This window comes from Leptospira fluminis, assembly GCF_004771275.1.
In the GTDB taxonomy this organism is placed as follows: Bacteria; Spirochaetota; Leptospiria; order Leptospirales; family Leptospiraceae; genus Leptospira_B; species Leptospira_B fluminis.
The window spans coordinates 1-57671 of sequence record NZ_RQEV01000015.1 but is presented as its reverse complement, the minus strand read 5'-3'; the positions used below and the strand labels follow the sequence as shown (position 1 = coordinate 57671).

General features: G+C 47.9%; 48 protein-coding genes and 2 tRNA genes. 23 read left to right on the top strand and 27 right to left on the bottom strand.

The genetic code is table 11. The features are described 5' to 3' along the window. The first annotated feature begins 258 nt into the window (after nt 1-258). A complete protein-coding gene (locus EHO61_RS14595; protein ID WP_135814309.1) occupies nt 259-1626 on the top strand; it encodes a histidine kinase dimerization/phosphoacceptor domain -containing protein in 1368 nt (455 codons plus the stop codon). A 90-nt stretch (nt 1627-1716) separates the two neighbouring features. Beyond that, nucleotides 1717-2541 (top strand): crotonase/enoyl-CoA hydratase family protein, encoded by an 825-nt coding sequence (locus EHO61_RS14590; RefSeq protein WP_135814308.1) that lies wholly within the window; start codon nt 1717-1719, stop codon nt 2539-2541. Nucleotides 2542-2551: 10 nt separating this feature from the next. Here EHO61_RS14590 and EHO61_RS14585 read toward each other — a convergent pair whose 3' ends face one another. Next, complete coding sequence (locus EHO61_RS14585) at nt 2552-2731, bottom strand: hypothetical protein (protein ID WP_135769182.1); 180 nt, start codon at nt 2729-2731, stop codon at nt 2552-2554. 131 nt (nt 2732-2862) lie between these two features. Here EHO61_RS14585 and EHO61_RS14580 point away from each other — a divergent pair, with 131 nt between their 5' ends. Then, a complete protein-coding gene (locus tag EHO61_RS14580) occupies nt 2863-3711 on the top strand; it encodes a tetratricopeptide repeat protein (RefSeq protein WP_135814307.1) in 849 nt (282 codons plus the stop codon). Nucleotides 3712-3737: 26 nt separating this feature from the next. Here the strand turns inward: EHO61_RS14580 and EHO61_RS14575 are convergent, their stop codons facing one another. The 5 genes from EHO61_RS14575 to EHO61_RS14555 all read right to left on the bottom strand — a co-directional run bounded on the left by EHO61_RS14575 (nt 3738) and on the right by EHO61_RS14555 (nt 9369). Then, nucleotides 3738-5045 (bottom strand): hypothetical protein, encoded by a 1308-nt coding sequence (locus EHO61_RS14575; RefSeq protein WP_135814306.1) that lies wholly within the window; start codon nt 5043-5045, stop codon nt 3738-3740. A gap of 74 nt (nt 5046-5119) precedes the next feature. Next, on the bottom strand, nt 5120-5884 hold the full coding sequence (locus EHO61_RS14570; protein WP_135814305.1) for an LIC_10740 family protein: 765 nt from the start codon (nt 5882-5884) through the stop codon (nt 5120-5122). Continuing rightward, nucleotides 5865-6959: an N-acetylmuramoyl-L-alanine amidase family protein gene (locus EHO61_RS14565; protein ID WP_135814304.1), complete on the bottom strand. Its 1095-nt coding sequence runs from the start codon at nt 6957-6959 to the stop codon at nt 5865-5867. Before EHO61_RS14565 ends, EHO61_RS14570 begins: the two co-directional genes overlap by 20 nt. Beyond that, nucleotides 6926-8572, bottom strand: a complete 1647-nt coding sequence (locus EHO61_RS14560) for a DEAD/DEAH box helicase (RefSeq protein ID WP_135814303.1) — start codon at nt 8570-8572, stop codon at nt 6926-6928. The genes EHO61_RS14565 and EHO61_RS14560 overlap by 34 nt, the downstream gene beginning before the upstream one ends. Further along, a complete protein-coding gene (locus EHO61_RS14555) occupies nt 8569-9369 on the bottom strand; it encodes a class I SAM-dependent methyltransferase (RefSeq protein ID WP_135814302.1) in 801 nt (266 codons plus the stop codon). Before EHO61_RS14555 ends, EHO61_RS14560 begins: the two co-directional genes overlap by 4 nt. A 169-nt stretch (nt 9370-9538) precedes the next feature. Here EHO61_RS14555 and EHO61_RS14550 point away from each other — a divergent pair, with 169 nt between their 5' ends. Both EHO61_RS14550 and EHO61_RS14545 read left to right on the top strand, forming a co-directional pair. After that, nucleotides 9539-9997 (top strand): RidA family protein, encoded by a 459-nt coding sequence (locus tag EHO61_RS14550; protein WP_135814301.1) that lies wholly within the window; start codon nt 9539-9541, stop codon nt 9995-9997. Nucleotides 9998-10000: 3 nt separating this feature from the next. Continuing rightward, entirely contained in the window at nt 10001-10522 is a 522-nt protein-coding gene (locus EHO61_RS14545) for a hypothetical protein (protein ID WP_135814300.1), read from the top strand. Between the two features lie 239 nt (nt 10523-10761). Here EHO61_RS14545 and EHO61_RS14540 read toward each other — a convergent pair whose 3' ends face one another. Then, nucleotides 10762-12246 (bottom strand): hypothetical protein, encoded by a 1485-nt coding sequence (locus EHO61_RS14540; protein ID WP_135814299.1) that lies wholly within the window; start codon nt 12244-12246, stop codon nt 10762-10764. A gap of 440 nt (nt 12247-12686) precedes the next feature. Between EHO61_RS14540 and EHO61_RS14535 the strand changes: the two genes are divergently transcribed. Further along, entirely contained in the window at nt 12687-14402 is a 1716-nt protein-coding gene (locus tag EHO61_RS14535) for a methyl-accepting chemotaxis protein (protein WP_135814298.1), read from the top strand. A gap of 26 nt (nt 14403-14428) precedes the next feature. Here EHO61_RS14535 and EHO61_RS14530 read toward each other — a convergent pair whose 3' ends face one another. Further along, nucleotides 14429-15169 (bottom strand): hypothetical protein, encoded by a 741-nt coding sequence (locus EHO61_RS14530; RefSeq protein WP_135814297.1) that lies wholly within the window; start codon nt 15167-15169, stop codon nt 14429-14431. Between the two features lie 178 nt (nt 15170-15347). Next, nucleotides 15348-16379, bottom strand: coding sequence for a zinc-binding dehydrogenase (locus EHO61_RS14525; protein WP_135814296.1), 1032 nt, complete (start codon nt 16377-16379; stop codon nt 15348-15350). 266 nt (nt 16380-16645) lie between these two features. Between EHO61_RS14525 and EHO61_RS14520 the strand changes: the two genes are divergently transcribed. Further along, on the top strand, nt 16646-17230 hold the full coding sequence (locus EHO61_RS14520; protein WP_135769194.1) for a PaaI family thioesterase: 585 nt from the start codon (nt 16646-16648) through the stop codon (nt 17228-17230). Nucleotides 17231-17294: 64 nt separating this feature from the next. Continuing rightward, nucleotides 17295-17912: a glutathione S-transferase family protein gene (locus tag EHO61_RS14515; RefSeq protein WP_135814295.1), complete on the top strand. Its 618-nt coding sequence runs from the start codon at nt 17295-17297 to the stop codon at nt 17910-17912. A gap of 48 nt (nt 17913-17960) precedes the next feature. Here EHO61_RS14515 and EHO61_RS14510 read toward each other — a convergent pair whose 3' ends face one another. Beyond that, on the bottom strand, nt 17961-18347 hold the full coding sequence (locus tag EHO61_RS14510; RefSeq protein WP_135814294.1) for a hypothetical protein: 387 nt from the start codon (nt 18345-18347) through the stop codon (nt 17961-17963). Nucleotides 18348-18410: 63 nt separating this feature from the next. Next, the gene (locus EHO61_RS14505) at nt 18411-20303 is read right to left on the bottom strand and encodes a PAS domain-containing sensor histidine kinase (protein WP_135814293.1); all 1893 of its coding nucleotides are present in this window, start codon (nt 20301-20303) and stop codon (nt 18411-18413) included. 53 nt (nt 20304-20356) lie between these two features. Between EHO61_RS14505 and EHO61_RS14500 the strand changes: the two genes are divergently transcribed. Both EHO61_RS14500 and EHO61_RS14495 read left to right on the top strand, forming a co-directional pair. Beyond that, entirely contained in the window at nt 20357-21610 is a 1254-nt protein-coding gene (locus EHO61_RS14500; RefSeq protein ID WP_246032156.1) for an alpha/beta hydrolase, read from the top strand. Between the two features lie 235 nt (nt 21611-21845). After that, a complete protein-coding gene (locus tag EHO61_RS14495; protein ID WP_246032155.1) occupies nt 21846-22964 on the top strand; it encodes a PilZ domain-containing protein in 1119 nt (372 codons plus the stop codon). Nucleotides 22965-22986: 22 nt separating this feature from the next. Here the strand turns inward: EHO61_RS14495 and EHO61_RS14490 are convergent, their stop codons facing one another. Genes EHO61_RS14490 through EHO61_RS14470 form a run of 5 tightly spaced genes read right to left on the bottom strand, consistent with a single transcriptional unit; the run spans nt 22987 to nt 27471 of the window. Then, nucleotides 22987-23724 (bottom strand): histidine phosphatase family protein, encoded by a 738-nt coding sequence (locus EHO61_RS14490; RefSeq protein WP_135814290.1) that lies wholly within the window; start codon nt 23722-23724, stop codon nt 22987-22989. 6 nt (nt 23725-23730) lie between these two features. After that, nucleotides 23731-24129, bottom strand: coding sequence for a DUF6285 domain-containing protein (locus EHO61_RS14485; RefSeq protein ID WP_135814289.1), 399 nt, complete (start codon nt 24127-24129; stop codon nt 23731-23733). Nucleotides 24130-24138: 9 nt separating this feature from the next. Beyond that, complete coding sequence (locus EHO61_RS14480; RefSeq protein WP_135814288.1) at nt 24139-25182, bottom strand: phosphotransferase family protein; 1044 nt, start codon at nt 25180-25182, stop codon at nt 24139-24141. Between the two features lie 2 nt (nt 25183-25184). After that, nucleotides 25185-26360, bottom strand: a complete 1176-nt coding sequence (locus EHO61_RS14475; protein ID WP_135814287.1) for an acyl-CoA dehydrogenase family protein — start codon at nt 26358-26360, stop codon at nt 25185-25187. Between the two features lie 25 nt (nt 26361-26385). Continuing rightward, nucleotides 26386-27471 (bottom strand): strictosidine synthase family protein, encoded by a 1086-nt coding sequence (locus EHO61_RS14470; protein ID WP_246032154.1) that lies wholly within the window; start codon nt 27469-27471, stop codon nt 26386-26388. 160 nt (nt 27472-27631) lie between these two features. Between EHO61_RS14470 and EHO61_RS14465 the strand changes: the two genes are divergently transcribed. The 4 genes from EHO61_RS14465 to EHO61_RS14450 all read left to right on the top strand — a co-directional run bounded on the left by EHO61_RS14465 (nt 27632) and on the right by EHO61_RS14450 (nt 29816). After that, nucleotides 27632-28264, top strand: a complete 633-nt coding sequence (locus tag EHO61_RS14465) for a Crp/Fnr family transcriptional regulator (RefSeq protein ID WP_135769249.1) — start codon at nt 27632-27634, stop codon at nt 28262-28264. A 3-nt stretch (nt 28265-28267) separates the two neighbouring features. Beyond that, nucleotides 28268-29470, top strand: a complete 1203-nt coding sequence (locus tag EHO61_RS14460) for an acyltransferase family protein (RefSeq protein ID WP_135814285.1) — start codon at nt 28268-28270, stop codon at nt 29468-29470. A gap of 66 nt (nt 29471-29536) precedes the next feature. Continuing rightward, nucleotides 29537-29610, top strand: a tRNA-Ile gene (locus EHO61_RS14455). 133 nt (nt 29611-29743) lie between these two features. Next, nucleotides 29744-29816 (top strand) — tRNA-Ala (locus EHO61_RS14450). A gap of 43 nt (nt 29817-29859) precedes the next feature. On the opposite strand, the gene EHO61_RS14445 is transcribed toward EHO61_RS14450, so the two are convergent. Continuing rightward, complete coding sequence (locus tag EHO61_RS14445) at nt 29860-31518, bottom strand: hypothetical protein (protein WP_135814284.1); 1659 nt, start codon at nt 31516-31518, stop codon at nt 29860-29862. 97 nt (nt 31519-31615) lie between these two features. Between EHO61_RS14445 and EHO61_RS14440 the strand changes: the two genes are divergently transcribed. Further along, nucleotides 31616-32878, top strand: a complete 1263-nt coding sequence (locus EHO61_RS14440; RefSeq protein ID WP_210415350.1) for a PQQ-dependent sugar dehydrogenase — start codon at nt 31616-31618, stop codon at nt 32876-32878. A gap of 41 nt (nt 32879-32919) precedes the next feature. Here the strand turns inward: EHO61_RS14440 and EHO61_RS14435 are convergent, their stop codons facing one another. Then, nucleotides 32920-34578 carry a hypothetical protein gene (locus EHO61_RS14435; protein WP_135814283.1) on the bottom strand — a complete coding sequence of 553 codons (1659 nt, stop codon included), beginning with the start codon at nt 34576-34578 and terminating at the stop codon, nt 32920-32922. A 118-nt stretch (nt 34579-34696) separates the two neighbouring features. On the opposite strand from EHO61_RS14435, the gene EHO61_RS14430 reads away from it, so the two are divergent. Both EHO61_RS14430 and EHO61_RS14425 read left to right on the top strand, forming a co-directional pair. Further along, complete coding sequence (locus EHO61_RS14430; protein WP_135814282.1) at nt 34697-36973, top strand: NAD(P)-binding domain-containing protein; 2277 nt, start codon at nt 34697-34699, stop codon at nt 36971-36973. Nucleotides 36974-37062: 89 nt separating this feature from the next. Beyond that, the gene (locus tag EHO61_RS14425) at nt 37063-37524 is read left to right on the top strand and encodes a TfoX/Sxy family protein (RefSeq protein ID WP_135814281.1); all 462 of its coding nucleotides are present in this window, start codon (nt 37063-37065) and stop codon (nt 37522-37524) included. Nucleotides 37525-37546: 22 nt separating this feature from the next. Here the strand turns inward: EHO61_RS14425 and EHO61_RS14420 are convergent, their stop codons facing one another. Next, nucleotides 37547-39199 carry a helix-turn-helix domain-containing protein gene (locus EHO61_RS14420; protein ID WP_135814280.1) on the bottom strand — a complete coding sequence of 551 codons (1653 nt, stop codon included), beginning with the start codon at nt 39197-39199 and terminating at the stop codon, nt 37547-37549. An 852-nt stretch (nt 39200-40051) separates the two neighbouring features. Between EHO61_RS14420 and EHO61_RS14415 the strand changes: the two genes are divergently transcribed. Next, nucleotides 40052-41839 (top strand): hypothetical protein, encoded by a 1788-nt coding sequence (locus EHO61_RS14415; protein WP_135814279.1) that lies wholly within the window; start codon nt 40052-40054, stop codon nt 41837-41839. Nucleotides 41840-41864: 25 nt separating this feature from the next. Further along, nucleotides 41865-42314, top strand: coding sequence for an LA_3150 family lipoprotein (locus EHO61_RS14410; RefSeq protein ID WP_135814426.1), 450 nt, complete (start codon nt 41865-41867; stop codon nt 42312-42314). A gap of 85 nt (nt 42315-42399) precedes the next feature. Here EHO61_RS14410 and EHO61_RS14405 read toward each other — a convergent pair whose 3' ends face one another. Genes EHO61_RS14405 through EHO61_RS14390 form a run of 4 tightly spaced genes read right to left on the bottom strand, consistent with a single transcriptional unit; the run spans nt 42400 to nt 48418 of the window. Continuing rightward, nucleotides 42400-45543 carry an efflux RND transporter permease subunit gene (locus tag EHO61_RS14405; protein WP_135814278.1) on the bottom strand — a complete coding sequence of 1048 codons (3144 nt, stop codon included), beginning with the start codon at nt 45541-45543 and terminating at the stop codon, nt 42400-42402. Beyond that, complete coding sequence (locus EHO61_RS14400; protein ID WP_246032153.1) at nt 45543-46703, bottom strand: efflux RND transporter periplasmic adaptor subunit; 1161 nt, start codon at nt 46701-46703, stop codon at nt 45543-45545. Before EHO61_RS14400 ends, EHO61_RS14405 begins: the two co-directional genes overlap by 1 nt. Then, on the bottom strand, nt 46700-48013 hold the full coding sequence (locus EHO61_RS14395) for a TolC family protein (protein ID WP_135814277.1): 1314 nt from the start codon (nt 48011-48013) through the stop codon (nt 46700-46702). The genes EHO61_RS14400 and EHO61_RS14395 overlap by 4 nt, the downstream gene beginning before the upstream one ends. A gap of 51 nt (nt 48014-48064) precedes the next feature. Then, entirely contained in the window at nt 48065-48418 is a 354-nt protein-coding gene (locus EHO61_RS14390) for a hypothetical protein (RefSeq protein WP_135814276.1), read from the bottom strand. A gap of 286 nt (nt 48419-48704) precedes the next feature. On the opposite strand from EHO61_RS14390, the gene EHO61_RS14385 reads away from it, so the two are divergent. Beyond that, nucleotides 48705-50693: a sensor histidine kinase gene (locus EHO61_RS14385; protein WP_135814275.1), complete on the top strand. Its 1989-nt coding sequence runs from the start codon at nt 48705-48707 to the stop codon at nt 50691-50693. A gap of 81 nt (nt 50694-50774) precedes the next feature. Then, on the top strand, nt 50775-51233 hold the full coding sequence (locus tag EHO61_RS14380; protein WP_135814274.1) for a DMT family transporter: 459 nt from the start codon (nt 50775-50777) through the stop codon (nt 51231-51233). A gap of 158 nt (nt 51234-51391) precedes the next feature. Here the strand turns inward: EHO61_RS14380 and EHO61_RS14375 are convergent, their stop codons facing one another. Both EHO61_RS14375 and EHO61_RS14370 read right to left on the bottom strand, forming a co-directional pair. After that, nucleotides 51392-52738, bottom strand: coding sequence for a PP2C family protein-serine/threonine phosphatase (locus EHO61_RS14375; RefSeq protein ID WP_135814273.1), 1347 nt, complete (start codon nt 52736-52738; stop codon nt 51392-51394). Nucleotides 52739-52896: 158 nt separating this feature from the next. Then, nucleotides 52897-53304 (bottom strand): GFA family protein, encoded by a 408-nt coding sequence (locus EHO61_RS14370; protein ID WP_135814272.1) that lies wholly within the window; start codon nt 53302-53304, stop codon nt 52897-52899. Between the two features lie 116 nt (nt 53305-53420). On the opposite strand from EHO61_RS14370, the gene EHO61_RS14365 reads away from it, so the two are divergent. Further along, complete coding sequence (locus tag EHO61_RS14365; protein WP_135814271.1) at nt 53421-54938, top strand: ArnT family glycosyltransferase; 1518 nt, start codon at nt 53421-53423, stop codon at nt 54936-54938. A gap of 290 nt (nt 54939-55228) precedes the next feature. Here EHO61_RS14365 and EHO61_RS14360 read toward each other — a convergent pair whose 3' ends face one another. Continuing rightward, entirely contained in the window at nt 55229-55534 is a 306-nt protein-coding gene (locus tag EHO61_RS14360; RefSeq protein ID WP_135814270.1) for an RNA recognition motif domain-containing protein, read from the bottom strand. Between the two features lie 258 nt (nt 55535-55792). Then, nucleotides 55793-56596 carry a sterol desaturase family protein gene (locus EHO61_RS14355; protein WP_135814269.1) on the bottom strand — a complete coding sequence of 268 codons (804 nt, stop codon included), beginning with the start codon at nt 56594-56596 and terminating at the stop codon, nt 55793-55795. 492 nt (nt 56597-57088) lie between these two features. Between EHO61_RS14355 and EHO61_RS14350 the strand changes: the two genes are divergently transcribed. Further along, nucleotides 57089-57367: an HTH domain-containing protein gene (locus tag EHO61_RS14350; protein ID WP_281276680.1), complete on the top strand. Its 279-nt coding sequence runs from the start codon at nt 57089-57091 to the stop codon at nt 57365-57367. Nucleotides 57368-57671 lie beyond the last annotated feature (304 nt).

The following is a 57671-nucleotide window of genomic DNA, read 5'->3' as shown; positions in this document are numbered from 1 at the left end:
TATCGCCGGATTTCTTCCGTAAGAGACAGAAGAAATTTTTGAACATATGTTCGAAAGAATAGCCGATGTAGTTCCGGATCGCTATTCCAAAAGAAATCCGGACTTCGCTTGTCGAATGCGAGTAAAAATTTCCCCCCGCTCCGATTATTGATTGCATGTGACGTACACTTCATTTTCGAAACCTTTTCGACAATATTTTCATAAACGATTTCTAATAAATGTGATTGAAACGAAACGTTTTACTCGTAGATTAGAAGTATGCTTACGAAGCCTAAAATTCTTGTAGTTGAGGATGAGATCATCGTGGCCGTTAATCTTGGTCAGAAACTCAAGAAGTTAGGATACGACCTCGTCGGAATCACTTCGTCGGGTGAAGAAGCGATCCAAAAGGCGGAGGAAAATCATCCGGATCTGGTTTTGATGGATATAAACATAGAAGGAAATCTAGACGGAATCCAGACCGCGGAAGTTTTGAGAAATCGATTCCAGACCCCCGTCATTTATCTTACCGCTTACGCGGACGAGAATACTCTCAATCGCGCTAAAAGAACCCAACCTCTAGGCTATATCGTAAAACCTTTCGAGTCCGACCAACTTCGTTCTTCCATCGAAGTTGCCTTGTATAAAAACGAAGTGGAATTCAAAAACCGTAAACAGGAAGAATCGCTTAAATCCACTTTAAACAAAATCGAATCGGGAATCATCACCACCGACGAAAACGGATTAGTGATCTTCTGTAATCCCGCTGCGGAGGAAATCACAGGAATTCCGTTTTCGGAATGTATCGGTCAACCGCTCTCCCGGATTCTTAAACTGGAAAATTTCGAAGAGGGCATACAGGAAATTCCGCTCTCCGACGTTCTAAAAAAAGGCGTCGGAATCGATTCGGAAAACCGTACGATCGTCGATAACTTAGGGCGAAAAAAAAAGGTCTCCGTCACCTCCTCGCCGATTCTCAGTACGGAAGGGATCGCAACCGGAACGATGATCGTCTTTGGAACCGAAAATTCGGACGATCCAGGACAATCCTACCTTAAGGAAATCCATCATAGAATCAAAAACAACCTGACGATCATCTCTTCGATCCTGAGTATGAACGCGTCCCATCTCAAGGACCAGGAAAGTATGGATATCTTTAAGGAGAGCCAACACAGGATACACGCCGTAGCCTTGCTCCACGAGGTACTATACGAAAACCACGATCTTTCCTCCATCAGTTTCGATCTGTATGTCCGCAAATTGACCGATCTTTTATTCGAAGTTTATAAAGTGGATCGGGAAAAATTCAAGCTCGTCCTGAACGTAAAGGAATGCAGGATCCCCAGCGAAACGGGAATGAACTGCGCTTTGATCATCAACGAACTCTTGACCAACTCCTTTAAACACGGATTCGTAGACAGGGAAGAAGGGGAAATTCGGGTGAATTTTCACAAGAACGGTTCGGATTACGTATTGGAAGTCAAGGATAACGGAGTGGGATTTCCCGCGGACGCGATACGGAATAGGAGCGCCCATTCTCTGGGACTTTCTCTAGTGGATTCCTTCGTCAAACTGCTACAGGGCAAGATGGAGTGGGAGAATTCTTCCGGTTGCTCCGCAAAACTCACGTTTCCCGTCCGTAAATAACGGACCTTCCTCCCCGGCCGAGGAAGTACCGTTTTAGATCCTGTAAAAAATGGTAGCCCTTTCCCTTCCGGCAGGATTATTCTGATCGGAATGAAAACCTCCTTCGAATTTTTCGAGATCGTTCCGAACCATGACGGAACGGCAATTTTGTATCTGAATCGCCCCGACAAGCGCAATGCGATGGATTGGAGTTTTTGGCGGGATCTACCCGATGCGATCGAAGAAATCAATTCGGCTCCTTCTATCCGCTCCTTCGTGGTCGCAGGAAGAGGAAAATCCTTTTCGACCGGGTTGGATCTGGATTCGTTTTTTAAGGAATTCGGAGAGACGGTACAGGGCGCCTACGGGGACGATCGCTTCAAATTCTACGATCTAATCCTAAGGATGCAAAAAGGAATCAACGCGGTGTATGATTCCCCGAAACCGTCGATCGCGGCCATTCATAAACATTGTATCGGAGGCGGTTTGGATTTGATTTCGGCTTGCGATATCCGTTATGCGACCCACGACGCTTCGATTTCCCTCCGTGAAGCCAAGGTCGCGATCGTAGCCGACATGGGATCGTTGAACCGATTGCCTGCGATTATCGGGCAAGGACAGACCAAGGAGTTGGCGCTTACCGGAAAGGACATAGACGGGGAAGAAGCCCGGAGGATAGGCTTGGTATCCAAATTATTCGATACTCCGGAAAAATTATTGGAAGGAGCCTTGGCAACAGCCGCGGAAATCGCAGCCAACCCAAGGATCGTCGTCCAAGGAGTGAAGGAAGTGATGAATTTCTGCGAAGGAAAACCCTTAAGCGCAGGATTGAATTACGTCGCTGTCTGGAATTCCAGCTTTCTAGATTCCAAGGATTTTCGGGAAGCCTTGGTTTCCTTTCGGGACCGAAAACGCCCGGAATACAATAAGAACTGATCGATTTCGCTTACGCGTAAATATCGAGCAGTCTAGCTTTCCCTTCGATGTCCTGAGCCTGTAATTTGGATTCCACGCCTACTCGCAACAGTTTGGAATTCAGGTCGGCTTGGGCCTGAAAAATTTCACGGGGCAAATTTGCGATGCGTTCGAGCATCATGGATTGGCTGGCTTGGTTGCTAATCTCCATAATCGTTTTTTCCTCTCCGACGAAATTCCGTCGAAATCGGGGGAAATTCTCTTTCTATCCCCCCATTTCAATCATCGGTCAATCCGAGGAAAACTTGATTATTTTAGCTTTTTTTTTAATCTGTCCCAGTCGTGGGATTCAGGGAATTGATACGCAATGCCATCCAGAGGGAAAGGCAACGGGAATTTACTAAAGCGTTCAATTTGTACAAGGAATCCCTGAATTTCACCCAGAATCCCAAAACGGTATTGAAAGTAAAGAATCGGCAAGCCTGGTGCCAGTATCACATCGGGAATACCCGAGAAACTTTAAATTTGTTCCAGGAATTACTGGATAAGTTCGTCGGACATCCGGAGAGTCATCTGCATTACGCGAACTATCTGATCAAGGTTCACAACTATAAATCCGCTAAAAAGATATTGAGCAAGGCGATTGAGTCTTTTCCCGACCAATTGGAACTCTATCTGACTCTTGCGAGCCTGCTAAAAGATACGGATCGGTCAAACGAAGCGATCACGGTTTTGAAACAGGCCCTTTCCCAGGAAAAGCTCTCGCGAGGCAGAGGAATCAAACGGAAGGACATTTGGGCGGAACTGGGGTATTTGTATTTCCAGAGAGGCGATTACAACTCAGGACTGGCTTCTCTCAAGACCGCAATGAGAATGGACGAAGAGGAAACGTTTCTCCATTACGATATGATCGCCCAATGTTATCTGAAGGTGGGAGATCATAAGAATGCGTTGAAATTCATCGACCTTTACATCAAATACTTCGGCGAATCCGATGCGGACATTCTAGTCGTCAAAGCCAGAGCTCATTCCCAATTGGGAGAAAGCCACCTTGCATGCGCTTCCCTACTCCAGGCATATTCTATGGAAAACGGATTGAAACTCTCCGCGGAAGATATGGTCGACTTCGGCCCTCTTTTACAAACCGGATTTTTCGATACTCTCGAAAACGTCGAGATAGACGAGGCGTGACGGCCGAGAGATTCGCTTTAGAATACTTAAAGGTTCTTTAATAAAGGCTTTAACTCTTCCAGAATCTGCTCTTCAGGAACGGTGATATCCAATTTTTCCACCTTTTTCTGTATCCTTCCCGAGGCGACCTCGTCCGCGAGGGACTTGATCTTGGATAAGATGACCTCGTCCGTGCAATTGGAGATGGAAAGTATATTCGGAATATCCCGTCCCCAAGAAAAACGAAGTCCCGGAGAATCCACGAAGAACGACTCCGTAATCCCGTCTCCTTCCTTATCGATCATCGTGTAGACCGTGGAATCTCCCGTGACCACTACGACCTTCTTCCCCTTGAGATATTTCTCCACCTTGATCCTGGTATTGGTCATGTCTCGGTTCCAAAAATAATAGTACAACTTCTCTATCTCGGCATCCACCAACCTGTCCCGGGCCTTGCGATACAATTCCCCGTATTTCTTGCCGACTTCCTCTTCCCCTCTGATCATTCCGTCCACTTCCCTGGGACTGGTGGAATGAAGGTAATAATCGGGTATTCCGTTCATATGATTCGTAAAAACGTTTTGGTCCTTGCGATCCCCCGGATAAGGGTTCGTTTCCGGACCGGGATTCCTGAGAAAATTAGAGAGGATTCGCTTCCTTGCAGAAATCCTGTCCCGAGCTTCCGAGTATTTGTTTCGCAATGAGCTAGTTCGGGGAGAATCCTTTCCGTAAATTTTTTCGGAGCGGACATATTCCGCATAGGCGGCTTTTTCCGTCCCATAAAGTTTCAAAAGTTCGTCGTCGAACTTCAAGAGCAGATCGAATCCCTTGGACCTGGGTTCCGGCTCGGGAAGAACGGAATTTACCGTAGATTTATTCTCGGTAGAAGGAACCGTCTTAGCTTCTTTACCGGAATCAGCGACTTTCAAATCCGACGCTTCGGGTTCGGTGGCGGTTCGAAGAGCGTTCTTTTCCGCTTCCGGAAGTTTTTTATATTCCTGCTCCAACTCTCTCAAGCGGGTGTAATGGTAAATTTTCGCCAGGTATTCCCGTTCCCGGTCGCGCACTTGGGACGGATCATCGTACCCGTCCTTCAGTAGGGTCAATTGTCCGCGGTCGATAATGACCAACGTTGCTTCCGAATTGTCCTTTCCCGAATTTCGGTCCGGGATTGCGTTTCCGTCCTTGTCCACAAGCTGGATATAATGAAAAGCGATTCGATCCGTTCGAAAGTCGGAAATATTTCCCACCTCCGGAGCGATCTGAAGATCCGCGGCGGCGAAAAGTCCTCCGAGCGCGAGCACAAGGAAAAGACCCGATAAAATACGATCTGAAGAGCGTCGGAAAGGAAACATGGCTGTTATTAGTATCGGCCGCAACGGGATCGGAAAAAAGGCGAAACGGCGAAGGGAGGACGCGAAAACCTAACCTATTTCGGATTTCTGAGATGGATTTCCGTGAGTGAGTAAACCAAACCGGGGATCTCCTCCGCTTCTCCGCCTAATTTGAATTCGATGCGGTTCAGATCGGGATCATTCTCGAATAAGGTGCGTTCTACGGCTTTAAAAGAGGAAGAAAGTAGGGATAATTTTCTGCGGGTGATTTCCTTCGATTTTTCCTCTTCCGTCATTTGGCTAGCGTACGTGTAATCGATCCGGAATTTCATCTCTCCTAGCAATTCTTCAAGGGTGGACTTCCTCATATCCAAAATCAGAAGGTCTCCTCGTTTCCAGATCGCGATGACCGAGTCCTGGAGGTTCGGAAGTTTTTTCAGATTTCTAAAATGAACCGCGTCGTTCGGAACGGAAGGATCGAAGTAGCTGGATTCCCCCACTTCCCCCACGAGAGTGAGAACGTCATGTCGGAAATCTTTCCCGTCCAAAAGCACTTTTCGATGGATGGGAAAGGTTTCTCCTTCCCCATCCGAACCGTAGATCACCACGTCTTTGCGCGGATCCAAGTTCGGCAGATCATAAATGGAAAAAGGAAGAAGAAGTTTGAGAGGATTCTTGCCGGCAAGGATAAAGCCGGTCAAGAAGAGAAGGACCGCGATCCAGGAATAGGATAAAAACAACAGTCTCTTGGCTTGCGCGTTGTTCGAAGGAAGAGTGGCTAAGCCGAAAATCCAGGAATAGAACCGTTCCCATCGTTCCAGAAATTTTTCGAAAACTTCTTTAATCTTTTGCCAATTCATAGGCTCGTATTCCTTCCAGGATACTTTTTGCGATCCGGACTTGTTGCGCCTGGTTCGCAAGCTGTTCGGACTCTTTCCCGCTGGTCAGATAGCCCATCTCCACGAGAATCGCGGGCATTAGGCTTCCCCGAAGAACGGAAAAATCCGCCTTTTTTACCCCTCGGGACAATATCTTGGGAGCGAGCTTTTTTTTCATCTCCGATTCGACGCTGTGAGCCAAAGCCCGACTCCTCCTTTGGATCAGGGAAGAAAGCATCCCCGCTTGGATTTTCCGAATATCCGTTCCTCCTCGACGACCGACGATTTTATTTTCCAAGATCGAGGTTTCTCTGGCGGATTCGGTGGAGGGCGTCTGGGAAAGGTAATAGACCTCGAATCCGTTTACGTCTTCGGAAATCGAAGCGTTGCAATGTAGACTTAAGAAAAGAACGGAACCCCCTTTCTGAGTTTCCTTATTTGCGATATCGGACCTCCTCTCTAGTTCCACGAAATGATCTTCCGAGCGAGTCAAAACGACTCTGACTTCGGGGTACACCTTATTTAGAAATTTTTTCAGGATTCGAGCGACTTGCAAAGAGACGGTTTTTTCCTGGATGCCTTTTCCTGAGGAAGTCCCCGGATCCTTCCCCCCGTGTCCCGCGTCCACGATGATCGAGGCAAGATGCAGCCTTTCGGCTTTCGGCAGGATCTCGAAAGTCAGTTCCGAATCGGAGAATTCGTATTTTACGTCTTCCGAAAGAAGGCGGACAAAGATCGCCTCCACTACTTCCGGGGGGAGTAGAAAATCCTTGTCGCGATATAGAACGGGAAGGTTCGTCTTTTCGAGGCTACCGTTGAAGGAATAAAAAGGGGAACCGATTCGAAAACGAATCTCCCCCGACGGATGAGAGACGGAGCCGACCAGAATGGCCGACTCGAATTTGGTTTGTAAACTCGGGATCCGTTTTCCGATTTCCTCGAAGCGCACATAACGATTCTTTCCGATCGTCGTTATGCGAACTTCGGAAAATAGCGGGGAGCCTCCCGATAGAAAAAGTAGGATCAGTCCCCGAAGAAGGATTTGATTTTTCGCCAAACGGATTCCTTCTTCTTACTTTGATTCTGTTTCGATTCGTTGATGTCGAAAAGGTTTCTCTTTTTCTTATCGTATGTCTGAGGCTGGTTTTGTGAACGGTCTTCGGACTGGAACGATTTGTTGACTCCGCCTTCTTTCGGTTTGCGGTTCTTTCCTTTTTTCTTATTCTTGGGGTTCTTGTCCCTTTTTTCAGCGACAGTGCCCAAAACCGTATCCGCCTTTTGCAGAAATTGTTCCGCTTCCCGAATGGCGGATTCGGGTTTTTTACGTTCGAAACGTCCTTTTCCGCGATCACGGCTTCTATCCTTACCGTCCCGAGGTCCTCTATCTCTATTGTCGTTTTGGAAAGACCCGTTGCGATCTCCCTGTTTTCGATTTCCTCTTCCGTCCCTGGATTGGGGTTGCTTTCCGTTCCTTTGGTGCCTTTCCTTCGGGCCCTGGTCGTACGCGTCTCCGGCCACGAACGGTTCGAACTCTCCTTTGGGAAAATCCAGAAGCTCTTCCTCGACGGGAGTGACTTCTATCTTTTGTCTAAGATAACGTTCTATCTTTTCCAGTTCGTTATAATCGGTTTCCGAGCAAAAGCTGACGGCTTTTCCCAAGCGTCCCGCTCTCGCAGTACGGCCGATCCGGTGGACGTAATTTTCGGTATCCTGGGGAAGGTCGAAATTGAAAACCAAGCCGATGTTTTCCACGTCGATCCCCCGGCTAGCAACGTCCGTCGCGACCATGTATTTGAAACGCCCCGACTTGAAATCTCTCATCAGACGCAGTCTCTTTTTCTGATCCAAATCGGAGGAGATTCCGGTGACGGGAATTCCGTATTTGCGAAGGGTATGAACGATACGAGGGATATTCGCTTTAAAATTCGTGAATATGATTCCTTGGCCGTCCACTTCTGAATCCAAAATCGTGTTCACCATGTAAGGAAGTTTTTCTTCCCGCCCCAAGTGGACCAATTTTTGGTCGATCCGCTCGGTGATGAGTTTGTCCGGATTGATCTGGATCTCGACCGGCTCGTTCATAAAGCGATATGCAAGACGCATAACTTCCACGGATAAAGTGGCCGAAAACAGCAAAGTCTGTTTACGGTTCTTACATTTATGGAGAAGCCAGCGGATATCGTTGATGAATCCCATATCGAGCATTCGGTCCGCTTCATCTAGGACGAAAAATTCGACCTGCTCTAAGTCGGCTGTGCCGCCTCTGGCCAAATCGATCAAGCGTCCGGGTGTAGCGACGATGAGTCCGTTCAGACCTTCTAAATCCCGGTTCTGGGATTTATAATCCGTACCGCCGATGATGGGAACCACCCTGGTATCGGTGTACTTTAGGAGTTTCTCCGCCTCTTCGGAAATCTGAATGACTAGTTCCCGGGTGGGTGCGAGGATCAGCGTGCTGACTCCCTTGATTCCTTTGGTCAGGACATTGTGAATGATCGGAACGAGAAAGGCGACAGTCTTGCCTGTTCCGGTCTGGGCTAATCCGGTGATGTCCTTTCCCTCGATTCCGTGGGGAATGGCCTTTTCCTGGATTGGTGTGAGCTCGACGAAACCGGCTTTTTCAATGGCTTTTTGCAGGTTTGGTTCGAGGTTTAATTCTTCGAATTTCATACTATTTTAATCGCGATTAAATGGAATGTATCCGCGTAGCAGGCGAGGTTCGCATAGCGGACAAATAGAGGACGAGGTAGATATTTTCCTCTCCAACCCTTATCTCTAGTCGGGTGGTAGGACATAGGTTTCTTATATACCGTGCGCCAACCGTACAATTTCAACATTTTTTTCAGGGAATCCGGCGAATAATCCCAAAAATGATCCTTAGGATGCCCGGCAAACCATTCTGTCGGATTTGTCCGGAATGTCGGACCGAACAAGGAAGGTACCCCCAAAAAGAGAAGTCCCCCCGGTCGAACCAAATCCGTCAGTCTTCGAAACACCGCCTCCGCGTCCGAAAAGTGTTCCACTACGAAAAACGCGCAGACTGCGTCGAATTTTTCCTTCGGAAGAAGTTCGTCCGACAAAAAAGATCCGGAGATCACGTTTAAGCCCAAGGTTTTCCGGGCGAAGGCTGCCTCGGTTTCGGAGAGTTCCATCCCCGTTACGGAGTATCCCGCTTTTTTTGCCTCGTCTAAAAAAAAGCCGGCAGCGCATCCGATTTCGAACAAGGTTTTCCCTTTCGGTTTTTGGAATCGGGAAAGAGAAGCCAACCTTCGTCGAGCCAGCTCCCTTAATTGAGGCTCATCTTCGTAATACGTTTTTTTATATTGGTTCTTATATTCCTCTTGGAAATAGGAATCCTCGTATTCTCTTTCTTTTGCCTGTCGGTAGAAATGGATTCCCGTTCGAGAGCAGACGAGATACTCCTCAGGATATTTCGGATGCGGTTTTAAATCGAAGATCGAATCCATTCCTCTACTTTTGTTCTCAGAATTTGCCGGCGTTCTCTAGGGTAAAGAAAAATCCGTCCCCCGTTTCCTCCCGAAAGGGGCTACAAATGAAAATCCGTTTCTAAACTGCTTGAAAAAAAGGGTGCCGAGTCTGTTATAGAAGGAACAGCTTTCCGGAGGGATTACTTCCTTGAACGTTCTTGAAAAAATCAAATCTTTGGGACTAGAGTTTCCCCCCGCTCCGAAAGCGATCGCCGCTTATATACCCGCAAATCGTTCCGGCCGGCTCGTATTCACGTCCGGGCAACTTCCTATGAAAGACGGAAAACTGATCGTTTCGGGAGCGTTAGGATTCGACCTTTTGGTAAGCGACGTCAAGGAAGCCACCGAACAAGCCACCTTAAACGGGTTGGCAGCGATCTCCGCTCTGGTAGGGGGATTGGACAAAATCAAATCCGTCGTCAAAGTGGGTGTTTTTGTGGCCTCTTCTTCCACTTTTTTCGAGCAGCATCTCGTGGCGAATTACGCGTCGAATCTACTTTTGGAATTGTTCGGTGAGTCCGGCAGACACGCTCGCTTTGCGGTCGGTTGCGTAGCTCTTCCGCTCGGTGCTCCCGTAGAAGTAGAAATCACGGCAGAAATAGAATAATCCATGTTTTTTTCCTCCTTTTTGAAGGACCTCGGCCTCGCTTTTCCGGCCATTCCTGTCGTATTGCACGGATGGCAACGTTTCTTTTCGGAATTGTACGGCAGATTTAAGGAGTTCTTCTTCGAAAAATCGGGAAGCGAGAAATTCATTTTCGTCTTCAGTTTTGCCCAACTTCTTTTCAGTCTTTCGAGCTGGGTCGGTTATAGAATCAATCTAGGATCGGAAGAACGAGAGAACATACGGGTTGCCACGAATATATTCTTCATCCTCCCGTCCTTTCTGGTTTTTTTCTTCGGAGGGTTTTGGAGAAGCGACTGGCTTTATAAAGTTTTATTTATCCTTCAGATATTTTTAGGACTTCTCCTTGGACTCGGCTTTTTTATGCCGGACATATTCTTCGTCAGTTTCATTAGCGAATCCGATTACGAGTTCAATTGGAAATTTTATACGTTTGCAGGGATTTGGCTCCTGACCACCCTTCTTGTTTCGGCTTCCAATAGTTCGAAAGAGGCGTTGAGAAGGTAGGCCCCACCCTGCTCTGGGTGGGGGCCGGTGCGGTGGTACCCCGTGCCCGCGCCAGCATCGATCGATTATCAGAATTTTGTGATTTAGGCAAGAAAGTTTTTTTTGCAAATTCTTGTAGGAGGTCCCCAAGAAAAAGAAGTTGTTATAAGAGCGCTTTTATGATAGAGGAACGGACGGCAATTGGCCCACGAGCCCGCCGCCTCCACCCGGACCAGGGCGGGGGCCCTTCAAAAAAACCCTCATATCCCTTGTAGGACTAAGTCCATAATTTTAGAGAAAACTTTCCGAATATCGTCTCTCGCATCTTCGTCGGGAAGAACCTTATGATTCCAGATTTTCAGGCCGAAGCGAATGAAAAAATTATCCAAAAATTCGGATTCTATATGCGTCCGCATGAGCGTCCGGGCCCCTTCCCGATCCCATCTGAGTACGAAATAGGATCCTTTTCCACCGTTCGCTTTTACTAAAGTCTCCGTAAATTCATGGATAATGGATTGGAGGTTTCCCGGAATGAAAAGATTGATCGCCCAACTAGGAGCCAGATATGCGAAAGCTCCGCTTACTTCGAACTTCTCCACCTTGGTCAATTTTAAATTCAGAACACCGGAGGAAGGCGAATTGGAAAATCTGCCGAACAATTGGATGTCCTCGTTTTCCAAAAGCAATCCGTAAAGGTTCGCTTCGAGTGAAGCCTTAACTAAAAAGGGAAATTCCGTCAGGGATGAGAAGGAAAACGCCTCTTCCGGATAAAGATTTCCTTTTGAATCGAAAGGAACGACCTTACCGTCTTTGGTAAAAAAACGGAACTTCAACTCGGCCGTCTTGGACACCAGGCCGAACTGGAGCAAAGTTTTTCCTTGGAGATTCGTGATTCTCGCCTTAACCCAACCTAGATACTTTATGTCGTCTAGATAATCGCCGAGATCCGTAAAATCGGACGCCAAGGATTGCTCCACCGTTCCTTCGAAATTGAATTCGGTAATTCCCTGCCCCTTCCCCTCCTTAGATATGTTAAGTAAAGAGTTCAAGCCGAAGTAATAGTTCAAAAATTTTGCAAGTCCCGGAAAAGAAGAATCGAAATCGTTAAGGACATGTCTCGCTTCATGATCCTTGATTTTTTTGAAAATCAGAGTGGATGGTGCCTGAATCGCGGAGACGTTTTTCGGATCCAAAAACTTCAGTCCAGAATCCATCGCATTTACTCCATGCTTGTGCGTAAAGGGACCTAAGTTGGTGAAAACGTCCAAATTCCCCGAGTAAGAATTTCCGCCGTACGTGGGTTTTGGATTGTGTCTCAGGGAAAATTCCGCGGAAAAATCGCCGAAACTTTGGATCGGAACCTCTTTCATACGGATATTCTCTAGGCTCACTCGGTAACCATCCGGGGCGAATTTTCCCCGATATGTGACAAAATGTCCCCCATCTTCCTTTTGCATGAATTCGGAGTTGAACAGGTTTTTCAGTTCGAACCTCTCCAGGGAGCGATCCAGATATTTGTGGAATTCCAGCGCACGACCGTCGTATTTATTTTTGATCGCCGCAATCTTTAAAAACTGAAAGAACTGGCGAGAAATATTGCGCCCGTCAGGTCCGATTTGATCCGGAATCTCTTTTAAAGAAAGGGCCGTGGATGCGGATCCGGCAACGAGAAGCAGTACAAAACCGAGAGAAACGGCTTGTTTACTTCGAATTCGAATATTCGATTTTTTCTTAATCCCTAACATTCTATCCTCTTTCTCTTTTATAAAACAGTTGTTCTATATAAATTCAGCCGAGACACTCTCAATTTATTCCGGGAGAAGAGTCTGTCAAGTGTATAGCGATCGCTACAAAGACCTTAGGCCCCAAAAAACCGTCGGATTTGTCTTCTTACGATTTTTTCCGTCAGAGAATTTATACACATACTTTAAGACGTTAATTGCAATTTAAAGGCGAATACGTCCAAACACCTAACGAATCTTCAGCTCTATACTCTTTGGTGTAAGTATCTTCGATACAATCCGAATGCGACTTCGCTTATACGACTTCTAAGCGAATTTTGGATAAAAGTCTTTATTTTTTGGCAAAGTTTCGTCTTATTGAAAATCTTATAATCCAAGCTTAATTCATAAACGATGCGGCCGAATTAAAATCTGGATGATCAAGAAATTTAAGGAATAGATAGATGAAATCTTGGTATTCTCGTTTAGGTCTCAAAATAAAACTTACTCTCCTGTTTTCATCCTTGCTACTGCCAATTCTGATGATTCTCGGGCTCTCGCTTCTAAACTCCTCTGCCCGAATTAAAGATATAGAAACCATTCACAACGACAGGCTCATACCGCTAAAACAATTAAAGTCAATATCGGATTATTATGCGATCTCGATTGTGGATTGCGTACATAAAGTGCGTGGCGGTTCAGTCTCCTTCTCTCAAGGGAAAGAGAATATCGCTCAAGCACAAGCGGGAATCAAGAAGGAATGGATGGCGTATCTTTCCACTCAGCTCGTTCCCGAGGAGACGCAGATCATCGAAGAGTTGAAACCGTTGTTTGAAACGGCCGACAAGGTAGTGGAAGAAGGCAAAAAAACGATGGAGGCCGAGGACCAGCAAAAACTGATAGAATTCGCCGAAAACGTACTTTACCCGAATATCGATCCTGTCACGGAAAAGATCGAAAAGCTGATCCAAGTTCAATTGAAGATAACGGAAAGAATCTATACGAAAGCCGAACTAGAATACGAATACAGCATCGGGATATTTACCGTTACTTCCGTAGCTACGATCGTATATATTCTGATCGTCTCCATCACCTTTTCGTTGCGCTTAGTCAAAGGACTTACTACGGTGACTTCTTCCATAAAAAATGCGGATTTCAGTAAGATCATCGACGTGGAACACGACGACAGGAATAAGGACGAACTTTATCTGTTGCTCATCGCCTTCCAGGAATTCCAGGAAAAAGTGAAAAATATGCTGAGCACGATCTTTTCCTTTTCCGAATCCATATTATCCGCTTCCGAGGAACTTTCCAAATCCAGCGATCACCTCTCTTCTAACGCTCAGACGGAATCCGCATCCGCAGAACAAATATCGGCATCCGTCGAGGAAATCAGCGCAGGAATGGAACAGGTGACCCGAAACGCGGAAGAGCAATATTCCTCAATCGCGTCCTTTTCAGGAGAAATGAAAACGTTGGATACTCTGATTAATAGAGTCGGAGATGCCGTCCAGGGTTCCCTACAAAGCGTTTCCGAAATGTATCAAAAAGTGGAAGGCGGAAAGAACACTATGGGTAATCTTTCCGGAAGCATGGGTAAGATCGAAAACAGTTCCGTGGAAATGAGATCCATTACCGCTATCATCAAGGAAATCTCCGAAAAAGTGAACCTTCTCGCTTTGAACGCCGCGATTGAAGCCGCTAGAGCAGGAGAGCACGGACGCGGTTTTGCCGTCGTCGCATCCGAAATCACACGATTAGCGGAGCAGACCGATGAAAGCGCAAAAACCATAGAGGATCTGATAAAAACCAGTAATGCCGAGATCGAATCGGGCAAAGGATTCGTGGAAAACTCCGTTAAAGTCTACGCAGGAATTCTGGACGGTCTTCGATCGATAAAGGAATCCTCCGACAATATCGTTCAGATCATGCAATTGCAGCAGGAAAAAAAGGAAACCATACGGGGCGCGGTACAGTTAGTGGATTCGAAATCCGCGGAAATACGAACCTCCGTTAAGGAACAAAAAGTGGCGATCGTCGAAACCGCAAATGCCGTCGCCAATATATCCGTTACCGTTCAAAGCAGCGCCGCTAATTCCGAGCAGATCGCGGCAAGCGCTTCAGGACTTTTGAATATAGCTAAGAATCTCCGGGAAACCATGAGCTTCCTGAAGGCCTAAATAGCCGTCGATATGCGTTTTTCGACCTACTGTTCCGTCTTGTCCGGCGAGGGAAGCGCATCTATTTTTCGTAATATGTAAAATACGGGGAAGTGTAGAATCAAATCCCAAGTAAGCGAAAGAAAGATCACCGCTATAATCAGAGCCAAACCGAAAAAAGAGGAAATGAAATTCGGAAACGAGGAGAATATATAAAGAACGAAGAAGGGGACGAAAAATACCAGAAAAGAAGTCCACGCGACCTGAAGGTAGTCGGACCTTCTCAGATATTTCCCGAGCGAAGCTAAGCCTTGCGCTACGCTTACCCTGCTGATCAAAATAGGGACCAGGGTGAATAGGATCAGACCGATCGCAAACGGAAGAAGAATATAAAGTCTTTCCAACTCGGGCGGCAAAGGGGTTTTCGGATCCTTAATGTAACTTTCAAGATACGGCTTTAACTTCGGGCTCACGAAAGGACTGACGATAAAATCGATCAGCAGCACCACTGCAAAGCTGAAGAGGATCATCGAAACGAAAAACCGGAGGTAAGAACCCAATTGCACCGGCTTTTCCGGCGTCAAATTCGATCGAATTTCGTAGCCATTCGCGGCGTAAGTGCCGATTACTCCGAAAAAAAGGACGATACCTAACAACAGCGAAAGGCCTGTCCCTCCTTGCAGAGCGGGCTGCAAATACATGAATCCGATCAGGAGAAGGGATCTTATCGTGATTATGTTACGGACTTTCCTAAGAGTTGAAATGAATTGAAGGTATTGTTTAAGCATCTCTCAAAATATCCCGATCAGGATTCGGTTTTTTCTCCCACACGTCGTCCGGCAAAATCGCATTAACTCTTCTTTCTGGAAAAGGTTTTTAACGCCCGCCTATACCGAAAATAGAAACATCGGCGCCGGAATCAAGTCGGACATGATCGTTTAGAGATCTTTCCTTCCGTTTCGCGAATCAGGGGGATATGATGATACGGATCGGATTTCCTTTCCGATCTTCCAGATCCCTCAATCCGGAATTGATCTCCTGCAAACCTAGGATGCCTGTAATGGATTTGGAAAGATTCAACTTACCCGTAACGTACAAATCGATCAGTTCCGGGATAGCTCTCCTGTCCGAACCGTAGGAGCCTGCGATCGTAATCTGCTTCTCGATGATCGAAAACGGGATCGCGAACGTAAGAGGATCCCTCCCGATCCCTACCATAACCATTCTTCCTCCGGAGTTCATCGCTCTTAAAGATTCTTGAATATTCGAAGTCCTCCCGGAAAAATCGGCCAAAACGTCTACCCCTTTGGAAATTTCCTTCAACGCTTTTCCGGCGTTTTTTACTTCCTTCAGATTTATCGCCTCGTCGGCACCGTACGCTAACGCGTTCTCCAGAGCTCCTCTATCCACATCCAAAGCGATGACTTTGCCGCTCGTTAAGGCTCTCGCAATCGCGACACCGTGAATCCCCAATCCCCCGCACCCGAAGACTGCCACATTCTCGCCGTCCTGAATCCTTCCCCGGAACTTGATCGCATTATAGGGAGTCGAAACGGCATCGGCCAATATAGCCCCCTGCTCGAACGGAATTTTGTCCGGTAGCGAGTAAAGGTATCTCTCCTCTACCACGTTATATTCCGCAAAACTTCCTTCTCGATCGAAACCGAAGACTCCCAAATTCTTGCAGAGATTTTCACGTCCGTTCAGGCAATGTGCGCACTCACCGCAACTTGTTCCCGCTGCGATCACTACTCTATCACCTTTTTTGAATTTACTTACCGACTCTCCCGTTTCTTCCACGACTCCCGAAGCTTCGTGCCCCGGAATCTGGGGGTAATGACTACATTTCAGAGTTCCGTGCAAAACGAGATGAACGTCGGACCCGCAGATTCCGCACGCCTTTATCCTTACCTTAACCGAAGTGGGTCCCAAACGGGGAACTTCGACTTCCCGAATTTCTAAAGTTCTTTTACCGGATTCCAATACTGCGGCTTTCATAAAAACTCCAATCCAAACGCTACGTAGAATAGAATCCCGGAAACTCCGGTCAAGGGATTCTCGCGCCTGAATTCCTCGGAACGCCACGATCGTTTGCGGGGAAAACCATCTGTGAAAAATTTCGGACGGGCTCAGTCGTTCGGGACTTAGCGGTGTTCGGTCGTATCCTTCCGGAACGCGGAAACGATTTCCTCCTTGTCCCGTTTTCAAAAGGGTTTTCCATGGTACTGCAAGTCATCCTTTCGTATTATTAAAGGAAATACCCTATGGTAGAAGAACAGATCTATCGGCAAATCAAAGCCAGTCAGAACGGACAGGATTGGCATCATACGAATTGCTTCGGTTGCGGGCCGGACAATCCCAAAGGACTGCACGCGAGCTTTCCCTTTCATGAAGCGTCGGGAGAAGTTAGGTTCAGTTTCGTAATGGAAAAAGGTTTTGAAGGCGCGCCGGGATTCACCCACGGAGGCGCCTTAGCCACGCTGATGGACGAGGCCCAAGGAGTACTTTGTTTTCACCTCGGGCATTTCGTCATGACGGACCAACTCTACATGAGGTATCTCAAAGCCTGTCCGCTCGGAGCGGAAATAGAAGTCCGGTGTTGGGTCACTATGGTGCGCAGGAGAAGATTGTATACCAAGGGAACGGTCCATCTCAAGAAGACCGGGGAACTATTGCTTTCTTCCAAAGCGCGTTGGTACGACATGCCTGAAAAAGTCTTTGCAAGGATGTTCCAAGGTACATCCTTTCCGATAAAGATGATCGCGCAGGTTCTGGAAGAGAATCAAAAGCGCGGAAAAGAGATCCGGAAACGACTCAAAAAAGAAAGGGCAAGACAGGAAGGAAAATAAGCGAATTCCAATATTCAAAACGTGAAATACCTGTCTAATAAATCAGCCAAAAAGGAGAAAGCGATTGATCGAATTATATACCGCAGGAACGCCGAACGGAAGAAAGGTTTCCATCATGCTGGAAGAAACCGGACTTCCCTATTCCGTCCGAGCCATGGACCTGGGCAAACTGGAGCAAAAAGAGGATTGGTTCCTAAAACTAAATCCGAACGGTCGAATCCCCGCGATCGTGGATAAGGATAACGGCGACTTTGCCGTATTCGAATCCGGGGCCATACTGATTTATCTTGCGGAAAAGACGGGTAAATTTCTTTCCAAGGATCCTAAACAAAGATCCGTAACTTTGCAATGGCTGATGTTTCAGATGGGCGGCGTAGGTCCTATGCAAGGACAGGCGAATTTTTTTCTAAGGTATGCGACCGAAAAAATTCCCTTTGCCATACAAAGATACCAGAACGAAACCCGACGCCTATATTCCGTTTTGGAAAAGCGTCTTCACGAATCGGAGTATCTGGCGGGATCGGAACTTTCCATAGCGGACATTGCGACTTGGCCCTGGGTTTACGGACATACCTATTCGGAAGTTTCTCTGGACGATTTTCCGAAGCTAAAAGAATGGCAGGATAAACTTGGAACTCGTCCGGCCTTTCAGAAAGGAAAAGAAGTCCCGGTAAAGGCTTAAAAGAACGAGAACGTCGGGAAGATTTCCCGGCGTCCTCTACGTTATCGTTCACTTCCTGGCGGCGTCGATGGAGGCGCCCACCGTAACTGAAACGAAAAGGATCATAAAGTATCTAAGTCCGATCTGAACGAAATAATCGCCTAGATTCATTTTGGACATCGGCACCAAAATCAACAGATCCAAACCTAGATTTTCCGCCAACCAGACCAAGCCGATTGCGACGAAGGTTTGGAACGCCGGAAGAGCGACGCGCTTTGCCATAAGAAATAAAAAAACGCATCCGGATGCTCCCCCGACCAGAAGCATCACCGTCTTAAATAGAAAAATATCTCCCCGCAATTTCCCTTCCGGAGTATAAAACCCGAAAGCCACTATAAACGGAATCAACCATACCAAAAAACCGAATAAAAGAATCCTAATTGTATTGCTTTTCACGAAACGAACCTCCGAAACGCGGCTCAGTTCAACGCAAGAGAGCCCGGTGTCCATCCAAAATCGTCAATTCGGACCGGTAGGAAGACGGACTTTAAAAGTGGTTCTTCCGGATTCGGATTCCACATGAATCGTACCCTTATTCTGCTCCAGGATCTTACGGCAAATATCCAAGCCGAGACCGCTCCCTTCCCCCTGAGGTTTTGTGGTAAAGAAAGGTTCGAAGATTCTCTCCCGAATCTCCGCGGGAATTCCCGGTCCGTCATCGGTTATGAGCACGTCCAAAAATCCTGCCTGAGGGCGCGTTTCCAATTCCAAACGTCCCTTATAGGAAATGGCTTGGAACGCATTATTGATAAGGTTGGCCCAAACCTGGGTCAACTGATCGGCTTGTCCGAACGCGATCGAAGGATCATGGAACTTTCGAACGATTTCCACGCCTTGCTTTACTTTACCGTAATATAAGGTAAGAACCAGTTCCAACTGTTCCCTCACGTCCACTTCGGTCGCTCCGGAATGATCCTGATAGATATACATCTTTAACGCGCGTATGACCTGGGAAGCTTTGTTTGCCGCCTCCCGAATCACATTACTATGTCGGAATATTCCAGAAAGATGAACCGCATTCCCCACGATCACCGGGAATCTTTCCTTATCGGCACCGGTGATCATTTCGGACAAATCCTGTCCCTGGATTCCCAGCTCGGCCAAATTGTCCGCCAAGGAATCCGCCTTGACGAAACCTTCCTGCTTCAATCTATCCCTGATTTGCTTCCGCTTTTTCCTTTCTTCCGCGGAGTCGTAGAATTCCGGCAATACGCTCCCTTTGAAAAACAACATTTTCCAAAAGTTTTTCTCTTCTTCGTCGAATAGGGAAAATTCCTTCAATAACGTTTCCCACGTGTCCCTAAAAACGGACTGAATCCCTTCATTCGAAGAGATAATGGCTCCTAACGGCGTATTCACTTCGTGAGCGATCCCGGCGATCAACTGTCCGAGAACGGCCATTTTCTCGGATTGCACAAGTTGCCCTTGGGTCGATTTTAATTCGATCAAAGCGTTCTTCAAATTTCGAATCGTACTTTCTAGATGACTATTACTCGCGTTTAACTGTTCCGTACGGAGGGAAACCTTGATCTCCAATTCCTCGTTCAGTCTTTTTATCTGTTCTTCGGATTTTTTCCTTTCCGAAACGTCCCGTACGATGGCCTGGATCGAATCCGTGTCGCCGAATCTGACCGAATTCAGGGTCACTTCCGCGGCAAAATTCGTCCCGTCCTTTCTACAATGAGTCCATTCGAAGGTTTGGGGCAGACCGGCCATCGCCATCCCGATTTTGTGCATGGCCGCTTCCGCGGAATTGGATCCGTCAGGTTGGAACTCCGGGGAAAAATCCACGGGAGAATGTCCGATAATCTCCTCTTTCTTGCAGCCGAATATCTCTTCCGTCCTGGGATTGCAGTCCAAAAAAATCCGGCCGTCAAAGATGAAAATCGCGTCTCCCGCCGCCTCGAACAAGGTTCTGAATTTACGTTCATTTTCTCGGAGCGCCCTTTGCATCTCGGCCCGCTTCACCAAAGTCTCAGCCAATCTGCGCTCCGTACGTTTCTTTTCCGTAATGTCTTCGAAAGTCAGCACGAGTCCGTCCACCGACTCGTGCTCGTCCAATATAGGAGCGACCTTTACGTGTACCTGAAAAGATGATTCGGGTAAGGAGGTGAAATAAGGCCCTTCGTATTCATAGGTCTCCCCCGAATATGCATGAGTCAACACGTTGACTAGGTTATCGTCCCTGAAATTGGTAAACGAGGATCCGATCAGGTCTTCCGCCCGCATCCCCAAAATCTTCAAAGCGGCATCGTTCGCATCCACGACTTCCCCTCTCCGATTGAAAATAATCAAACCGATGGGAGATTGTTCGAAAATCGTGCGATAAACTTTATCCTGCGAGCGGTCCATGAAAAATCCTAAAGAGATGACGCGGCTTTATACCGTACTATATTTTTTATTCTATGACAATCCAGTATATTTTCGGATCCGACTATGTCGGCAAGAGAGTGATGAGGCATAAATTCAGTTCGACAGAGAAGAATACGGGTTTTATTCTTCGTCCCATGCCGAGTAAGCGAACTCTCTCATTTTTCTTATTCTCGATATTTCTTATCGGTTGCTCCGGTAAAACCGATACTTTCGGGCCTAGAGTATTGAAGGCTGACAATGCCAGCTCGGGAGTTGTCGTTTTCGTTCCCGGTTATAAGGGATCAGAATTGGTATCTTCGTCCGGAAAGCGACTGTGGCTCGGACCTTCCCAAGCCTTAGCGTTTTCTACGCCGGATTTGTCCCTTAAAGACGGGGACGGAATCATGGCCGGCGATATTCTCTCTTCCGTTACTGCAATTCCAGGAATCCTAGACGTTAAAGTATATTCTCCTTGGTTAAAGCGTTTAGAATCGGAGGCGGGTCTGACTTCTTACGTGTTTCCATACGATTGGAGAAAGGACAACGGAAGTACTTCGCTTTTGCTCGAGACCTTTTTGGAGCGGGTAAAAAAAGAATCGGGGGGAAAGGCTTCCGTCGTGGTGGGACATAGCAACGGGGGAACCCTTACGTTGAGCGTCCTCAACCGAAGGCCGGACCTGGTCTCAAAGGCGGTTTTTGTAGGAGCTCCTTTTCATTCCGGAATCGGTTTCTTGGAAGACTTGATGCTTCCGCAATCAACGGGATTGAACGGAAAAATCGCGGATCCATGCGTCGTTTCCACGTTTGCAAGCGTGTATACTTTTTTTCCGCGGGAGGCAAGTTTCGACACTCGCGATGTTTTGAGTGATACGAACGGAAAATTCATGGAGAATCGATTTTTCCGGGCCGCTTTTTGGAAGGAACACGAACTGGGTCCGTTTAGCAAGACTGCTTCCTGCTCGAACCTACCGGAGGAAAAAGAATTCCAGAACCGCTTGGACCGGGCAAAGACATTTCGAGACTCCCTGACAACCAAAACGGAAAAAATTCGGCCTTCCGTATTGGTCGTTCGGGCCGTAAATCGACCCACTCTTCGCGTACTTTACGGGGAAAAAACGACCGAAGGATGGAAATGGGACTTCGCTAAAGCCAAAAGAACGAACGGCGACGGAAGAGTGACCGCCGAAAGCGCCCTGCCTCCCCCCGGAATCGAATACGAACTCTTCGAATCGGAAGCGGAACATTCCAAACTTTTGAGCGATACGAAAGTGCAGGACAGGATCCTCGAATTCAGCCGATCCAGGTGAGGAAGTTTTGGGTCCGCGGGTCCGCCGCGAATTTCGACGAACTGTAACTATTTTTTCGATAAAAACCCGCGCCTATTGGCCTTCCGATCGGAGAACCGAATGTTTGAATCCGGGGATCTGCCACGTCTATCTTATTAGGGAGAAAGATCCCGATTTTCGATTTTTCATAGGCCGTTCGTACATCATGGATTTAAAAGAACAAAATTCAAGGGAGATAAACTGGATAGCTGATCCGGTGCAAAGGTTTCAACTAGTCAAAACCTACTTATTGAATCATACCGTTTCCATCAAAAAGCCCCCTTATTTTTTCGAGGCGATCGTCGCCGAAAGTTTCGAAAAGGAAAATCTGCTATTGATCCATATTCCTACCGGAATCAAACTCGTAAAAGGGGAATCGATTTCCTTTTTCAAGACTTTTGCGAAGTACCTCCAGCTCGATTGCGTTTTCGAGAAGGAATATGAAGAATACAACTATCTTTTTAGACTAGTGAACATAGGGATCACGGAAACCGCCCGGGAAGAAGACAGGATTCCCGTACCGTCGGAAGTGGCCTTTGCCAGCAATCTCGTGACCTATAAATTCTTTCCGGGAGATAAAAAGGAAAAAATCCCGAACATAGTAGCGGAGCTCTTTTCCAAATACCAGGAAAAATTAAGGGAAGGCAATTTTCCCAATTTGCGCATCGATAAGTTCGGATTCGTCTCGAACCGCAAATTGGAGGTGGTGCGAAAAACGCAAAAAATCCTCTACATTCACGATTCCTCCGACCCGGAAAATTTTCGTTCTAAGGATCCTTCCTTGATCGACTTCGAAAAGGAAATCGTTTCCGACATTCCATCGGCAATACAGACTTATAACAACGAGAATATAAAGTCGGAAGTCGTTATTCCGATCGTTTATAGCGACGATCATTGCGAACCCTTCCCGTTAGGCGTAATCTCTCTTCATAGTTCGGAGAAAAATATTTCGGAAGAGGAAATGAAGGAACTCACCTCCGTTGCGAACGAAATCACGGACGTCATCAGGACCTGGAACACATTCCGGACCACGACCTCGTATAAGATCCTGGACATTTCCAAGAAAGGAATGTGCGTTCGGATTCAGGACAAGAAGTTGGCCGATTTGCTCCCGAAATTCAAAACGATAGAATTGGATATCCTTTTCAAAAAGCAGCGACCTCTTCCCGTTTCCGGAGAGATCCGTTGGTGGAAAAAAGACGAAAAAGGGGCTTTAATCCTAGGTCTTGAATTCCACAAAAAGCCGGAAAAGGCATTGGAGACGAAAAGGCTCGAAAAGAATACGGACATTCTGACGCAGCAGTTCAAGAAAATCATCAGTAAACGTGTCTCTTAAAAGACATCGATATGCGACGACATTAAAACAGGGTTCGATCTGGTTTTTCCGGCAAGTGAGGAACGTTATTCACCGAAACGGGCAGATATCTTCCCCTGACCCAACGGAACGTACTTAAGGAAGTGTTCCAAATCCAGGGCATCCAGTCGAAACTTCCCGTATCCTGCCGGAGTATCTTTTTCAGCACCAGCGAGATGGGAGTCCCCGAAGTAAAGACGAAGGTTCTCTCCTTATCAGACGGTGAAAACCATCTTTCACAGGACTCCGACACACGGCATTCGAAATCGGAATAAGATTCTATTCCGGGAGGAGTTTCCTCTCCTCTTCTCCAAGCGACCAAAATCTCTTCCGTTAATTTGAAAAAGAGCGCCGCCGAGCGAATTCCTCCCTGAAGTTTCACTTTCGCAAATTGGGAAAGACTACGGTGGAAGTCCGGATTTTTTTCGGACAATATCTTCGCGTAGGCGCTCCACAATTCAGGGCTGAATTCGTTCCAACCGGAATCCCGAAGAACCAAGGATTCTTCCTCTCGGGCTTTCAAAAGTCTCCGATCCACGGAACGCAGACCGTCCAAAAAAGATTCGGCGGTTTCCTTATGCCTTCTCAAGCTCCCGGTGACGATCCGATCCGGAATGTCCCCGTTTTCTCCCATATACTTTCCCAATAGAAAGGATTGTTTCTTTCCGTGGTCCGTTAGAAGATCGTAATCTTCTCCCCGGGAGTTCGCTTGGCCGTGTCGGATTAGATAAACTACGGACATGGGTCCCTAGTCTTCTGTAGTAAAACGAGGATTGGTGATCTCCACCTTCTCCTTCACGCTTTCCTTTACATGCTCCCAAAAATCCCGGTCTTCCACAGATCTTTTCTCTTTTCGGATCCGGTCCCGTAACTCCATATTCCAGGAAGCGGCAAGAACCTTCTTCTCGTTCAACGTGCTTAACGGTGTCCGTATTTCCTTTTTGAGCAGCTTTGCAAGGCGGACGATTTCCTTTTCCAAAAGCTCTTCCCCGGATCGGATTTCACGGGAAATCACTCCCAACATATTCCAACTGACCAGGGTTTTATAAGAAAGCAAATCCCGATCCCTAAATTCGGGAAGAACCTCCTTCATCAAAAAATCCTGAATCGCTTCCAATAATTCCGTACTAGTAGGTTTATCCTGCATACTCCCCTCTTAGGATAACGATTCCTCGATCAGACGCATCGCTTCGTATTCCATTTCGCCCGCCCTTCTGCCGATCGCGGCAAGCTCGATTCCCTTATCCTTTCCCGATAAGTGACGTTCGGACTGGCCGATGCAGCCTATTGCCCATCGCAGATTGCCCATCACTTCCCAATAGGTCACTTTTTTGGGATCCAAAGTCACTCCGGCCGATTTTTCATACGCCTCGTAAAATTCGGAACGGTCCGCAAACCCTCCCGCTTCCTTGTTCAACTTTCCGAAACGCCAATCCCTCATACAAAGCCAGGTTAGGTCCTCGTGACGATCTCCCCAATGCGCGAATTCCCAATCCACGATCCCTTGGAGTCCCTCCGGGGTTACCATAAAGTTCCCCGTCCTAAAATCCCCGTGAACGAGAACGATCCTGTCGCTCGCGAGAGCGTTCTTTTCCAACCAATTCAGGATCATTTCCATGGCAGGATAAGGTTCTTTCATCCCTTCCAATTGGTTCCTCAAGTTTTGAACCGATCCGGACGCAACGACCATGTCGTCCAGATCCTGCCCAAGAGAGAGAGTCTTTCGCAATGATTCGTCTTTGCAGGTTTCCGGAGATACCGAATGGATCTTGGCGAGGTTTTCCGCGAGCTCGCTCGTGAGTTGTTTCCGGATCTTATTCAGACTGGGATCTTTGACCACGAATCTTCCCGTCGCCTTGCCGGAGATCCTTCTCATAAAATAAAAGGGATTGCCCGTGACCTCCGGATCCGTTTCCAGCCAAAAAGGTTCCGGAGTTTTTACGCCGGCTTCAAACGCCATTTTACAGACTTTAAATTCGTCTATCCTAGACAGGGAGGCCAAAAGCGCCGCGCCTTTGTCCGTTCTATAAACCGTCTGGTAAGTTCCTTTTTCCTTTCCTTCCGCGACTATGATATCCGCGGAAAAGTTCTCTTGGCAAGCTCCTCCCGAAAGCGAGATCATATTAGAAATCTCTACTTTTCCTTTTAGCCTTCCTCCGAGATAGGTTTCGAGTCTCTCTTTTAATTCCGAATCCTTCACGTTTAAAAATTTTCCTTTCCCGACATTAGGTTCCGTCCGATCACCATCTTATGCGTCTCCGTAGGTCCGTCGGCGATCCTCGCCGCACGTGCGTCCCTGTAAAAAAGCTCCAATTTGAGATAGCGGCTGAACCCGTGGGAGCCGCAGATCTGTATGGCTCTGTCCACGCATTTGTTCAGAGTTTCGCTCACTTGCCATTTGGCAAGGGAGATCGCTTGTCTAGCGTCTCCTCCCTTTCTGAGAATATCCGCAGCCTTCAAAGTAAGCAGAAAACCGGATTCGATTTCGAGGGCGGCCTCCGCGAACATCCATTGGATCCCCTGTTGCTCGGAAAGTTTTCCGCCGAATAATTCCCGCTTTATCGCGTATTCTCTCGCAATTTCGAGGGATCTACGGGAAAGTCCGATCCACCGCATACAATGCGTTAGGCGAGCGGGACCGAGGCGTTCCTGGGAAAGACGGAAGCCTTCCGCTACCTTTCCTAGAATCTGCGATTCGTGTACTTTAACGTTTTCGAAATTCAGTTCGCAATGTCCTCCGGGTCCGTGGGAACCGAGCACGTCTATCTCCCGGACCATCGTGTATCCGGGAGCGTCCGTCGGGACGAGAAACATCGTAGTCCGACGAAAGCTATCGTTGACCTTGGCCATGACGATCAGAAAGGAGGCCCCGTTCGCTCCGGTACAATACCATTTTCTACCGTTGATCACGTAATGTTCGCCGTCCTTAACCGCATTCGTAGCTAGAGTGGTCGGATCCGAGCCCGCGCCGGGAGGAGGTTCGGTCATAGCGAATCCCGAACGGATCTTACCTTCCACAAGAGGATAATAATATTTCTTTTTCTGTTCCTCGTTGGCGGCTAGGTGAAGAAGATGCATATTCCCTTCGTCGGGAGCGTCGCAATTGCATAAATAGGGAGCGATCGGAGAACGGCCCAATTCGCTGAATATTAGAGCGGTACCGACAAGATCCAATCCCAATCCGCCTTCCGATTTGGGAAGGTGCGCGGTCCAAAGCCCCCGTTTCTTAGCTTCCAATCTCAACGCCTCCGTCAGCGTTTCGGGCATTCTTCCCCGGTTGTAATCGTAATGATCCTCGGCGGGAATGGCAACTTCTTCCACGAAGGCCCTGGCCTTAGCCTTTATCTCCTCGACTTCTTTAGAGACGGTTAAATCCATAATACTTTAAATTTTCCTAATTTATTTATTTTCTGAATTCCGGAGGAAGTTCGAATTTTCCGATCCGATCGTTATGAAGACTTCCCAAATATACGTAGTTCCCTTTGCGCTTCACCGAAGTGATCTCCTTCAAATGTTCTCCGGTAGGATCCTGAAAACTGGCTAAGGCGCGACCCTCCTCGTCCAGAAGAACTGCGAGACCGTAAGGCTTGGGTCTCGGCCACAAAAACTTGGGAAGCTTTGCCACCAGAATTTTTGCCCAAGGCCTGGGGTGAAGGAGATGATCCATGGTCGGATTCCGTACCGTAAACATGGCCAGGTAGAAGGTTCCGTTGCCGTCCGAAGAGATATTATCGGGAAACCCGGGAAGATTTTCAACCCACACGTCGCTGGTCCCGGCCTTAGGACCCTTTAACCAATACCGATGAATTCTATATTTGTATGTCTCGTTCAGAACGACGAAGTCTTCGTTCTTCGATAACGCGACTCCGTTGGCAAAGAAAATATCCTTCATCAGTACCGTAGTTTTTTTGGTACGAGGGTCGTATTTTAACAACCTTCCCCTCGGGACTCCTTCCATAAGATCGTAAAGATACTCGGGAGCGGTATATTTATAACTCGCGTCGGAAAAATACACTGTTCCGTCTTTTGCCACGTCCAGATCGTCGGTGAATTTAAAAGGAACTCCTTCCGCTTCGGTGGAAAGGATTTGCACGTCCCCTTTAGGGCCGATTTTTAAAAGACCTTTCATCGCATCCGCTACGTAAAGTGTCCCGTCGGAAATTAGTTTCATCCCCAAAGGTCTTCCGCCGGTAGCCGCATACGCTTTCATATCACCCTCTTTCGATATGAAATATACTTTTCCGTCTTCGCTAGCTGAGTAGAGATTGCCGGAATCGTCAGGTTCTATATCTTCGGGGCCATGAATCCTGCCTAAGGCTATCAATTCGGCGGATCTTAAGTGTTTATTCTCGGAATAAACTCCGCTCATTTCCGGCTCGGGAGGAGGATAATAGGCCACCGGTTCGATCCGAGAGGGTTTGATCAGAATCCCCGTCGCTAAAATAATCAGTACTGCCACGACGAGGAGGAGGATTTTTTTCGCGTTCACGATTCCCTCCTTAAGGGAAACGAGGAAGAAAGTAACTTGGAAGGAAGCCCAGTCAACGGAAATTTCCGATATCACTGCGCGAGCTTTACAATTATTGATTGCGGCTCCCAACCAATTTTAGATACGCTACACAAGGCATAAGAGTTAGCCTTTCGATAAGATGAAGATTTCGGAAGAAATGGTCAATAAACACGGAGTCCGATTTAAGGAATCCTCTATTATCTTCGATGAAAACGAACCCGCCGATCAAATGTATCTGATCCTAACGGGTAAGGTCGGGATTCACAAGAAGGTAAAGGAAGCATTCAAGCTATTAATCGAACTCAAAGAAGGTGATATGTTCGGCGAGATGGCTTTAGTCGATAAGAAGCCGCGAAGCGCACGTGCGATCGCCAAAACCGACGTTCTGCTCTTTGCGATTACGGAATCCGTTTTTTATAATATGATTCAGACGAATCCCTCCTTCTCGCTTAAGATGGTCAAAATGCTTTCTTCCCGCCTGCGGGAAACGAATCAGACCATCGCTAGCCTTCTGAAGGCGGATCGTAAAAACTTGGTCACCTCCGCTCTGATCGCCTTTAGCCAAACAAGGGGGGAGCAGGACGGCGGAATTTACAAGATTCATCTCGGCGCCTTCATCAAGTGGGCCATTCTTAGAGTCGGCTTGGAACACCAAGATTTGGTTTCATCCATAAACCTTTTAGTGAAGGACAAACTGGTGGAACAGCCCAAAAACGATCCAAGTTCTCTGATCATCCGGGAAGGTCTGTTTAAGTACACGGTGGACGTTTAATCCTTGGCGTTATCGGCGGCAAAACCCCGTAGCGCTATAAGATTGGATTATCTGGATAATCTTAGATCCTTCGCTCTTTTACTCGGACTAGCATTCCATGTCGCGATCGTCTATGCGGCCGATATAAAATACCCCTTGAGAAACATGGACCGCTCCTGGACCTTCGACGTTTTCGGAGAATGGGTACATCTGTTTCGGATGCCTCTCTTCTTTTTTCTTTCGGGATATTTTAGCGAAAGAACTTTCCGCTCCAAGGGGATCGCGAATTTCGTGCGACTCAGAGGATTTCGGATCCTGATCCCGTTAGTCAGCGGAATTATCCTATTCGCTCCCGCACAGTATTACGTCGCCGCTTTATCGAACGGTTATGAAAACAATTATTTCGTCTTTTTTTGGAACGAATTCCTTCTAAAATCCCCGAAACCGTCCCACCTATGGTTCCTACAATATCTGGTCCTCTATACGTTCCTATATGTGGCTATCCGTCCGGTATTGAATCGATTGGGAAATTTCTTCCTACCGGAAAGTCGCTACGGAAACTCTTCGACCGGTTCCTTACGGGTAAAGCGCGCGGAAATCCTATTATTTCTGGGATTTTGGAGTACATTTTGGACCTGTCTAATAAATTACTTTTTCCTAAAGGACCAGACGTTTTTCACGATTGAACCGGTGCAATTCGTGTACGATATCAGTTTCTTTGCCGCAGGAAGTTTCTTTATCGGTAAAGAATCCACGATCATAGACGGAGTTTCGAGCAAGATCGAATTGGGAATTTTAGGGATTTTAGCCTTAGCATTATTCTGGTGCTTCTACTGGATCAAAAGCATAGATCCGTTTTGGTCCTACTTCGGTTACACCGGAGACTGGAGAAGAATCCTTCACATTTTTCTGAAATGCTTGGGCGGATGGGCGTGGATCGCTTTCTTTATACGGTTCTTCCAGTTTTTCGTCAGCGATCGAACCAACACCTCGGAATACCTTCGCAATTCCAGCCTGCCGGTGTATCTCATTCATCATCCGATTTCCCTCGGAATCGGATTCGGCATCGTCCAAGAAACTTGGCCGATCTGGGCGAAGTTCCCCCTTCATCTTTTGCTCACGTACCTTCTTACGTTCGGAATTTATCATCTGCTGATTCGCAATTCTTTTTTTTTGAACGCTATTCTCGGAAACGCAAAAGCCAAACCTGCTCCTGCGGATTCCTAAAAAACGAATTCCTCTCGCCAAAAATCCCTTGCCATCCGATCCTAAAACAAAATCATGTCCTTTACCGGGCCTGTAGCTCAGTTGGTTAGAGCACACGCTTGATAAGCGTGGGGTCATGTGTTCAAGTCACATCAGGCCCAGGGGTTAAGACCAGTGGATAGCGGTCGGAATCAATCCTTCCGAGAATCCTTAACCCCGCAGAGCCGAGGAATCCGGTAGGAAGGAAATCCTTCGATTCGGTTCCTAAAACTATCCACGAAACCTTGTATACAAGGGGCGTTAGCTCAGCTGGGAGAGCATCTGATTTGCATTCAGAAGGTCATCGGTTCGATCCCGATACGCTCCAATTCCTCCCCTTAGAATACAATCCCTCGTTCCGCCGAGCGCATTTATTTCGCTCTTCCGGTGAATTCCTTCCAAAGTTGAATCTCGGATCGCTTTCTCTCTAAAAACTTTCGGCTTGCGGATCCGGCGTTTTGATCGATACCGAAAATACGATACTTCCCGCAGTACCATATCCGCTTCGGTTTTCCGAAATGTTCCCTTACCGACTCCTCGCCGATTCCATCGAGAAGCGCAAAGGAGTACGGAATTCCTGTTTCGTACCAGCGAAACGTATTTTGCCAAACCGTCACGGTCAGATCCGATTCATACGGATCCGCGACGAGCTTATCGCGACTTAAGTTCCGAATCTGAGCCAACCGCCAAAACCCCGCGATTCCTCTGTGCCATCCTTCTCGTGCCGAGACCTCTTCCAGACATACCAACCAATCCGGGCGATATTCGAACGAAATCCCTCGGCTCAGTCCGATACTCGCACAAAAACAAAACGAGGTTAAGACGATCAAAGCTAAGATTCCGGAGGAAATTTTTCGAAGAGAGAGAACCCCCAGGAGGAGTACTGCGAGACAAGAAGAAGAAATCCCGCCGAAATATCGATCCACGGGTTCTCCCGATTTGATCAATCCTTGAGCGGAACCCCAAACGATGAGGCTGAGAGGAGCTAAGATGGAGGAGCCTAGGAGGAGTGCGGAAACGGAAATTTCGGGATCGCGATTACCGACGGCGATTCTTTTTTTTCCCCGTAAGACCGAAGCGAATGCCAAACCCGCAAATATCAAAACGAAAAACGGAAGTTCCCTTTCGGCCAAAACGAGTGCGGTGTCCGTTATGCCTCGCAAAAGCCCGACAGGATCTTGCAGGAACCGAGCCTGTGCGTCTCCGGAGAAATAATGGAAGGGAAAGAAAATCGATTTATTTTTTTCTAATGCTTTTAACGTAAACCAAGAAAGAGCCAAACCTAAACCGACCGGAATCTGGGATACGATCGCCCGTGCCGCTTTTGCCGGAAAGGAATCGTTTTTGTCTCTCCGTATCCCATAGATAAAATACAGATTTTCCAAGAGTAACGGAAGAAGGTATGCCGGAACGAATAGCGGATCCGAGACCGAACCCAAAAAACAGGAAAGCGAAACCGAAAAAGACCTTGCCAAACTCGGAGAGTTCCGATTCCAAAAGAAGATTCCCCAAGCCCAGGGAAGAAAGGCCCAGATCCCTCCATGAAAGGCGGGCAGGAAAAAAAACAACTCTCTACCGGACAAAAGCAGAAAGGCCGCGAATAGGAAACCGAAAGATAGGATTTTTTCCGTGGAAGGCGGCGAGCTTCCGATCGACAGTACGGAGAAAAGCAACTTCCAACCGAAAAGAAGGAACGTCCATTGGAAGACAGCGTAAGTTAATTGAGCGGATTCCACGGGAAAAAATCCGATCCAGGAGGTAAGCATTCTCAAAAATAGATATAGTACCAGATCCGGAAAAAGGTAAGGAGCCGGAGTCCAAGTCCAATCCTCTAAACCGGACCAAAATCCTCGATTTTCGAGTTCGGAATAAACGCTCGAAAAAAAAAGGGAATCCGAATTGTAAAAAACCTCTGCAGTTTCGGAACGAGCGTTAACCGTTCCGAGAAGGAATAAAAAGGAAAGCAGGGAAAGAAGGAATCGGACTACGGAAACACTTCTTTCCCGAACGTTTTGAGAGAACTCCTTCACAAAGGGGAAGATTCTCTCACGGATTCACGAACGCAACTCGAATCCGGGTTTTCAAAAAAAGGTGGATCTTCCTTTTCCCGTCAGGATGATTCGTTGCATGAAATATTCTCGTTTTGGAATTTCCGGGCCGCTTCTCCTCTTCGTTTCGTTTTCCTTCTTTACGTCCTGCGACGAAGTCCGCAGGATTCTCGTGGCAAAAATCGGAGACTCTTCAAAATATTCCGCCGAAGGGAAGGAATCCGGATTTAAACCGGTCTTTACCCAACAGGACGAGCGTCGTAAAAAGATCGGAATTTCCTTAACGACCGTGGGGGAAGGTTTTGATCAGCCCACGGATTTACTCTCGATCCCGGGTCCCGAAATCTTTATCGTATTGGAAAAAACCGGCTCGATCAAATGGCTGGACCCCAAAGATGGAAGTTCCGGATTGATCGCTAAAATCCCGAACGTACTTACGGATTCCGAGGAAGGGCTGCTCGGGATCGCGTTACATCCCGCTTTTCCGGAAAAGCCGAAACTATATTTAAATTATGTAATTAAGAAAAATGGAAAAGATACAAGCAGGGTTTCCGAGTGGACCATGGACTTTCCCAAAGATCCTAAAAAATCGAAACTAAAGGAAGAACGGACCATCATGGAAGTCGAACAACCTTACGGAAACCACAACGCCGGGCAACTGGCGTTCGGACGGGACGGGAAATTATACATAGGCTGGGGGGACGGAGGTTGGATGGCGGATCCGAAGGGGAACGGACAAAATCCGAAAACCTTTTTGGGATCCATGCTAAGGATCGATGTGGACTCCAAGGATCCGGGCAAGGAGTATGCGGTACCTAAGGACAATCCTTTCGTCGGAAACGAGAATTACAGACCGGAAACCTTCGCTTACGGCCTCAGAAATCCGTGGAGGTACTCCTTCGATCCTTCCGATCGATTGATCCTAGCCGACGTAGGCCAGGATCTCTACGAGGAAGTGGATATCATAGAAGCCGGAAAGAACTACGGGTGGAATAAGACCGAAGCCTCGCATTGTTTCGAACCGAAAGAGAACTGCGATCGGAACGGATTGACGGATCCGATCTACGAATACGGTAGGGAAGACGGTAGTTCCATCACGGGAGGTTTCGTAGTTACGAACGACCGGATCGGCGATCTTCACGGGTTGTACGTTTTCGGAGATTTCGTCTCGGGACGGATCTGGGCGATCCCCCTTCCTAAAAACGGGGAAAAAGTGAAAGAGGCATATTCTTTAGGAAAATGGCCCGTGCTCATATCAACGTTCGGTCGGGACGCAAGAGGCTCCCTCTATCTAGCCGATTTCGGATCCGGAAAGATATTAAGGATAGATCCGGAAAAATAACCTAGGTCGCACTTGCAATACCGATCGCGGTCGGAGAACTTTCATTTGGAACGGGATCCTTTCCAGATCCCGATCTTGTTCCTGTTCGAGTCGATCAATGCTTTGGATTTTTCCCCGTCAGAATCGGAGAGATCGTAAATCTTCCAACTCTCGCAGTCGGCGATCGGCCTGGCGTCGGGGAAGGCCGACTTGAGCGCGGCTTCATCGATACCTTCCATGACTGCAAACGTATACGGTACGTCGGATAAAAACCAGGCAAACGTATTCTGCCAATAAAAGAGATTGAGGTCCGGTAAATAATCGTCAATAACCGTATCCGACCGAGAAAAAATACGCATCGGTCGGCTGATCCAGAAATTGGAAATCCCGCGTCGGTAACCCCTCTCCGTGACCAGACGATCCAAACATCGCATTCGTTCCGGATAATAAACCGGATCCATCTTTTTGGAAAATGCGACCTTAACGAGCAGTGCGTTTCCTAAAAAGAGAAAGACAAAGAGTCCGACCCGGAACTTCCTTCCGATTTCCATCGAACCGAGCAGCCAAAAAACCGCCCCGAGCGACGCGACGGTCATCTGTCCGAAATAGCGATCTATGGGATTTCCGCTCTGCGTTACATGACCGTTGATGGCGGCAAGAAGCACAAGGAACAGGGGAGACAAAAATCCGAGAGAGGCAAAAAGAAGTATCGGAATACGAGGGGGTTTTGCCGGGGAAAATTCCGAAAACCGAATGCGATTCCGGAAAAGAGCGAGGACGAAAACGAACGCTACAATCGCGATCTCCATCCTGTTCGATCCGAACAGACCGCTCGATGCGATCGTAAAATCGTTCCACCAGACTTTCGGATTCCCGAATAAAACGGACCATCCCACCTTACCGGAAGCATACGACCCCGGAAATAGAATTACTTTATTTTTATCCAATATTCCAAGTACGATCTTGGAAAGGATCAGGCCCGCTATCGTCGGAAAAACGGAGAAACAAAATTTTCGAAATCCGTGTAACTTCCGATTTTTGAACAGAAATTCGTACGTTTCTACGATCGCCAAAGGAATCGCGAAAGCCGGTATGAAAAAAAGGTCGCTCAAAGAAAGCAGAAAGACGGCAAGAATCGTTCCGTAAAAATACGTTCTTCCTCCCTTTCTTTTCCAGGAAAAATGACAGGCCCAAATCCAAGAAAGGGAAGCCCAGGTTCCTCCGTGGTAACCGGGAAGGAACAGGAACAACTTTTCTCCCGAAAATAGAAAAGCCGCGCCTAATAGATATCCGAAGGATAAAAACACGAATTCGAATCCGTTCCGATCGGGCTCCTTCCGCAAAACCCGAAATAAAACCGGAATTCCCACCAACAAAAAAGTCCATTGGAAGAGCGCATAAAACAGATGGGTCATTTCCCAAGCGCCATGGGAAATCGGCAGAAATAAGGTCCTCAAAACGAGATAGACGGCAAGGTCCGGAAAAAAATACGGAGAGGGAGTCCAGCACCAATCTTCAATCGGATAAAATCCGATCGAACCTCCTTTTAAAAAAAGTTCCGAATAGAGAATGGGAAAGAACAAAGAGTCGGAATTATAAAAATCGTCCGCTAAAGAAGGAGTTCCGCCTACGCTTACCAAAGCCGTACAGAAGATAGCGGCGGAAACGACCGTTAAAAACTTAGGAATCGAGAACCTTCGTAAAAACACCGACCAGAACAAAGAAAAACCCCGCTTATAAAAGGAACAATTCCTCTACTAGAAACCAAGGCGAGATTGAAAAAGACTGGACCGAAGTTGTCGAGTCCTTTTATGAATTGCTATCCGACCGGGAATTCCTATGAAACTCATTCTTCCGTTTACGCCGGAGTATTTTCGCTGGTTACGCAACGAAGCGCCCGAAGGAGGCGTAGAAACCTATCCTGAAATCGGAGAGAACTACGAAAGTTCCGTCCGAGGAATATACGTCATCGGAGATTTGACCGGACTTCCTCTATTAAAATATGCGGTGGACAGCGGAACAAAATGCGTATCCCTGCTTCCCCGAAGCGTGGCGGAAAAAACCGACGGGGAAATTTACGATCTGATCATCGTAGGGGCAGGCCCGGCGGGCGTTTCCGCGGGAATAGAAGCCAAAAAGAGAGGGATGAAATTCCTCATCTTGGAAGGGAACCAGGCCTTTCATACTGTCTCCAGTTATCCCAAAGGGAAACCCATCTTTGCAGAGCCTTCGGACCTGCAAATTTCCTCTCCATTGCAGATCCGGAACGGAACTAAGGAATCCCTTATAGAGGATCTTAGACTTCGTTTAACGGAAGAAAACCTACCCCTACGGGAGAATGTTCTCGTATCGGAAATTCTTCCTTCCTCTTTTCCTAAATCTAGGTTCGCGGTCAGAACACAAGAGGGAGAAACGTTCGAATGCCTGCACCTCATCCTAGCGATCGGAAAATCGGGGGACAGCAGGAGATTAAAAGTAAAAGGAGAGGACCTCCCGAACGTGTTTCATCGCCTGATCGATCCCGCGGATTTCCAAGGACAAAAGGTACTCGTAGTAGGCGGAGGAGATTCCGCGATAGAAGCGTCGCTGGCGTTGGAAGAAAGCGCGGAATCCGTCACTCTCTCCTATCGATCCGCAGAACTCTCACGTCCGAAAGAAGAAAACAAGCGTAGGTTTTTAGATCTGACGTCGAAAGGAAAAATCCTTTTTTTTCCAGAAACTTCCGTGTCCGAAATCCGGACCGGAAACGTTTTTCTACGATCTACCGCTAAAGAGAAAAGCCTTTCCGTAGATTCGACTCTCGTGCTGATCGGATCCGAACCGCCCACGTCGTTTTTGAAACGGATAGGCGTCGCCCTCCAAAATTTCCGATCGAAACGAGCTTGGACGGGATTCTTCGCATCTCTTTCCTTTGCTGTCGCCGTCTATTTCGGTAAGTCCGCGTTTTACGGGATCGATTGGTATTCCTGGGCAGCGTCCGCAGGTTTATTCGGGTTCGGTGTTTTCGGCATCCTTTGGTACTCGATGCGAGACCGGTCGCCTATCGGCCTGGATTGGTCCTTATTCCGGACCTTCTATTTGTCGACGGCGGCGCTTTACTTCTGTTCCACGTACGTTTTGGCCAAGTATTTCGGTACGTTCCTGTTCGGGAAAGCTCCGGGTTTTCATTATACTTTCCTTTATTCCTTAACGATCGTCGTTTTCGGAATTCGCAGAATGAAGGTCCGTCCCACGAAATACATCCGGCGACAAACCTGGACTTTGATTTTAGTCCAGGTGTTTCCCCTCTTTCTACTCCCAGAAATCATTCTCCCATTCCTGGGAAGCCGAGGATTTTTAGGAGCGCCCGACGGCTTCCTTCTCACACAGGTATTTCCGGGCGGAGCTTATTGGAAAGCGTACGGTTTGGTATTGGCCTGGCCTTTGAATATGGGAGTTCTGTACGACGGAGGAATCACCGCTTTTTGGCTCCTTTACGGAATTGCTCTCACGTTCTTGCTAATCCCGTATCTCGTTATCCGCTTCGGAAAAGGGGCTTACTGCGGCTGGATCTGTTCTTGCGGCGGATTGGCGGAGACTCTGGGGGACGAATCCAGAACGAAGATGTCGCACGGTTTTTGGGCCTATCGCTTGGAACATTCCGGTCAATGGATCCTTCTGGCGGCCGGAATTCTCACTGCGGCCAAGCTCCTGGGAAGCTATTCTGCCTACTTCCAATTTCTAGCCCAAACCGCGGATCCGATCAAAAAACTCTACGATGTTTTCGTCGATATAGGCTTAGCGGGAGTATTGGGCCTAGGCGCATATTTCTTTCTTTCCGGACGGGTTTGGTGTAGGATGTTCTGCCCCCTGGCCGCTCTCATGCACGTATACGCTAGATTCAGCAGATTCCGGATCTTTGCGGAGAAAAAGAAATGCATCTCCTGCAATGTATGCACGAAAGTTTGCCACCAAGGAATCGACGTGATGAATTATGCAAATAGAGGGCGGCCGATGGACAGCGTGCAATGCGTGCGCTGCTCCGCCTGCGTCACCTATTGTCCTACGGGAGTTTTGTCCTTCGGAGAAATTCGAAACGGAAAAGAGGTACGAGAAACTTTGAAGGCGACTCTTTAAAGTTTCGGACCTTCCGAAAATCCGGTTTTCCTAATGCGAAAACGTTTTCTTGTCGCCAGCGGACAGACCGATTTCATAAATTCATTTCCATGAGTTCGTTTTTAGAATATGCCCAAGACCGCCTGAAAGTCTGCGGACCGGTCACGTACAAAAATATGTTCGGAGGAACCGCGATCTATTCCGGAAATCGGATTTTCGGAATGGTTATCAACGATCTTTTGTATTTCAAAGTAGGTCCGGGCAACCAAGCCGAATATGAAGCGGCCGGAATGGCTCCGTTCAGCTATGAGGGAAAGAACGGCAAAAAGGTCAGTATGTCCTACTGGCAAGTTCCCGAAGAGGTCATAGAAGACGACGAAGATCTACGTTTCTGGTTTCAAAGAGCGTTAAGGGAATCCGTCCAAGCAGGTTCTCAACAGGGAAAAAAACCCTCCGCTTCCGCCAAAAAAGCCGCTCCGAAGAAAAAGGTTTCCCGGAAGGCCGCGCCTAAAAAGAAAACCGTCGCGAAGAAGAAGTCGGCACCTAAAAAGAAAGTCGGTAAGAAACGTTAAGAACGACTCGTTCTAACTGTCGTCAGGCGGGGATTTCCCGATTTCTGGATTTTTCCCTGCCGATGATCGCTTCCTTTCGGAAAGCGTTCGGATTCGTATTCGTCGCTTTTTTGAATTCCAAATGAAAGGCGGATTTGGAGCTGTAACCCGCCTTGATTCGGACCTCGTTCGTTGACATCCTAGGGTCCTCTACCAGCAGCCGCTTCGCCTCCTGGATCCTGTACGAATTGATCAAATTCGGAAACGTGGTCTTGAATTCCAGACGAACGATCTCGGACAATTGGTGACTTCCTATCCCTAACTCCTTGGCCAAATGTTCTTCCTTCAAAGAATGCTTGAGATAGATTTTTTCCATCTCTAGAAGTTCCTTCAACCTAATCACAGTCTGGTTGATGTCGATCGAACCGATCTTGCTTTTCCGAATTTGAGATTTACCCGTTACGGAGAGCCAGAGTTTTTCGGAAACGATCCTGTATAAGGAATAGGTAGTCACCAAGATATGAACCGGATATAGAAAGATGAAGGAAAAAACGATGAGCCAGCGGTAATGACTGTAATCGAAATGGTAGCTCGCCTTCACAAAAAACGACAGAATGAATACGACCCAAGAAAGAAAATAAAGCCTTACATAACGATTCGGTTTTTTGACCAATTCCGCATGGACTTTATAGAAGTAGAAAGAAAGGATACCGAACCCTCCCGCCAAAAGGAAAAATCTCTCGTCCGCAAGATCTTGGAAAAGCGGAATCAAAAGGAAAAGGCAGCTGAACAACCAGCCGAAAACGAAGATTCGGACGGACCGAATCGGAACTTCGAACAATCTCGCGAGATAGAAAAGATAGAGGAAGGCGGTCACTAAGAACAGGGTCAAAAACAAATAATAGGAATAGAAGCCGATCTTATTTTCCCACCCGAGCCAGGAATGTATGGACCTCACATGCAGGAAATAGAATCCGAAGAAAAGTACGACGATATTCCCCGCAAATGAAAGAAAGACCCCCGTACGAAATCGATTCCAATAACGAATATTCAATCCCAGCGCAAGCAACGTTACCAGGAAGCCGACCAGAAATAAGGCCCTCTTCATGAGGATCCATTCTATAAAGGCTTGCTCGTCCAAAAGCGAAAGAGGGAAATTAACGTACGTAAGTTCCTCGTAGGCGTCCAAATGGATGTAAAAAACCGTTCGCGATTTTGCCGGGAATCGTACCAGAAAATTCGGTCTCGGGGCGACGATCTCGTTGTACAACAATCCCGAGTGGTCCGTGATCTCCAAGCTACGAAAACCTTCCTCGGAAACGTAGCAGAGTTCCGCTTTCGGAACATTAATGGAAGAAAATACCAGCCTTCTTTCCAAGGAAACGCCCGCATCGTTCCGAACCGTAAGCCGTAACCAAACTCCGTTGGAAGTCCTACGAACCCTAAGAACATCTTGGATCGGGTTGAGATACCATTCCAACCCTTCCATTCCTTTCAGATTTTCCGGACTACAGGACGTGAACTTACGATCCCTATGACGGTATTCGACTTGAGAGCTGACGTTCAGATTCCGGGTCGATTCGCTTATATGAACCGTAGGGTCCGTCTGTGCTCGGAGAGCGGAAACCGAGAAAAAGAGACAGAGGATCCCGAGAATATTCCTATACGATTCGAATGGTAAACGCCGCTTCTGCATGATACTTAAAAAATTACTTCTATACGAACTATGGTCACGGCTGGATCGTTTTCCATCTAGTTTTTAATCGCAATTAATAAAATTGAGCTAATTCATTTCGGTTAGCAGAAAATAAAATCCGGAACAAAGTAAAATTCCGGCCTTTGCAAAGGCCTTTTGTCCAAGAACGAAATTCCCATAAAAACGGGAATCCATCCGGAATTTGGAGCTTTGGGCGATCCGACACGAATCGAACGTCCTTATAGGGTAGTCCTATTTTCGGAATCCGGAGTGTTTTCTTTCCCCCCGATCCGCGCATCTTGCCCAAAAGTCGAACTTGCACCTGGATTCGAAAATTCGTCGCGTCCCCTGAAAGGAAAAACAATATCGAAGATACATTCCAAATTCCGTTTTTAGGAATTCCATTTTTTAGAATCGGAGTCGATTTCGACGGAATCAAAAGTAAGGAAAATTCCGAAAGAAATCCATTAGCTACATCTAATACACAAATATTCCTATTTCCGAATTTTGGAATACTTTTTCAACACCCGAAGGGAACCGAAATATATTTGCGATGGACGCAAGAAGGCCACAAAATAGCCTCTCCAAAAAATACACGAGTCAACGCAAACATCACCAAGATACAAATTCTTGCGAGCGAATTTTCCCCACGGGTAGAAAACCGAAAATTTTCCACTCCGCCTCCCTATTGCTTTAATTATTCATTATTTACTTTTTTATAATATATAAATCGTAAATACGACGTAATCAACTCGTAACAACAATATACCATAAAAGACCTATCGGAACGAAATCTCAATGCGTGCATTTGATTCGTTTTTCGTTGCGAAATAAGCAAGGTCGGAAAATTAGATGAATAGATTCATCGGAAGGATATTGATAACCGCCATCCTTCTCTCAATGGCTGGAGCATTGTATTCGAAAGATTTATACGTGGATAAGGCCACTGGACAGGTTTATGTCAATCCTGGTCCGAATCGCGTAAAACTCCAAGACGATGCGCCCCAAGGCGAGAACGGCAATGGCGCTGCTGCTACTGGAGAAAAAGCGAATACCGGAGACAAACGGGAGAGTGGCCAGATCCAAGAGGAAAACTTCCTGAAAGGTTACGGCTTTACGGATATACCAAACCAATCCGCTCACCGTCCCAAGGATCCACAAAAGGAAAAACTGACGATCTACGGACGTCTGCAATTCCGCGGAATTTCCGGATCCGAAGACACGAACTTTAACAACGGTCACGACAACTTCCAAGCAGTCGACTGGAACGTTCGCCGTCTGCGACTCGGAGCCATGTATGAAGGTTCCGATTGGTGGGGAGGCGTGGTGAACATCCGTTTGGAAAACTTACTCGCCAGACCGGAGCTACAACCCGCTACGACAACCACTGTTTGTACCACTGCAGCTTGTACCGGTAGCGCAGGAACGACAACCGTCGTTTCCAAGCAAGGTTCTCTCGCAAATAACAGGGGAGCCATCCAAGAAGCGGTCGGTTATCTGCAAACGAAATTCGCAAACAGCCGTTTGACCTTCGGACAAATCAACGTTCCCTTCAACAGGGAATACATCGCTTCTTCCCAAAACTTGATCAACGTGGAACGTTCGATGATCACCATCGCGCTTCCTCAGTTCGATATGGGAGCGATGATCAATACGCATCCTTTGAAAGCGATTCTCGGAGACAAATACACTCAAGTGCTTTCCGTAACCGGTTTCGTAGGTAATGGACGCGGTGCAGGTGGTGACTACGGAACAGGTAGAAAAACCGACCTATACAACACCAGAAACGGAAACGTTGCGGCGATCACTACCACTCCGACTTACATCTGGCGGGTAGTATTCAACCCTCTGGGCGGTCTAGTTAACCAAGTCGGGAAAGAAGTAGGCTGGCATGAAGGGGAAGAAATCTTCCAATCCAGCACAAAATGGTCCATCGGGATGTCCGGTTTCCAAACCCAGAACTTTAACCCACTTGCGATTTCCACGATCGGAAACTTAGTGGACGCATTCCCGAAAGGCGCCGCTGCTGTGAACATCGTGTCTCCGCAAAACGCTCCGGACTTCGGAAACGCAGCTACTTCGGCTAACGGATACGGATACGGTATTCCTTACGGATACGCGGGAGCGACCAGCGCCTCTCTAATCCAGAACAATACCACCACCCCGAGTACTCCTAGATGGGGACTCGTAGCTCACACCTACGATACCACCTTTTACTCGAAAGGATTCTACCTGAACGGAGCTTATACCAAAATGAGCGGTCCGGCTTCCAACAATGCAATGGGATACCACGTAACCGTCGGTTATAACATTCCGGTTCTTTCCAAGTACTACATCATGCCGGTTGTCCGTTATGACTACCTACAAGGGGACTTCAACAGGGACCACCATATCGATCCTAACGACGTATATCGTTCCTATTGGGCGGGTGTGAACCTGTTCCTGGACAAACACTTGATGAAAGTTCAGTTGTTTTATAACAACTTTCATACTATGCTGGGAGTTAACCCGGCCACCGGAGGAGCAAGACCGCTGGACAACCAGTCGATCATTCTCCAGGCCCAGTTCAGCTTTCAAACCGGCGTAATGACCAACGAAAAGTATTACGCAGCTCAGGAGGGAAGCTACAGATCTAACTAAGATCTGAGCGAATCAGGAAAAAATGATGAAATCGATTTTTTTAAAAACCTTAATCCTCGCTCTTGCCATCGGATTATCCGCCTGCGCTAAGCACGGAAAAACGAACGAGACCGATAACAGCGGGATCTTGGCGGCGATTTTGGCGGCTCCTTCCGGAGACAGCACGAAATCCGTCCTGAGAATCACGCAAGTGGACGCGACTTCTTGGAGCGGGATCTGCTACGATTCTTTTATCATAGAGAATAGCGGCGTTTCCGCTTCCGGAACGGACTTTTTCAACGCGACCCTAGGTGCGTTGCAGAATGCTCCTCCCTTAGTGAGAGAAACGGTTTCCAAATCCACTTGCAGCTCGCTGGGATTCGCCGGCGGAGTTCTGCAACGCGGGACCGGAAACAACTTCAACTACAAACTGTACGAATGTAACCCTGATGTGGGCGTATGTACGTTCGCCGCCATCCAAGCGGCCGGTTTCTAAAAGCCATTTTAGAGTTACCACTGCGGCGGAGGAAACTCCGCTTTTTTTTGTCCGGTCCTCGTAAACGAAACGAGGCCGGACATTCTTATTTGATCCGAGTCCGATTCGGATCGATTCCGCCGAGTGACTTTTCCGGTTTTCTTCCTACGTGGATGAATCTCGCATATACTACCGGAATCACGATCAGAGTGAGAAGGCTTGCACTGATGAGACCGCCGATGACCACGGTAGCCAAGGGACGCTGGACTTCAGCCCCGGGAGAAGTGGATAAAGCCATCGGCAAAAATCCGATCGAAGCCAAAAGCGCGGTGGTGATCACAGGTCGGATCCTATGCTCCGCTGCCCTTCGGATCGCTTCTGCCGCATCCACCCCTTTTGCCTCCTCTTCCCGCGCAAACGTTACTAGAACCAATCCGTTTAATATCGCGATCCCGAAAAGCGCAATGAACCCGATTCCCGCCGGAATACTGAAAGGCATGCCGCGGAGAAGAAGAGAAAACACGCCTCCCGTAACCGCAAACGGTACGTTCAGGAAGATCAAAAGTGCCGGGGAAAATTCCCGGAAAGCCAGGTACAAAAACAGTAAAATAACGATCAGCGTTATCGGAACCACGACCATCAAAGTGGATCTTGCGGAATTATATTTCTTGAATTCCCCGCCCATTTCGTATCTGTATCCGGGAGGAAAAACGATTTTGGAACGTATCCTGTCGTCCACTCTCTGGACGGTGCTCACCATGTCGCTCCCGCGAACGTTGAACTGAACGATCGCGAGTCTGTACTGGTTTTCGTGATTGATCTGGACGGGACCGTCTTCCAAGGAAACATCGGCCAATTCTCCGAACGGGACGATCTTCCCCTTAGTGCCTACGGGAAGCGCCTTTAAACTACCCAAATCGTTTTCCAATTTCCATTCGGAAACCACCGCGATCTCGAATCTTTTTTGTCCTTCGAAGAGAACCCCCACTTGGTGTCCGGCGGAAAGGGACTCCGCGATTTGATTCACGTCGTTGATCGAATAACCGTACCTTGCCATCGCTTCCCGTCTAGGTCGAACCCGAAGGTACTCCAAACCGGACAATTGTTCTATCCTAAGATCCGCGACTCCTTCCACTCCTTTCGCTAAGGAAGAGATTTTTTCCGCCAAACCTTTAAGAGTGGCGAGGTCTTCTCCGAAGATCTTGATTCCGACGTCGGCTCGTATCCCCGCGATCATCTCGTTCGTTCTCATCTGTATCGGTTGGGAAATTCCGAAGGCTACCTCCGGAACCGCATCCGAAACCGTCCTGGAAATCTCTTCCTCGAATTCCGCCTTGCTAAACCGCCATTCTTTTCGAGGTTTGAGCTCCAAAAATACGTCGGTCTTATCCAGACCCATAGGTTCGTTGGCAAGTTCGGGAGATCCCGTCTTGGAGACGATGCTTACGATCTCGGGGAATTTGGCCAGTAACGCCTTTTCGATCTTTGTGGAAGTGTCCAAAGATTGTTGCAACGAACTGGACGGCAACCGGGAGATCTCCAAAAGTACGGAACCTTCGTCCATTGTGGGTATAAATTCCGCTCCCATAAAGGCAAAGCCCGCGATGGCGAGCCCAAATCCTGCGAGCGCCGTCCATACCACGCGTTTGGATCGGGACATCGCCTTGTCCAAAAAAGGTTTATATTCCCGATTGATCCTCCTAAAGAAGGCGGTCTCTTCCTCCTGATTCACTTTAGGATCCAGGAAGTAAGAGGCCAGTACGGGAATGATCGTTAAAGTAAGAAAGAAGGCGCCCAAAAGCGCGAACAACACCGTGAGGGCCATAGGAACGAACATTTTCCCTTCGGTTCCGGATAACGTAAGAATGGGAAGATAGACCACTCCGATAATGATTTCCCCGAAGATAGTCGCTTTACGGACTTCTACCGTCGCACTCAGTATGGTTTCCCTTCTCTCTTCGAACGTTAAGCGACGTCCTTTTTCCCTGGCCAGCTCCAGAAGTCGTCGGAAGGAATTTTCGACCAGTATCACTGCCCCGTCCACGATGAGTCCGAAATCGATGGCACCCATGGACATCAGGTTCGCGGGAAGGTCCCGGAAACGCATGATCGTAATCGCGAAAAGCATGGCCAAAGGAATCGTGACCGCGATCACGAGTCCGGACCGAAGGTCTCCGATCATGAGGAATAGGACGAGGATGACGAGAATCGCACCTTCCCCCAAATTCCAAAGGACGGTGCTGATCGTATTCTTTACCATGACGGAGCGGTCGTAAAACGGCTCGATTTCCATTCCGGCGGGAAGGGTTGTTTTGATCTCTTCTATCTTTTTCTTTACAGCGTCAGTAACCTGCAGAGAGTTCTCGTTCACCAACATGAGGGTCATAGCCCCGACGACTTCTCCGTGACCGTCGGACGTAGCCCCTCCTTTACGGAGACGGAACCCCTCCTCCACTTTTGCGACCGAGGAGAGATAGATCGGGAACCCGTCGGGCGTTTTGCCTATGGAAATTTTATAAAAGTCCTCCGGTTTTTTCAATAGGCCTTCCGTGCCGATGACAAGGTGTTCCTTGTTCCTCTCCACATATCCGCCTCCGGTCGCGGTATTATTGGTCAAAACCGCTTCGGCTACGTCCCTAATTCCCAAGCCGAGGGCCGCCACTTTGGATATGTCCACGACAACTCTGTACTGCTTTACCTTTCCTCCGAAAGTATTCACTTCCACCACTCCGTGGACGGTTTTCAGGACCGGATTGACGAACCAGTTCAGATACGTGGTGAGTTCCGTAAGCGAATGGGTTTTACTCTTCAGCACGAATTGGTACACTTCACCCAATCCGGTGGAGATCGGACCGATCTGCGGAGAACCGTAGTTACGAGGAATTTGGTTGGAGACCTCCACCAATTTTTCGCTGACCAGTTGCCGGCTCAAATACAGGTCGGCACCTTCCTCGAATACGATCGTAATGATCGAGAATCCGTATCTAGAAACGGAACGGACCTCCTGCAACTTCAGTATTCCGGAAACGGCCCTCTCGATCGGATACGTCACATACTGCTCGATCTCCAAAGTAGACAATGCAGGCGCAGCCGTAATCACCTGGACTTGGACGTTCGTGATGTCCGGTACCGCGTCGATCTTCAGCCTCCTCGTGGAGTCCAATCCCGCCAATACGAGAAGCGCGGAAAAAACCAGGACGCTCAATCGATTGTGAAGGCTCCAGCGGACAATCGCTGTCAAAAATTCCATCAGCCTTCCTCCCCGAACGAAGATTTGAGTAGCAAGGATTTAAGCTCGAAAACACCTTGCGTAACGACCTCGTCTCCCTCTTCCAGTCCTTCCAAAATCTCGACGTTTCCATCCTCCGATCCGGCTACCCTTACTCGTCTAGCGGAGAATCTCCGGATGTCCGTCCGGACAAAAACCATGTCTTCATCGTTTTTCTTGAATATACTCGATTCCGGAACGAGTATCCCCATACCGGTTTCCGTTACGACCTTAGCCGTTCCGAACAGTCCGATCTTGGCCTTACGACCTTTATTCCGGAATACCAGACGAGCGTGGACGGTACGGGATGCCAGATCCACCTGTTCGCCGATATGTTCCAAATTCCCGTCGAAGACCAGATCCGGATAGGAATTCAAGATGATGTCGGCCCGATCGCCTTCGCTGACCTTTCCGAGATCCGATTCGAAAATCTTAGCCATGAACCATAGCTCGGAAATATTCCCCACCGTGGCGAGATTCTGCGTAGCCGGAACGAGTGCACCCGGCAAGGCGTTCCGATTCAGTACGATTCCGGCAATCGGAGAATAGATGGAGTATTTCCCGCTAGTTTCTTCGCTCGGCTCCAGACCGTTGGCCCTTAGATTTTCCTCGGACGCCTTTAATTCCGCGGCGATCACTTTCAAATTCGCTTCCGAATCGATCTCTTCCTGCTTGGCCGCGAGTTTCATCGAAACCAAATTACGGACCCGCTCCGTATTTTGGGAAGCGGCGGAGTATCTCGTTCTCGCGGAATTGTAGGCGGATCTTAGTTTCGCGAGATCGGGAGAATCCAAAATCGCCAGGAGCTGCCCTTTGGAAACCTGCGAGCCTTCCACGAATTTTACCGCAGTGATCCGGCCGGGCACCCTTGCCGGAACCTCGATGATTCGATCTGGCACCGCAGCGACCTCTCCGATCAGGGAAATCGTCCTTCTGAAACGACTTTTTTCCACCCTTCGTACGGCGACATGGAACAATTCGGATTGCTCCTTGTCCAGAGAAACGGAATCCGCTTCCCCGGATTCCTGGGAAGCGTGCGATTTCATTCCGCTTTTGTGATTTATAAATCTCTTATATGCAAAAAGAGCAGTGAGTCCGACGGTCAGAAAGACCAACGTATAGAATGCGATTTTTTTCATCATTTTACTTCCTCGAGAAATTCCTCGAAAGATAATCCGATGGCGCGAACCAACTCCACCTGTGCGAGAGAGTATTCGGTTCGGGAAAGAATAAAATTCAATTTCGCCCCCGTGAGGATCCGCTGGGAATTCAGCGCGTCCACGACTTTGATCCGTCCCGTACGCAAGGCTTCCTTTAATAATAGCAAATCCTTGTCCAAGTCCCGCAGATACGTAGGATCGTACTGTTCCATCTCCGTATGTAAGGCAAGATAGCCGGAAACCGCGTTCACGATCTCCAATCGGATGTTTCTCTCCTGCAATCTCGCGTTCTCAAAAGCCTGTTCTTTTACGGACGCTGCGCTGCGAATCTCGCCTTCGTAAGTCCTCCAAAGAGTTAAAGGAAGGCTTACTTGGGCACCCACCACTTTTTCGTTAAATCCGTCGTTTTGAACGAAACCGCCTAAGGTCACATTCGGCACTCTCTGCAACTTGATCTGCTCGAGCTTTCGCGCGGCGAGGACGATCTCGTTTTCGGTCATACCTATTTCCGGACGATTTGCGAGCGCGATCTTAACGAGAGTGACCACATCTTTGGGCAATTCCTTTAGGGAAACGCCGGAAACTTCCAGTTCCAAGGAAGAGTCGGGCTGCCGGTTCAATTGGATGAGCAGTTCCCCCTTTGCGGATTCCAGTTTCCGTTCCGCTTGCTTGAGAATTTTCCAAAGCCGTAATTCTTCCGCTCTGGCCACGTCCACATCCATTGCAGGCGCCACTCCTTCCTGGGCACGAGCATGGGAGAGTTCCTTTAATTCCTTCGCGAGCTCGTACAACTGGAGAGTGCCTTCGTATTCCCGCTTGAACCCTGCAAATTTCAAGACTCCTGAAATCGTCCGAGAAAGCGTGTTCCGACGCACCGCTTCCAGTCTTCCCGCTTGGACTTTGTATTCCTCTTCGGCCACTTCTCTGGCCTTTTCCCTCTTGCCTCCCATATAAATTTCCTGGGTGACTAGGATTTGGTGGTTCATGGCGATCGGAGCGGGACCGGTCCCCAAGGGCCCTCCTTCGGAGACGGTTCCTTTCCGGTGCGCAACGTAAGCGCTCGCCACCGGGTTGGAAGGGAACAGGTAGGAAGCGACCTGTTTTTTCCCCGAAATCTCCTTTAGTTTTAACTGCTCCGTCCTATATTCAGGACTCGCCTCCAAGACGCATACCGTGATGCGTTTTAAATCCAAAGGCCCCGAGCAGGAAGGAACCTGTGATCCGTCCGAGGATTGAGAATAAACGACCCCTCCCGTGACGACGTAGAGAAGCCATATTGAAAATATGCGCATAGGTTGACCTCCTAGAGGGAGATTCATCCATCTCCCTCGGTTCGCAGTGTGTTAAGCGAAGGAGGAGTTTCGAGGGGGGCGGAAGAGTCGTATCGGCAATTCGTATGCGAGAACGACCGGCATAGGAGAAGTATAGAATAGTACGGAAAGTCTGCTATATACCCGGGCGACGTATAGATCCCAGGAAACGAAAAGGGTCAAGTTGCAGGGACAGTCGATACAAACATGATCGGAATCCTCGGTAGTATGACCGGGAATATGAGTCGCATAAGGACAATGCTCCTCTGCTATGCCTAAAGCTCCGCATACGGCTTCGTTATCGACGATCTTCTGATAGCCGAAATTGGCGATGAACAGGATTACAAACGCCTTTAAGAAGAGCTTTAAGAACCAACGATCCAGCATGAGGTGCTTCTTTTCGTCACTATCATTTTTAGACCGTAGAGGAGCAAGAATTCAACCAAATTCCGACGGATTTCTTTGTTTAGGAGAATCTGATTGAGATTCCCGTTGAAACCCGATCTCAAAAGTTCCCCTACCAAGAAAAATTTTCTATGCAGAACGGAAAATCTATCGGAAACTTCATCCGGGAGAACAGCGGTTAGATTCCGACCCGTAAACCTGACAATCTGCTCTCCACCGGGTTTTTCTTCCAAAGATCCCGTCTCGTTTTATATTGGCCGTAAAACCGATGAGGTCCGCTTTTCTCATATTTTTGGTCGTTTTCCTATGCGACGGATGTTACGGCATCGACAAGCCTCAGAAGGTGAAAAACGGGGTCCTGGATTTGAGAGGCTGGGATGTGGACAAGAACCCGATCGTTTCCCTGGAGGGAGATTGGGAATTTTCCGACGGACTTTCCTCTTCGAGCCTTTTTCGGACCGACCCTGCCTATCTCAAGGTGCCTGGCGCCTGGAACAAATTTCGAACCGCCGCAGGGACGGAACACGGGGGAGAAGGCACAGGGACGTATCGCTTAAAGATCCTTCTCGACCGGCCTAGAGGAGACCTCGCCCTCAGAATCAACGACGTTTCCACCGCGTTTAGACTCTACGAGAGCGGAACATTGCTCCGTGAAAACGGGAAAGTGGCTCCCGACAAGGCCGGGATGGTTCCCTCCTACAAGCATCCGATCGTGCTATTGCCGGATGCAAAGTCCGAACTGAAGTTGGAAATAGAAATATCAAATTTCTATCATATAACGGGAGGACTGAGAAAATCGATCCAATTCGGTCCCGCGATTTCGATATTCGAAGCCAAGGAAACCGAATCCTCCCTAGGGTGGCTCGTATTCGGAGCCACGTTTTTAATGGGATTGTACCACTTAATCCTGTACTTGATGCGCAGGATAGATCGGTCCGCTCTTTGGTTCGGATGGTTTTGCGTGGATGTAAGCGTCCGGACCTTCTTTACCGGTTCGGTTTGGATCTACGAAGTCCTCCCGGACGAATATTGGGTTTATATCCACAAAGCGGATATTCTGACGTTCGTAATCTCCGTTCCTTTATTTTCCTTATTCTTAAACGGCGTTTTCCCCAAAGAGTTTCACGTTTACGCATTACGCGGAATCCTAGGAATCTCTATTTTGTTTTCGGGGATCGTATGCGTTCTTCCTTCCTCGAAGTACATGTGGTGGATCCAATTTTTCCAAGGTTTCGTGGGACTATTCATGGTCTACCTGCTTTGTGTAATGGTCCTCACCTTGGTCCGAAAACGGGAAGGTTCCCTTCTCTTTTTGGCGGGAGGAAGCATCCTTTTCTTGACCACCCTGAACGATATCCTGAACCAAGCCTTATGGATCAAAACGGGGTATCTTGCCAACTGGGGCCTACTCGCTTTCTTGTTTTCCCAGACCACCATGCTTTCTATCCGTTTTTCCAATGCGTTTGTCCGGCTGGAGGAACTGCAGAAATCGCTGGAAACGAAAGTAGCCGAACGCACCAAGGAACTGAGGAGCGCCAAACGGGTAGCGGAGGAAGCGAACGCGCTTAAGGACACGTTCATCTCTTTGGTAACTCACGATCTAAGAGCTCCCTTGGCGAATATCATCGGCGTACTGCAACTGATCCGGAGCGATTATGACAGCCTGGACGATTCCTCCATTTTGGAATGGATCGAAAGATTGGAACGTACTTCCATGCAATCCTTGGAAATGATCTCCACCCTTCTGGATCTGAACCGTCTGCGCTCCGGATCTTTTCGCATGGACAATACGGTCTTTCACCTGCATTTCGAAGTCGAAGATGTGCTGAGTCGATTCTGGAGCCAGGCCAAATTCAAGAACATAAGAATCCTGAACCGGATCCCGAAAGAAGCGACGATAGAAATGGATCGAAGTTTGTTGGCTGCGATCTTTACGAATCTGGTCTCCAACTCCATCAAATTCTGTCGGGAAGGCGATACCGTGGAAATCGATTTCGACAGAAAATCGGACGACGCGGAATTTTCCGTAAAGGACTCGGGTGTTGGGATCCCGGAGGAAATGATTCCCCACTTGTTTTCCACGGACGTAAAATCCACAAGATACGGAACCAAAAACGAAGTCGGTACCGGACTCGGGTTGCCGTTGGTGTACAGCATCATCCAGGCGTATCATGGCAAGATCTCCGTACAATCCGATCTGCAAAAGGGAACTACATTCACGTTTTCGATTCCTCAAAAAAAGGAAATTTCGATTTAAGAGATCGATCACGATCGAAAAGAAATGACCGATCGACCAGGAAAGACTCGATCGGAAAGCCGATAGTCTTATTATGTTCTTATGAACTTACTTTTACCGATCGCATTCGCCTTACTTTCCGGAATCGCCATGTCCATACAGCCGGGAATCAACTCCCTACTGGGAAAAAGCTTGGAAAGTTCCTGGTTAGCTTCCGCACTTTCGTTTCTCGTAGGGACTTTCGCCTTATTCCTTTTCGTATTGTTTTTGGGGGAAGGAAGACCCTCCGGAGTTCTTTACAAAACAGTAATAGATAATCCTTGGTGGATCTGGACCGGAGGACTTTTGGGAGCGCTTATCGTAACCTCCGCCATCGTTTTCGCACCCAAACTAGGGGCAACCGGGTGGTTGGCGCTCTTCCTGGTCGGCCAAGTAAGCACCGCTCTCGTATTGGAAAAATACGGGATTTTAGGATTTCCGGAAAAACCGATCTCTCTCTTGAAAATCGTCGGCTTATGCCTTTTGGTTCTCGGAGTTTGGTTGGTCAAAAAGGAAGGTTAGAAAGTTCGGGCGTTCCCCTTACGATTCCGGTTTCGAAAATCCTGATGTTCGGTCAGCGGGTCGGGCTACTCCAGGCGACGCTTCGCTTCGGCCTCCTCGCCTTTCAGGCTGCGGGGTCCGCGTTCCGCGCCCTCCGTATCCCTAACGCGGAGATTCCTCTAACCGCGAAAATCGCAGCAAACGAAAGCGATATCATCCTCCGAGTGACGCCCCGCCTGGAATTCCCCCAAGTCTTTCATGAGAGTTTCCGAAAATTCCTCCGGGGAAAGATTCGATTTTTTTAATAGAAGTTCGGACAGCCGCCCTTCCCCGTACTGCTGCCCGATCTTGTTTTTTGCCTCGATGAGACCGTCCGTAAAGATCAGGATGCGGTCTCCTCGGGTCATGGAAATCGAATCCGTTTTATAACTCCATGTCGGTTCTATTCCCAGAAAAAAGGTGTTCTCCGTAAACAATTCCCGGATCCTATTCTCTCTTCTGTTCAGAAAAAGTGCGGGAGGATGTCCTGCGCTGGAAAACAGGAGCTCTCCTTTCGGATGAATGATGCAATAAAACGCGGTCACGAACATCCCTTGGTTCTCCAGCATTCCGCATAACGATCGATTGACGATTTTCAGAAGAAGAGCAGGGTCGGACTGTTCCCGGTAATGGTTCCGGAAAGCGGCCTTGGTCATCATGGTCACCAAGGCCGCGGAGACTCCGTGGCCGGAGACATCCGCGATAAAGAGCCCGGTTTTTCCCTCTCCCAAATCCACCACATCGTAAAAATCCCCGCCGACCGTATCCAAGGAAACGTACCTCGCGGAAAGCGTCAGATTTCCGGACTCGAATTTTTTCAGATCGGGAAGAGTGTCCCTTTGCAGCCTGCGCGCCAAAGTCAGATCTATGGCTTGCACGGTGTGTAAACGTTTCAACGTTCTCTTATTCTGTTTGGTTTGTACAAGGCTTCTGGTCAATTGGGCCCCCATTTTTTTCACGCTATCGGAAGCGCGAACAAGCCAGAAATGAAGAAAGAAGCAAGTCGTGAGAAAGACCGTAAGAAAAACGGAATGTTCTTCCATGTATCCCCTTCTCCAAACGTACGAAGGCAATAAAAATGAGGAAAAATAAGCCGCATACCAAAGAGTCAGATATCTACTTTTGGCGAGTCCTAATACCGGCAACTCCACACCCACTACGAACACGATCAGGACCGGAAGATAATCGGGGGAAAGGAAAGTAAAATAACCGTAAAATATGGGAAGAGGAAGAGAAAGCAAAAGCGCCCGATTGGCCCAAAGATTGGCCGTCCAACGCCCCGTCACCATTTTATAGTTGGAGTAAAGCGCGATGGAAATCGTATAAAGAAAATTGAATCCTACAAGAAGCGGATGAGGGACTTCCGCGAACGGGACGAAGAATCTCAGAACCGACCAGAAAAAGAGAACACCGAAGGCTCCTTGGAACAGGGAAACGGTCATCTCGCTCCGGAGTGTCTTTTTGAATTGGTCTAAGAATGTAGGCATGTTCTAGACGAAGGAAAACCGGCGAAAAAAAGGGGTTTAAATTGTTACCTCATTGCCGACCGGGTCAATCGAAAAAAATAAACCTAAAATCCTGACCGATTCAAAAAGACGATTTGCACCTGCAAGTCCGAAAACGAACCGTCCACCGCTTCTCGTACTTAGAGATGGCGGATCTCTACCGGGGGATTGCGCCAGTTATTGTGCAAGCCGTCCGAATAATGAAGAGGAGCTTCCGCCAATTCCACCGGATCCACATTGTCCAGAGTGGAAAGCCAAACGGCGACGTAGTGGCCGCCGATCTCCGGAACAAATCCCTTGGTAAACGTCCGAACACCGCAGTTCTTACAGAAATGGTGGTGGTTGTTCTTCGTATTAAAAACGTAATCCCCCAAGGATTCCTCGCCTTTTAACAGCCGAAGTGCCTCGGGCTGCAGCAGGATAGACCAGTTCCGGGTCTTTCTACAAAAGGAACAATTGCACCTGCCGGTTCCTTTGCTCAGATCGATATCGGCTTCGTACTGAACCGCGCCGCAATGACAACTTCCCGTATAAGTTTTGAGAGACATGAGTTTTCTTTCCTCCAAACGGATATATATCCATTGTACGGGAAATAGATGACAAGAAATGTCATATTTATTCGAATTTCGCTTTCCTACCGTTAGGATTCTTCGTAAAAGAAGCCATGATGCCGTCTCTTTCCTTTGCAAAACACGGACTTTTCCTTCCCGGAATTTTATCCCTTCTTTATTTCGCCGTCCAGTATGGAGCGAATGCATTTCACGGTTACGGTTATTTCGTCGATGAACTCTATTATCTTGCTTGTGCCTCGCGACCGGATGCAGGGTACGTAGATCACCCGCCTTTTTCGATCCTATTGTTGAAAACGATCGTAGAACTGTTCGGAGATTCTCTCGCAGCGATTCGTTTCGTTCCTGCTGCGGCGGGAGCGGGAACGGTGTTCCTTACGGGCACGATTGCGCGAAGGTTCGGAGGAGGAAATTTCGCGGTTCTTCTCTCGGCCTTTGCAGTCATGGGGTCGCCTGTGCTTCTCGTTCTCTTCGGATTTTATTCTATGAACAGCCTGGAGGTTCTGCTCTGGAACGGGATCGTTCTTACGGTGATCGCCCTCATACAGGACCAAAAGCCGAAGCTATGGATTCTCGTAGGTGTTCTTGCGGGGATCGGAATGGAGAACAAGCACACATTCGCGGTTTTTATCATCGTTCTCGCTGTCGCACTTCTTCTCACTTTACAATTCCGTCAATTTCTGAGTCCTTATCTTTGGCTCGGAGGCTTGATCGCCTTTGCGATTCTGGCCCCGAATTTTTTCTGGGAGATTCGTCACGATTGGGTTTCGTTGGAATTTTATCGGAATGCGACCGCGTTGAAAAATTTACCGGCGTCTCCCGTTCGAGTCATCGTCGATCAGATTCTTTCCGAAAATCCGGGATCCGTTTTTCTCTGGGTAGCGGGAGTCTTTTTCTTTTTCAAACAACCGAAGGAAACCGGGCTCCGAGTCTTCGGTTGGGTCTTTGTGATATTACTCGGCTTTCTGATCCTTGCGCAGTCCAGCAGACCGGACAGAATCGCCGCCGCCTATCCGGTGTTATTTGCAGGAGGAGCCTGTCTGCTTGAAGAACTAAGACGACGCTGGATCATGCCGACCGCTCTGGCTACGGCGGTTGCAGCAGGAATCGCATTTCTTCCGGCGGGCCTTCCCGTACTTTCTCCCGAATCACTTGCCGCGTACGCCTCGACCATCGGAGTGATCCCTCAGATCGAAAAAGGGAAAGCGGCGGCTCTTCCGCAATGGTTCGGAGACCGCTTCGACTGGGAAAAATTGTACGAGTCCGTTACGAATGCCTACGAGGCACTTCCATCCGATACGCGCAAGGAAACAGTCGTTCTCGGAAAATATTACGGCCATGCCGGCGCGATCGAGCATTTTTCCCATGGTTCGATTCCGGTCATTAGCGGTCACAATAGTTACTATTTGTGGGGCTATGGAAAGGGAAAAGACAAGTCGGTCCTTGCTGTCGGCTTCAAACGAGAAGAGCTCGAGGGCGCATTCAAAGACGTCAAGGAAGTCGGGAAATATTCGAGACGATTTACCAATGAGACGGAGGTTCCAATCTATTTGTGCCAGGGGTTACGGATTGGAATGGAGGATTTTTGGAAGAGGATCCGGTTTTTTGTATAGAGCTCTGCGAGAATTTTTGGGGGCCCACCCTAATCTTTGGGTGGCGGAGGAGGGCCCGTGGAAGAAGGAGACTCTTCCTCCGGGTTAACGTTCTTTTTTTCTTCGTTCCGTACTTTTCACCTTTGATACAGTGTATTTAAAGAAAAGCGTACAGAACAAGATAGCTATCACCTTTAACCTCATAAAAGAAGATAGGGACAGCTTGTTAGCGAGTATTGTCAAAAACCACCCGACCCTAAAAGTAACATATAGGGTCCTGGTGGCGTAAAAAGGGGTAAACTGTTAAGCTTCTACCAGCGATTATTGCGGTTGAATTTTTTATTATTACCTCTGTTGCGATCGGATCTGGATCGATCCTCCGCGACCGAGACAACGATATTACGTCCATCGATGTCTTTTCCATTGAGTTCCGCCAACGCAGCTTGGGCGGAATCCTGATCGGAAAAGGTAACAAAACCGAATCCTCTAGATCTGCCGGTTTCGCGATCAACTACCACATTCGCTTCTTGGACTGCGCCATGAACTTCGAATACTTGACGTAGGGTTTGGTCAGTAGTCGACCAACTGAGGCCGCCCACGAATAATTTTGATGACATGAATTTTATCCTCGTTCCATACAGATTTGAATAAATAATCCGTATCTTTAATTTAGATCATTACGGGCCATGCAATTAAAACAGAACGAGTAAAGAACCTAAGTACTAGTAAGGAGTCGAAGGCCTACATTGCAAGAACATTTTCTTACTAAAGGCAAAAAGTCTGCGGTTTACGGATGAAATAGAGCTAACCCTCTCATTCCGTTATCCCTCGGATTGACCCAATTCAATAAGAACGCAATTGATGATTCGCAATTATTATTTCCCACTATTCCGCAGGAAGTATTTCTTTTCCTCCTCTCGTTCGAGCGAGATCTTCCCGAAGTATTCCTCATAATCGGGGGACAGGGTTCGAAAAAGCCGATCCCAGATCAAAGTATAAAATCCGAAATTGTACGATGGGCGAATGTGATGCTGGGCATGAAAGGTACTCGTGGCAAAAAGACGGAGAACCGGAATCCTAATCCAAAAATCGGAAAAGGGCTCCACTCCGAGGTGACCTAAAGTACCGAACACTACGTTCAGGATTAAATAAATACTCATACCGATCCAAGAAGAATCATATACGCAAAGCACAAGAAGCCAAAGCGCGCCGAACCCGAGAGCTTCGAATGGATTCAGAACGAATAAGGTTAAAGGACGGGGATTCTCATAAAGATGATGGGTTTTGTGCACAAACGGATAGATCCAAGAAATATGGGCAACTCTATGCAGAATGTACATCAACGCGTCCATTACAAAAAAAAGAATCAAAACGTCGATTAGGACCGATATACCCCAAACGTTTCGGAATACGATAAAACCGTTTCTCCATAGAAACAATCCGGCCAAAGTGACTGCAGTGTTCAGCAGTAACGTAGAAGAAACCCAAAGGACTTCCTTCGAATCAACCGGAGGAGGCAAAATAGAAACCCTACGGCTTGGATACAGACGAACGAAAACATTTCCGAAGAGAATCGAGAGGAGAGATATCGCAAGATTTTCCATTAGGAAAAGAAAGAAGGCTTCGAGAAAAGTCATTTCTTTAAGCAGTTTCAAAATCATTTCTCCTGATTGAGCCATAGAATATTGCTCCTTTAAGGTAGGACATACCCGGCGAAAAGGCAATCCTATATTTTCCTCCTTACCGAACACAGAACGAGATCTGTCTATCGAAGCAGCGGGAATTCGGCGTTGCAGGAGTTCCTGCAGGGTTTTGCGAGCCCCCACCCTAATCTTTGGGTGGAGGAGGAGGGCCCGTGGGAGAAGGTCGGGACACCTATATCAGAAAATTACATTATTCTCAAGCAAAACTCAGCTTTCTTTCGGAATTGCAATTACCCAAATTCCGAATCCATTCAATCGCAACAATAGAATCATGCGCGTTCCCCGCACCAAAACTCTAAGATCGCAAAACATTCCCTGTTCCGCGGGTCGGGCTACTCCAGGCTTCGCTCCGCTTCGAACTCCTCGGCCGAACGGCCTGCGGGGTCCGCGTTCCGCGCCTTTCGTATCCCTAACGCAAGAAAACATAAATCAGTTTACAATTTCAATATATAGAAGAAATCTTTATATATGCCAGAATATCCATCCTTTCTCGAAATAGCAGAAAAAGCGCTCAATACTACCGGAAAACCTATGAGTGCCTCCGAGATCTGGACACTTGCAAAAGAAATGAAATGGAAAACGGATTCCGTTGGACAAACACCTTGGGCAACGATCTCGGCGCAAATCTATGTGAGTATCAAGACCAATCCGCATACTCCATTTCGACGAGTCAGCAAAAGACCCACCAGATTCGCACTGACTCCATGGGAAGAACCGACAGAAAGAGACGCACCTGGCTTGAATTGATTCGGATTTAAAGAAAAAGTAAATCTGCACTTCTATTCCCTGCACGAGTGGGGTTTGCCCCATAGCATCCTGGTCCGAGCGTTCCAGCGAGGAGATGCCCCAAAACAAAAAAGCCAGAGTTTTCACTCTGGCTTTTGTTGTGTTATCTTAAACACATCTTATAACTGCGAATATCATCTGATCGATGACTGTTGGCGTTGTTACCATTGAGAAGAAGTAAACTTCTCAATACTTTCGTAATATGGTCAAGCCTCACGAGCTATTAGTATCACTCGACTCAATGTGTTACCACACTTACATCTGT

Coding starts and splice junctions, on each gene's coding strand:
- EHO61_RS14595 (WP_135814309.1), top strand. CDS start 259: ATGCTTACGAAGCCTAAAATTCTTGTAGTTGAGGATGAGATCATCGTG.
- EHO61_RS14590 (WP_135814308.1), top strand. CDS start 1,717: ATGAAAACCTCCTTCGAATTTTTCGAGATCGTTCCGAACCATGACGGA.
- EHO61_RS14585 (WP_135769182.1), bottom strand. CDS start 2,731: ATGGAGATTAGCAACCAAGCCAGCCAATCCATGATGCTCGAACGCATC.
- EHO61_RS14575 (WP_135814306.1), bottom strand. CDS start 5,045: ATGTTTCCTTTCCGACGCTCTTCAGATCGTATTTTATCGGGTCTTTTC.
- EHO61_RS14570 (WP_135814305.1), bottom strand. CDS start 5,884: ATGAATTGGCAAAAGATTAAAGAAGTTTTCGAAAAATTTCTGGAACGA.
- EHO61_RS14560 (WP_135814303.1), bottom strand. CDS start 8,572: ATGAAATTCGAAGAATTAAACCTCGAACCAAACCTGCAAAAAGCCATT.
- EHO61_RS14555 (WP_135814302.1), bottom strand. CDS start 9,369: ATGGATTCGATCTTCGATTTAAAACCGCATCCGAAATATCCTGAGGAG.
- EHO61_RS14545 (WP_135814300.1), top strand. CDS start 10,001: ATGTTTTTTTCCTCCTTTTTGAAGGACCTCGGCCTCGCTTTTCCGGCC.
- EHO61_RS14540 (WP_135814299.1), bottom strand. CDS start 12,246: ATGTTAGGGATTAAGAAAAAATCGAATATTCGAATTCGAAGTAAACAA.
- EHO61_RS14535 (WP_135814298.1), top strand. CDS start 12,687: ATGAAATCTTGGTATTCTCGTTTAGGTCTCAAAATAAAACTTACTCTC.
- EHO61_RS14530 (WP_135814297.1), bottom strand. CDS start 15,169: ATGCTTAAACAATACCTTCAATTCATTTCAACTCTTAGGAAAGTCCGT.
- EHO61_RS14525 (WP_135814296.1), bottom strand. CDS start 16,379: ATGAAAGCCGCAGTATTGGAATCCGGTAAAAGAACTTTAGAAATTCGG.
- EHO61_RS14520 (WP_135769194.1), top strand. CDS start 16,646: ATGGTAGAAGAACAGATCTATCGGCAAATCAAAGCCAGTCAGAACGGA.
- EHO61_RS14505 (WP_135814293.1), bottom strand. CDS start 20,303: ATGGACCGCTCGCAGGATAAAGTTTATCGCACGATTTTCGAACAATCT.
- EHO61_RS14500 (WP_246032156.1), top strand. CDS start 20,357: ATGACAATCCAGTATATTTTCGGATCCGACTATGTCGGCAAGAGAGTG.
- EHO61_RS14490 (WP_135814290.1), bottom strand. CDS start 23,724: ATGTCCGTAGTTTATCTAATCCGACACGGCCAAGCGAACTCCCGGGGA.
- EHO61_RS14485 (WP_135814289.1), bottom strand. CDS start 24,129: ATGCAGGATAAACCTACTAGTACGGAATTATTGGAAGCGATTCAGGAT.
- EHO61_RS14475 (WP_135814287.1), bottom strand. CDS start 26,360: ATGGATTTAACCGTCTCTAAAGAAGTCGAGGAGATAAAGGCTAAGGCC.
- EHO61_RS14465 (WP_135769249.1), top strand. CDS start 27,632: ATGAAGATTTCGGAAGAAATGGTCAATAAACACGGAGTCCGATTTAAG.
- EHO61_RS14440 (WP_210415350.1), top strand. CDS start 31,616: ATGAAATATTCTCGTTTTGGAATTTCCGGGCCGCTTCTCCTCTTCGTT.
- EHO61_RS14430 (WP_135814282.1), top strand. CDS start 34,697: ATGAAACTCATTCTTCCGTTTACGCCGGAGTATTTTCGCTGGTTACGC.
- EHO61_RS14425 (WP_135814281.1), top strand. CDS start 37,063: ATGAGTTCGTTTTTAGAATATGCCCAAGACCGCCTGAAAGTCTGCGGA.
- EHO61_RS14420 (WP_135814280.1), bottom strand. CDS start 39,199: ATGCAGAAGCGGCGTTTACCATTCGAATCGTATAGGAATATTCTCGGG.
- EHO61_RS14415 (WP_135814279.1), top strand. CDS start 40,052: ATGAATAGATTCATCGGAAGGATATTGATAACCGCCATCCTTCTCTCA.
- EHO61_RS14410 (WP_135814426.1), top strand. CDS start 41,865: ATGAAATCGATTTTTTTAAAAACCTTAATCCTCGCTCTTGCCATCGGA.
- EHO61_RS14405 (WP_135814278.1), bottom strand. CDS start 45,543: ATGGAATTTTTGACAGCGATTGTCCGCTGGAGCCTTCACAATCGATTG.
- EHO61_RS14400 (WP_246032153.1), bottom strand. CDS start 46,703: ATGATGAAAAAAATCGCATTCTATACGTTGGTCTTTCTGACCGTCGGA.
- EHO61_RS14395 (WP_135814277.1), bottom strand. CDS start 48,013: ATGCGCATATTTTCAATATGGCTTCTCTACGTCGTCACGGGAGGGGTC.
- EHO61_RS14390 (WP_135814276.1), bottom strand. CDS start 48,418: ATGCTGGATCGTTGGTTCTTAAAGCTCTTCTTAAAGGCGTTTGTAATC.
- EHO61_RS14385 (WP_135814275.1), top strand. CDS start 48,705: ATGAGGTCCGCTTTTCTCATATTTTTGGTCGTTTTCCTATGCGACGGA.
- EHO61_RS14380 (WP_135814274.1), top strand. CDS start 50,775: ATGAACTTACTTTTACCGATCGCATTCGCCTTACTTTCCGGAATCGCC.
- EHO61_RS14375 (WP_135814273.1), bottom strand. CDS start 52,738: ATGCCTACATTCTTAGACCAATTCAAAAAGACACTCCGGAGCGAGATG.
- EHO61_RS14370 (WP_135814272.1), bottom strand. CDS start 53,304: ATGTCTCTCAAAACTTATACGGGAAGTTGTCATTGCGGCGCGGTTCAG.
- EHO61_RS14365 (WP_135814271.1), top strand. CDS start 53,421: ATGATGCCGTCTCTTTCCTTTGCAAAACACGGACTTTTCCTTCCCGGA.
- EHO61_RS14360 (WP_135814270.1), bottom strand. CDS start 55,534: ATGTCATCAAAATTATTCGTGGGCGGCCTCAGTTGGTCGACTACTGAC.
- EHO61_RS14355 (WP_135814269.1), bottom strand. CDS start 56,596: ATGGCTCAATCAGGAGAAATGATTTTGAAACTGCTTAAAGAAATGACT.
- EHO61_RS14350 (WP_281276680.1), top strand. CDS start 57,089: ATGCCAGAATATCCATCCTTTCTCGAAATAGCAGAAAAAGCGCTCAAT.